This window comes from Streptomyces sp. RLB3-17, assembly GCF_007113425.2.
Lineage (GTDB): Bacteria > Actinomycetota > Actinomycetes > Streptomycetales > Streptomycetaceae > Streptomyces > Streptomyces mirabilis_D.
This window is the reverse complement of the sequence record NZ_CP041610.2, coordinates 8,408,649-8,466,319: the sequence shown is the minus strand read 5'-3', so window position 1 is coordinate 8,466,319 and position 57,671 is coordinate 8,408,649. Positions and strand designations below refer to the sequence as shown.

General features: G+C 70.2%; 48 protein-coding genes and 3 pseudogenes (2 of these 51 cut by a window edge). 26 read left to right on the top strand and 25 right to left on the bottom strand.

Annotation, left to right across the window (positions count from 1 at the left end; all coding sequences use genetic code 11):
* From FNV62_RS38005 to FNV62_RS37990, 4 genes are all read left to right on the top strand, one after another.
* Positions 1–213 carry the end of a GTP-binding protein gene (locus tag FNV62_RS38005; RefSeq protein ID WP_097286623.1) on the top strand. Its footprint begins 390 nt before the window's first position, so 213 of the gene's 603 nt are visible here — the last part of the coding sequence; the start codon falls outside the window, past its left edge; its stop codon occupies positions 211–213.
* Positions 214–353: 140 nt separating this feature from the next.
* Complete coding sequence (locus FNV62_RS38000; protein ID WP_144315847.1) at positions 354–1,265, top strand: dolichyl-phosphate beta-glucosyltransferase; 912 nt, start codon at positions 354–356, stop codon at positions 1,263–1,265.
* Positions 1,262–1,408 carry a hypothetical protein gene (locus tag FNV62_RS37995; RefSeq protein WP_164331828.1) on the top strand — a complete coding sequence of 49 codons (147 nt, stop codon included), beginning with the start codon at positions 1,262–1,264 and terminating at the stop codon, positions 1,406–1,408. The genes FNV62_RS38000 and FNV62_RS37995 overlap by 4 nt, the downstream gene beginning before the upstream one ends.
* Positions 1,409–1,466: 58 nt before the next feature.
* The gene (locus FNV62_RS37990) at positions 1,467–3,671 is read left to right on the top strand and encodes an ArnT family glycosyltransferase (RefSeq protein ID WP_144315846.1); all 2,205 of its coding nucleotides are present in this window, start codon (positions 1,467–1,469) and stop codon (positions 3,669–3,671) included.
* Positions 3,672–3,754: 83 nt separating this feature from the next.
* Here the strand turns inward: FNV62_RS37990 and FNV62_RS37985 are convergent, their stop codons facing one another.
* Positions 3,755–4,507 (bottom strand): NADPH-dependent F420 reductase, encoded by a 753-nt coding sequence (locus tag FNV62_RS37985; protein WP_144315845.1) that lies wholly within the window; start codon positions 4,505–4,507, stop codon positions 3,755–3,757.
* 138 nt (positions 4,508–4,645) lie between these two features.
* On the opposite strand from FNV62_RS37985, the gene FNV62_RS37980 reads away from it, so the two are divergent.
* Positions 4,646–5,239: a TetR/AcrR family transcriptional regulator gene (locus FNV62_RS37980; RefSeq protein WP_225900502.1), complete on the top strand. Its 594-nt coding sequence runs from the start codon at positions 4,646–4,648 to the stop codon at positions 5,237–5,239.
* Between the two features lie 42 nt (positions 5,240–5,281).
* A complete protein-coding gene (locus tag FNV62_RS37975; protein WP_144315843.1) occupies positions 5,282–6,556 on the top strand; it encodes an amidase in 1,275 nt (424 codons plus the stop codon).
* Between the two features lie 47 nt (positions 6,557–6,603).
* On the opposite strand, the gene FNV62_RS37970 is transcribed toward FNV62_RS37975, so the two are convergent.
* Positions 6,604–7,170 (bottom strand): cysteine hydrolase family protein, encoded by a 567-nt coding sequence (locus FNV62_RS37970; RefSeq protein WP_099920170.1) that lies wholly within the window; start codon positions 7,168–7,170, stop codon positions 6,604–6,606.
* 279 nt (positions 7,171–7,449) lie between these two features.
* Here FNV62_RS37970 and FNV62_RS37965 point away from each other — a divergent pair, with 279 nt between their 5' ends.
* On the top strand, positions 7,450–8,454 hold the full coding sequence (locus tag FNV62_RS37965; protein ID WP_225900501.1) for a lysylphosphatidylglycerol synthase transmembrane domain-containing protein: 1,005 nt from the start codon (positions 7,450–7,452) through the stop codon (positions 8,452–8,454).
* Between the two features lie 3 nt (positions 8,455–8,457).
* Here FNV62_RS37965 and FNV62_RS37960 read toward each other — a convergent pair.
* The 3 genes and pseudogenes from FNV62_RS37960 to FNV62_RS37950 form a co-directional block, all read right to left on the bottom strand.
* Positions 8,458–8,667, bottom strand: a pseudogene (locus FNV62_RS37960) (peptide-methionine (R)-S-oxide reductase); the annotation flags it as partial.
* A 182-nt stretch (positions 8,668–8,849) separates the two neighbouring features.
* Positions 8,850–9,566: a two-component system response regulator gene (locus FNV62_RS37955; protein ID WP_097286616.1), complete on the bottom strand. Its 717-nt coding sequence runs from the start codon at positions 9,564–9,566 to the stop codon at positions 8,850–8,852.
* On the bottom strand, positions 9,563–13,816 hold the full coding sequence (locus tag FNV62_RS37950) for a HAMP domain-containing protein (protein ID WP_143603204.1): 4,254 nt from the start codon (positions 13,814–13,816) through the stop codon (positions 9,563–9,565). Before FNV62_RS37950 ends, FNV62_RS37955 begins: the two co-directional genes overlap by 4 nt.
* 87 nt (positions 13,817–13,903) lie before the next feature.
* On the opposite strand from FNV62_RS37950, the gene FNV62_RS37945 reads away from it, so the two are divergent.
* The gene (locus FNV62_RS37945; protein WP_144315842.1) at positions 13,904–15,784 is read left to right on the top strand and encodes a SpoIIE family protein phosphatase; all 1,881 of its coding nucleotides are present in this window, start codon (positions 13,904–13,906) and stop codon (positions 15,782–15,784) included.
* A gap of 477 nt (positions 15,785–16,261) precedes the next feature.
* Here the strand turns inward: FNV62_RS37945 and FNV62_RS37940 are convergent, their stop codons facing one another.
* The 16 genes and pseudogenes from FNV62_RS37940 to FNV62_RS37870 form a co-directional block, all read right to left on the bottom strand.
* A complete protein-coding gene (locus tag FNV62_RS37940; protein ID WP_144315841.1) occupies positions 16,262–18,889 on the bottom strand; it encodes a SpoIIE family protein phosphatase in 2,628 nt (875 codons plus the stop codon).
* Positions 18,886–19,383 (bottom strand): SpoIIE family protein phosphatase, encoded by a 498-nt coding sequence (locus FNV62_RS37935; RefSeq protein ID WP_225900499.1) that lies wholly within the window; start codon positions 19,381–19,383, stop codon positions 18,886–18,888. The genes FNV62_RS37940 and FNV62_RS37935 overlap by 4 nt, the downstream gene beginning before the upstream one ends.
* Positions 19,380–19,622 (bottom strand): hypothetical protein, encoded by a 243-nt coding sequence (locus FNV62_RS56015; RefSeq protein WP_225900498.1) that lies wholly within the window; start codon positions 19,620–19,622, stop codon positions 19,380–19,382. Before FNV62_RS56015 ends, FNV62_RS37935 begins: the two co-directional genes overlap by 4 nt.
* Before the next feature lie 1,122 nt (positions 19,623–20,744).
* A pseudogene (locus FNV62_RS57645) lies at positions 20,745–20,954 on the bottom strand (peptide-methionine (R)-S-oxide reductase); the annotation flags it as partial.
* A 63-nt stretch (positions 20,955–21,017) separates the two neighbouring features.
* Positions 21,018–21,514, bottom strand: a pseudogene (locus FNV62_RS57640) (IS630 family transposase); the annotation flags it as partial.
* A 315-nt stretch (positions 21,515–21,829) separates the two neighbouring features.
* Complete coding sequence (locus FNV62_RS37920) at positions 21,830–22,222, bottom strand: hypothetical protein (protein ID WP_097286612.1); 393 nt, start codon at positions 22,220–22,222, stop codon at positions 21,830–21,832.
* On the bottom strand, positions 22,222–24,567 hold the full coding sequence (locus tag FNV62_RS37915) for a DUF4132 domain-containing protein (RefSeq protein ID WP_144315840.1): 2,346 nt from the start codon (positions 24,565–24,567) through the stop codon (positions 22,222–22,224). The genes FNV62_RS37920 and FNV62_RS37915 overlap by 1 nt, the downstream gene beginning before the upstream one ends.
* Complete coding sequence (locus tag FNV62_RS37910) at positions 24,567–27,065, bottom strand: DUF4132 domain-containing protein (RefSeq protein WP_144315839.1); 2,499 nt, start codon at positions 27,063–27,065, stop codon at positions 24,567–24,569. The genes FNV62_RS37915 and FNV62_RS37910 overlap by 1 nt, the downstream gene beginning before the upstream one ends.
* Before the next feature lie 931 nt (positions 27,066–27,996).
* Complete coding sequence (locus FNV62_RS37905; protein WP_144315838.1) at positions 27,997–29,946, bottom strand: hypothetical protein; 1,950 nt, start codon at positions 29,944–29,946, stop codon at positions 27,997–27,999.
* Positions 29,943–30,905 (bottom strand): protein phosphatase 2C domain-containing protein, encoded by a 963-nt coding sequence (locus tag FNV62_RS37900; protein WP_225900900.1) that lies wholly within the window; start codon positions 30,903–30,905, stop codon positions 29,943–29,945. Before FNV62_RS37900 ends, FNV62_RS37905 begins: the two co-directional genes overlap by 4 nt.
* An 8-nt stretch (positions 30,906–30,913) precedes the next feature.
* On the bottom strand, positions 30,914–31,591 hold the full coding sequence (locus FNV62_RS37895; RefSeq protein ID WP_143603198.1) for a vWA domain-containing protein: 678 nt from the start codon (positions 31,589–31,591) through the stop codon (positions 30,914–30,916).
* A 30-nt stretch (positions 31,592–31,621) separates the two neighbouring features.
* On the bottom strand, positions 31,622–32,113 hold the full coding sequence (locus tag FNV62_RS37890) for a hypothetical protein (RefSeq protein WP_097286607.1): 492 nt from the start codon (positions 32,111–32,113) through the stop codon (positions 31,622–31,624).
* Between the two features lie 2 nt (positions 32,114–32,115).
* Entirely contained in the window at positions 32,116–33,792 is a 1,677-nt protein-coding gene (locus tag FNV62_RS37885) for a DNA/RNA non-specific endonuclease (protein WP_143609430.1), read from the bottom strand.
* Entirely contained in the window at positions 33,789–34,424 is a 636-nt protein-coding gene (locus FNV62_RS37880) for a sensor domain-containing protein (RefSeq protein WP_205523175.1), read from the bottom strand. Before FNV62_RS37880 ends, FNV62_RS37885 begins: the two co-directional genes overlap by 4 nt.
* 404 nt (positions 34,425–34,828) lie before the next feature.
* The gene (locus tag FNV62_RS37875; protein WP_164657650.1) at positions 34,829–35,134 is read right to left on the bottom strand and encodes a hypothetical protein; all 306 of its coding nucleotides are present in this window, start codon (positions 35,132–35,134) and stop codon (positions 34,829–34,831) included.
* A 9-nt stretch (positions 35,135–35,143) separates the two neighbouring features.
* Positions 35,144–35,752 carry a hypothetical protein gene (locus FNV62_RS37870; RefSeq protein ID WP_164406006.1) on the bottom strand — a complete coding sequence of 203 codons (609 nt, stop codon included), beginning with the start codon at positions 35,750–35,752 and terminating at the stop codon, positions 35,144–35,146.
* 175 nt (positions 35,753–35,927) lie between these two features.
* Here FNV62_RS37870 and FNV62_RS37865 point away from each other — a divergent pair, with 175 nt between their 5' ends.
* From FNV62_RS37865 to FNV62_RS56005, 3 genes are all read left to right on the top strand, one after another.
* Positions 35,928–36,698 carry a serine/threonine protein kinase gene (locus FNV62_RS37865; protein ID WP_097286605.1) on the top strand — a complete coding sequence of 257 codons (771 nt, stop codon included), beginning with the start codon at positions 35,928–35,930 and terminating at the stop codon, positions 36,696–36,698.
* Positions 36,699–37,027: 329 nt separating this feature from the next.
* A complete protein-coding gene (locus FNV62_RS37860) occupies positions 37,028–38,650 on the top strand; it encodes a serine/threonine-protein kinase (protein WP_143603196.1) in 1,623 nt (540 codons plus the stop codon).
* A 1,051-nt stretch (positions 38,651–39,701) separates the two neighbouring features.
* Positions 39,702–39,866, top strand: a complete 165-nt coding sequence (locus tag FNV62_RS56005) for a hypothetical protein (RefSeq protein WP_225900496.1) — start codon at positions 39,702–39,704, stop codon at positions 39,864–39,866.
* Positions 39,867–40,371: 505 nt separating this feature from the next.
* On the opposite strand, the gene msrB is transcribed toward FNV62_RS56005, so the two are convergent.
* The 4 genes from msrB to FNV62_RS37835 form a co-directional block, all read right to left on the bottom strand.
* On the bottom strand, positions 40,372–40,779 hold the full coding sequence (gene msrB / locus FNV62_RS37850) for a peptide-methionine (R)-S-oxide reductase MsrB (RefSeq protein ID WP_097286603.1): 408 nt from the start codon (positions 40,777–40,779) through the stop codon (positions 40,372–40,374).
* Positions 40,780–40,807: 28 nt separating this feature from the next.
* Positions 40,808–42,193: a UDP-N-acetylmuramate--L-alanine ligase gene (gene murC, locus FNV62_RS37845; RefSeq protein WP_143609428.1), complete on the bottom strand. Its 1,386-nt coding sequence runs from the start codon at positions 42,191–42,193 to the stop codon at positions 40,808–40,810.
* Between the two features lie 208 nt (positions 42,194–42,401).
* Complete coding sequence (locus FNV62_RS37840; protein WP_079090183.1) at positions 42,402–42,875, bottom strand: indole-3-glycerol phosphate synthase; 474 nt, start codon at positions 42,873–42,875, stop codon at positions 42,402–42,404.
* Between the two features lie 183 nt (positions 42,876–43,058).
* Positions 43,059–43,886, bottom strand: coding sequence for a pyrimidine reductase family protein (locus FNV62_RS37835; protein WP_144315837.1), 828 nt, complete (start codon positions 43,884–43,886; stop codon positions 43,059–43,061).
* Between the two features lie 37 nt (positions 43,887–43,923).
* Between FNV62_RS37835 and zapE the strand changes: the two genes are divergently transcribed.
* From zapE to FNV62_RS37760, 15 genes are all read left to right on the top strand, one after another.
* On the top strand, positions 43,924–45,027 hold the full coding sequence (gene zapE, locus FNV62_RS37830; RefSeq protein WP_097286600.1) for a cell division protein ZapE: 1,104 nt from the start codon (positions 43,924–43,926) through the stop codon (positions 45,025–45,027).
* Positions 45,028–45,149: 122 nt separating this feature from the next.
* Positions 45,150–45,488 carry a hypothetical protein gene (locus FNV62_RS37825; RefSeq protein WP_063818504.1) on the top strand — a complete coding sequence of 113 codons (339 nt, stop codon included), beginning with the start codon at positions 45,150–45,152 and terminating at the stop codon, positions 45,486–45,488.
* A 70-nt stretch (positions 45,489–45,558) separates the two neighbouring features.
* Complete coding sequence (locus tag FNV62_RS37820) at positions 45,559–46,137, top strand: carbonic anhydrase (RefSeq protein ID WP_143656051.1); 579 nt, start codon at positions 45,559–45,561, stop codon at positions 46,135–46,137.
* A gap of 8 nt (positions 46,138–46,145) precedes the next feature.
* The gene (locus FNV62_RS37815; RefSeq protein ID WP_143609426.1) at positions 46,146–47,618 is read left to right on the top strand and encodes a SulP family inorganic anion transporter; all 1,473 of its coding nucleotides are present in this window, start codon (positions 46,146–46,148) and stop codon (positions 47,616–47,618) included.
* 110 nt (positions 47,619–47,728) lie between these two features.
* Complete coding sequence (locus FNV62_RS37810; RefSeq protein ID WP_225900495.1) at positions 47,729–48,661, top strand: slipin family protein; 933 nt, start codon at positions 47,729–47,731, stop codon at positions 48,659–48,661.
* 216 nt (positions 48,662–48,877) lie between these two features.
* Positions 48,878–50,107 (top strand): threonine--tRNA ligase, encoded by a 1,230-nt coding sequence (gene thrS, locus FNV62_RS37805; RefSeq protein WP_144315836.1) that lies wholly within the window; start codon positions 48,878–48,880, stop codon positions 50,105–50,107.
* 110 nt (positions 50,108–50,217) lie between these two features.
* Entirely contained in the window at positions 50,218–51,135 is a 918-nt protein-coding gene (locus FNV62_RS37800; RefSeq protein WP_205523174.1) for a PPK2 family polyphosphate kinase, read from the top strand.
* Between the two features lie 170 nt (positions 51,136–51,305).
* Positions 51,306–52,187 carry a polysaccharide deacetylase family protein gene (locus tag FNV62_RS37795; RefSeq protein WP_097286595.1) on the top strand — a complete coding sequence of 294 codons (882 nt, stop codon included), beginning with the start codon at positions 51,306–51,308 and terminating at the stop codon, positions 52,185–52,187.
* Positions 52,188–52,218: 31 nt separating this feature from the next.
* Entirely contained in the window at positions 52,219–52,407 is a 189-nt protein-coding gene (locus FNV62_RS37790; RefSeq protein ID WP_060899487.1) for a hypothetical protein, read from the top strand.
* 79 nt (positions 52,408–52,486) lie between these two features.
* Complete coding sequence (locus FNV62_RS37785; protein ID WP_376327707.1) at positions 52,487–53,242, top strand: peptidyl-tRNA hydrolase; 756 nt, start codon at positions 52,487–52,489, stop codon at positions 53,240–53,242.
* Positions 53,243–53,288: 46 nt separating this feature from the next.
* Positions 53,289–53,933, top strand: a complete 645-nt coding sequence (locus FNV62_RS37780; RefSeq protein ID WP_144315834.1) for a TetR/AcrR family transcriptional regulator — start codon at positions 53,289–53,291, stop codon at positions 53,931–53,933.
* An 80-nt stretch (positions 53,934–54,013) separates the two neighbouring features.
* Complete coding sequence (locus tag FNV62_RS37775) at positions 54,014–54,652, top strand: TIGR03086 family metal-binding protein (protein WP_144315833.1); 639 nt, start codon at positions 54,014–54,016, stop codon at positions 54,650–54,652.
* A gap of 119 nt (positions 54,653–54,771) precedes the next feature.
* A complete protein-coding gene (locus FNV62_RS37770) occupies positions 54,772–55,560 on the top strand; it encodes a DUF4142 domain-containing protein (protein ID WP_179858303.1) in 789 nt (262 codons plus the stop codon).
* Between the two features lie 180 nt (positions 55,561–55,740).
* Positions 55,741–57,102 (top strand): DUF692 domain-containing protein, encoded by a 1,362-nt coding sequence (locus FNV62_RS37765; RefSeq protein ID WP_143609420.1) that lies wholly within the window; start codon positions 55,741–55,743, stop codon positions 57,100–57,102.
* Between the two features lie 280 nt (positions 57,103–57,382).
* Positions 57,383–57,671, top strand: partial view of a DUF4142 domain-containing protein gene (locus FNV62_RS37760; RefSeq protein WP_097286591.1) — the start only. 467 nt of this gene lie beyond the right edge of the window; the window shows 289 of its 756 coding nt (coding positions 1–289); the start codon lies at positions 57,383–57,385; the stop codon falls past the right edge of the window.

Genomic DNA, 57,671 nt, shown 5'->3' with positions numbered 1-57,671 from the left:
ATCGACTTCTTCGAGCGGCGCGGCATCCCCTTCGTCGTCGGCGTCAACGGCTTCCACGGGCAGCACCCGTACACCCCCGAGGAGGTCCGCGATGCCCTGGCCCTGCCGAAGCGGACCCCCGTGCTGCTCTGCGACGCCCGTGAGCGGGGGTCGTGCCGGGACGTACTGGTCACTCTGATCGACGAGTTGATCGCTTCGTCCAGCCACAACTGACGTACGGGGAGGAGCTGTTCACCGGTCTTCCTGTGAACCGCCAGGTCCCGGCTGTGCGCAAGCTGTGAGTTCCCTGATTCTCATCCTTCCCTCAGCGCGGGCTCAGCGACGGCCCAGATCCGGCCCGGATCGTCGGGGCCATGAACGAAACGAACGCGGGAGGCGTCCGGCAGCGGTCGGTCGAGATCGTGGTGCCGGTCCACAACGAGGCACACGTCCTCGGCGACAGCATCGGCCGCCTCCACGCCTACCTCGAAGCCTCTTTCCCGTTCCCGTTCCGGATCACCGTCGCGGACAACGCGAGCACGGACGCCACCTGGCAGGCGGCGACCGGTCTGACGGCCCGTCTTCCGCACGTCCATGCCGTCCACCTGGAGGCCAAGGGCCGGGGCCGCGCGCTGAAGTACGTGTGGAGCAGGTCCGAGGCGGACGTGGTCGCGTACATGGACGTCGACCTGTCGACCGGACTCGACGGCTTCCTCCCGCTGGTCGCGCCCCTGCTGTCCGGTCACAGTGACCTGGCCATCGGCAGTCGGCTGCACCCCCAGGCGGCGGTGGTGCGCGGACCGAAGCGGGAGTTCATCTCCCGCTCCTACAACCTGCTGCTGAAGCTGGGGCTCGCGGCCCGCTTCTCGGACGCGCAGTGCGGCTTCAAGGCGGTACGCACCGAGGTCTTCCGGGCGCTCGCCCCGCACATCGAGGACAACACCTGGTTCTTCGACACCGAGTTGCTGGTGCTGGCCGAGCGCAACCGGCTGCGTATCCACGAGGTGCCGGTGGACTGGGTCGACGACCCCGACAGCCGGGTCGACATCGTCGCCACCGCCCTCGACGACCTCAAGGGCATGGGCCGGATGCAACGCCGGATCCTGACCGGCCGCACCCGCGTCGCACTACCGCCCCGGTCCGGTACAGCGCACGTGCCGTCCGCCACCCACGGGTCCGCCTCCGTGGAGCCCGGCCCCGATGGGGGCGAGGCTCGCGCGGGCGCCGAGCGCACGTCGCCCCCCACGGGAGCCGCCGCCCTGCCCGCCCGGGCGAGAGCGGCGTGAGCGGGCCGCGCGGCCGCGGCGCGCGACAGGTGCCGCGCCTCCCCGTCGCCGTCGCCGCGGTGGGCAGCGCCCTCGTCGGCCTGACGCCCCTGATCACCACGGTCGGCGCCGACCTCGGCGCCACCGCACCCGCTTCGCCCTGATGCGGCTCCGGGCCTTCCGCCCGCGTCGCACTCCCTCTCCCCGCTTGGAGCCCGCGTCATGACGACTCTCGCCCCACCACCCACGTCCTCACCGAGCAGCGGACACCGGGTGGCACCGCCCGCCGACGGCGGCTTCGTCGCCCGTGGCCGAAGGCTCTTCACCGGCCCCGCAGAGGACCCCCGCTGGACGCGCCCCGCGCTGTGGGCGATCCTGCTCGCGGCGACGGCCCTGTACGCCTGGAACATCACCTCCATCAGCGGCAACAGCTTCTACAACGCGGCCGTCTACAGCGGCACCAAGAGCTGGAAGGCGTTCTTCTTCGGCGCGCTGGACTCCGGCAGCTTCATCACGGTCGACAAACCGCCGTTCGCCCTGTGGGTGATGGGGCTGTCCGCCCGCGCCTTCGGCTTCGGCACCTGGCAGTTGGCGCTGCCGATGGTCGCGGTGGGCACCGGCTCCGTGGCCCTGCTCCACCGCATGGTCAAGCGCGACTTCGGCCCGGTGGCGGCGACCGTCGCCGCGTCGGCACTCGCGCTGACCCCGATCACCGTCGCCATCAACCGGGACACCAACCCGGACCCGATCCTGGTCTTCCTGATGCTGCTCGGCGCGGCGGGTCTCCTCAAGGCCGTCCGCACCGGCCGGCTGATGCCGCTCGTCTGGTCCGCCGTCGCGATCGGCTTCGCGTTCAACACCAAGATGATGCAGGCGTACGTCGTCCTGCCGGCCTTCTTCCTGGTGTACCTCTGGGCCGCGCACGGCTCGCTGGGCCGCCGCATCCGTCACCTCGCCGTCGCCACGGTGGCCCTGGTCGTCTCCAGCGCCTGGTGGATGGTGGTCGTCGACCTGATCCCCGTCTCCTCCCGCCCCTACATCGGCGGTTCGACCGACAACACGGTCTGGGACCTGGTCATCGGCTACAACGGCTTCGGCCGTATCTTCGGCGCCAGCTCCTCGGTCGGCTCGGCGGGCAACGGTGCGAGCTTCGGTGGCAGCGCGGGCGTCCACCGGCTGTTCAACGAGATCATGGGCGGCCAGATCTCCTGGCTCATCCCCTTCGCGACCATCGCCCTGATCGCGGGTCTGATCCTGCGCGGCCGAGCCCCGCGCACCGACGCCAGGCGTGCGGCGCTCATGCTCTGGGGCGGCTGGTTCGTCCTGCACTACCTGACCTTCGCCCTCGCGGAGGGCACCTTCCACCCCTACTACGTCACCGCCATGGCCCCCGGCATCGCGGCCCTGGCCGGTGCGGGCGGCGTGACCCTGTACCGGGCCTTCCGCGAGGGCTCGGCGGCGATGGGGGCGCCCCCTGCTCGAGCGGAGTCGAGAGCTTGGGGGAGGGGCTGGGTCCTGCCTGCCGCCGTCGCGGCCAGTGCGGCCTGGGCGATCGTGCTGCTCCAGCGGGTCTCGGGCTCCGGCACGCTGTACACCGTCGCGGAGATCGTCGTCGGCGTCGCGGGCACGGTCGCGGTGCTCGGCCTGCTCGCCGGACGCTTCACGCGGCGCGAGGGGCTCATCGGCTTCGCCGCGCTGGCCGCGGTCGTCGCCCTGCTGGCCGGCCCCGCCGCGTACTCGGTCTCGGCGGCCACCTCCGCCACGAACGGCACCAACCCCACGGCCGGCCCCAGCACCGGTGGCGGCATGGGTGGCATGGGCGGGGGTCCGGGCGGCGCGAGCGGTTCGAGTCGTACGAGTGGTACCGGCGGCCGGTCCATGGGTGCACCCCCGTCGGGCGGCGGCTCCGCGCCTTCGGGCACCGACACCCGGCCGAGCGGCAGCGAGACGGAGGACAGTGGGACGGGCAGTGACCGGACAGGCGGTGGCCAGGCCGGCGGTGGTCAGATGGGCGGAGGCGGCACGCAGGTGTCGTCCGCGATGATCACGTACCTGAAGAAGCATCAGGACGGGGCCACCTGGCTGCTGGCCGTGGCCACCGACCAGACGGCGTCCTCGATCATCCTGGAGTCCGGACAGCCCGTCATCTCCATGGGCGGCTGGTCCGGCAGCGACAACGCCATGACCCTCGCCAAACTCAAGAGCCTGGTGAAGTCCGGCAAGCTGCACTACATCATCGTCAACAGCGACGGCGGACAGGGCACGAACTCCGAGATCGCCACCTGGGTCAAGGCGCACGGCACGGCCGTCAAGTCCTCGGCGTACAGCTCCGGTTCGTCCTCGACCACCTCTTCTTCCACGTCCACCACGTCCTCCACGTCGAGCACCGGCGGCCTGTACCGCCTGGACGCCTCCGACGTCGGCTGATCCAGCCATCCACCCCGGCAGGGGCGGGCCACCGTTCATCCCCCACCGGTGGCCCGCCCCTCCTTTCCGTTCCCTTCCGTCACTCAGTCCCGGGCCAGGGTGGCCGGGGCTTCGCCCGCCGGTCGCCGTACGGCCGCGTCGGTCAGCTCCTTGACCCGGTCGGCGGGCACCGGAACGCCCGGGGTCTCGAAGAACCAGCGCTGCGCCTCCTCCTGGCTCAGCCCCTCGGGCTGCGCCGCGAGGTAGGGCTGCACGTAGACCGGGGTGCCCGGCTCACTGCGCCAGCTGTCGGCGAGCGTGCCGATGTCCACGGCGTCGTACCCGAGGACGTCCAGCAGCTCCGCCACCTGCGCCTTGGCGGCCGCGTCGTCACCGGCGAGGGGCAGGGCGCTGCGGTCGGGGGCGCCGGAGGGCCGGGCGGAGACGGACAGGCGCCGGAAGTCGATGCTGTTGAACGCCTTGACCACCCGGGAGTCGGCCAGGTGGCGCTGGATCAGGGCGCTGGAGGTCGGCCCGCCCGCGTCCAGCTCGGCGATGCGGCCGTCGCGGTCGGGGTAGTAGTTCATGGTGTCGATCACGACCTTGCCCGCGAGAGCCGCCGCGGGCAGCCGGTCGTAGGCCTTCAGCGGCACGGTCGCCACCACCAGGTCACCGGCGCGGGCGGCCTCCTCGGGGGTGGCCGCGCGGGCGTGCCCGCCGAGTTCGGCGACGAGGCCGGCGAGTGTCTGCGGTCCGCGCGAGTTGCTGAGTACGACGTCCAGTCCGGCCGCCACGGCGAGGCGGGCCAGCCCGCCGCCGATCATGCCGCTGCCGATGAGTCCAAGGGTCTTCGTCACGGTGGGTTCTCCCGCTGATGTGATGTGAAACAGATCGATCAAACGTGAATCTATATGTCAATCATGAAACTCAGTGTCACACTAGCGTCCGTGATTCACTATGGCGAGCGGGGAGCGGGTGAGCGGTACGATCCCGAGGTGAACGGAGCAGCGCGTACGAGCACGAGGGACATCGCACGGGCCGCCGTCCGGGCCGAGTTGGCCCAGGTGGCCTTCGAGCTGTTCCGACGCGAGGGCTTCGAGAACGTCACCGTCAACGACCTGGCCGCGGCGGCCGGGGTGTCCCGGAGCACCTTCCTGCGCTACTTCGGCACCAAGGAGGACGCCGTCCTCGACGCGGTGGACGCCCAGGGCGGGCGGATCGCCGACGCGCTGCGTGCCCGCCCGGCCGGCGAGGACGACTGGACGGCGCTGCGACACGCCCTGGACACGGTCGTCGAGCACCACCGGCAGGACCCGATCGGCGCGCTCGCGCTGTCCCGTCTGATCATGAAGACCCCCGCGCTGTGCACGCGCAGCATGGAGAAGCAGAACGGCTGGCGCCCGGTCATCGCCGAGGCCCTCGCCGAGCGCGCGGCCCCCTCGCGGCCCTCGGCCCTGGGCCCGCTGGTGCGGGCCGCCGCCGCGGTCGACTGTCTGAACATCGCCGTCGACCACTGGACCGCCTCCGACGGCACCCTCGACCTCGACGATCTGATCGACGAGGCCTTCGCGTCCCTCGCACCGCGCTGAGTGAGGACCGCCGGATGAGGACCACCGAATGAGGACCGCTGGATGAGGACGCTGTCGGCCCTGACGGCGGGCGTGGCCCGGGGCGAGCTGAGCGCGGCCGAGGTGATCGCGGGCGCGCTGGAGCGACTCGACCGTACGGAGTCCGACGTACGGGCGTGGGTACGGGTGGACCGGGACGGAGCGCTGAGCTCCGCCCGGGAGCTGGATGCCGTGCCGTCGGGCGGCCCGCTGCGTGGCGTCCCCGTCGGGGTCAAGGACATCATCGACGTCGCCGGTCTGCCCACCGAGTGCGGATCGCCGCTGCGCCGGGGCAGGATCGCCGAGGCCGACGCCCCGCTGGTCGCGCGCCTGCGGCGGCTCGGCGCGATTCCCCTCGGCAAGACGGTCACCACCGAGTTCGCGTACTTCGCCCCCGGCCCCACGAGGAACCCGCACAACCTCGCCCACACGCCCGGTGGTTCCTCCAGCGGCTCCGCGGCCGCCGTCGCCGCCGGGGTCGTCCCGCTGGCTCTCGGCAGCCAGACCGCGGGCTCACTCACCCGGCCGGCGTCGTACTGCGGGGTCGCGGGCTTCGTGGCGCCGGCCGGGGGTCCCCTCGACACGACGGGATTCGTGGGCCTGGCCCCCGGCCTCGACGCGGTCGGGCTGCTGACTCCGACGGTGGCCGATCTCCGGCTCGCTCACGGGGCGTTGACCGGCGCGGACCGGCTACCCGGCCCTCCGGAACCGCCGACGCGACCGCGGCTGGCGGTGTGGTCGGGCGACGAACTGGCCGAGATCTCAACGGACATGCGGGCGGCTCTGGTCCGGAGCGTCGAGGACGCCGTGGCGAACGGCGCCGTGCTCGTGGACGTCGACTGGCCCGCCCTCACTCCCCGCCTCGTCGAGGCACACGTCACGGTGATGGCGTACGAGGCCGCGCGGACGCTGGCCGAGGAGAGCACCCACCCGGACCGGCTGAGCGCACCGCTGAACGAACTCCTGGCGCACGGCCGTTCCCTCACCACCGGGGACTACGAGCACGCGCGGTCCGTCGCGCGACGGGAGCGCTCCGTGATGCTGGCACTGCTCTGCGACGTGGACGCCGTGCTCGGCCCGGCCGCCCCGGGTGCCGCCCCGAAGGGCCTGACGGCCACCGGGTCGCCCGTCCTGAGCCGCCCCTGGCAGCTCCTCGGCCTCCCGGCCGTGACCGTACCGGGCCACCGGGACGCCCAGGGCATGCCTCTGGGCCTCCAACTCGTGGGCCACCCGGACCGCCTGGAAGGCCTGTTCTCCCTCGGCCACGCCGTCGAACGGGCCGCGCGGGCGAACGGCTGAGGAGCGCCGGCCGCCGGTGGTCGCCGATCAGATCAGATCAGAACGGCTCAGTCCTCGACGACCGCCGCGAAGGACACGTCCGCCGTGCCGACGGTGCCTCCGCGCCGCCCGGGTGCGCTCTCCCACTTCCAGTAGAGGTTGGTGTGCGCGATCACCTGCTCCGGCGGCGGCGCGCCGTACGCGCTGAGGTCCTCCGTCGTGTGCGCGTCACCGACCAACGTCACGTCGTACCCGCGTACGAACGCCCCGTGCAGGGTGGCACGGATGCACATGTCGGTCTGCGCGCCCGTGACGACGAGCCGGCCCACCCCGCGCTCGGCGAGCAGCGCCTCGAGGTCGGTGTCCTCGAACGAGTCGCCGTAGTTCTTGTGGACGAGGGGCTCGGCATCGCGGCGGACCAGTTCCGGCACGTACTGCCAGCTCTCGCTGTCGCGCTTGAGCTGGTCGTCCGAGTGCTGCACCCACACCACCGGCACGTCCTGCGCGCGAGCCCTGCCGACCAGGGTGTCGATGTTCGCGACCACCTCGTCGCGCCGGTGCGCGCCCGCCACCACCCCGTTCTGGACGTCGATGACGAGCAGCGCGGTGTTCGGCCGATCGGGCAGAGTCGTCATGAGGGGCCTCCGTTGTCTCGTCCGTCCCGTCCATCTCACTCGGCGGGTGCGTTCCGAGTGCGCCCCCTCTTTCTACCGTTCGTCGACGGGAGCGCCAACCGCCCTGCCCCACAGGACGACGAGCCCGGCCGCGTCGCCCAGCCGCTGGTGCCCCTTCCCCTCCCGGACACCGCGCCGTCACACCGAGCGGGAACGTTCCCATCGTCCCCCTCCGCTCAAGCCTCTTCTTGTGTCCGTCCGCCGGTACCGCGGACGTGACGTGGAAGGACGATGTGCGCCGTGTCCCCGCTCCCGCTCGACGATCTCCCCGTAGCGCGCCCCGCCCCCGTCCGGTCCCCCGCCGCCGCCCGCCTGACCCGCCTCACCCGTGTGACGCTGACCCTGCTGCCGCTCCTGGCGATCGGGACGTGGGCGGCGGTCGACTGGCGCGCGGTGAGCGAGGGGGCCGCCCGGCTGGCCGCCGCCGATCCCCGGTGGCTGCTGGCCGGGGTCTTCTTCACCTGCCTGGGCTGGGTGGCCGCCGCGTGCGTCCGGCAAGGCGCCCTGCCCGAACGGCTGCCGCCCGGGCCGCTGCTCGCCTCGCAGTTCGCCGCGGGCGCCGCCAACCACATCCTTCCGGCGAGCATCGGCGCCCACGCCGTCACCCTGCGCTTCCTCCAGCGCCGCGGCATACCCCTGGCCCGAGCCACCGCCTCGCTCGCCCTGTACTCACTGGTCAAGCCGCTGGCGAAGACGGTGGTGCTCGTCGTCTTCCTGGTGGCCTTCCCGGACGCGCTACGGCTCGGCGACCTCACCCCGGACACCTGGACGTTGCTCATGGCCGCCGGGGCCGCGGTGCTCGGTCTCGCCACCGCCGCCCTGCTCCTGACGGTCGTACGCCCACTGCGCCGCCCGGCGCTCGGCTTCGTACGCACCGCCCTGACCGAGGCGCGGACCCTGCACACCCGGCCGAGCCGCGTCCTCGCCCTGTGGGGCGGGTCGGCCGTCGCCCCGGTGCTCCAGGGGAGCGTGATCGCCTCGGTCGGGTTCTCGCTCGGGCTGCCGCTGTCCTGGGCCCAGGTGGTCCTCGCGCTGCTGCTCGCCAGTACCGCCGTCGGCGCGGTGCCCGCCCCGGGCGGCATCGGCCCGGTCGACGCGGCCATGGTCCTCACCATGGCCGCGTACGGCGCCCCCGTGTCCCTGGCCACGGCGACCGTCATCGGCTACCGCGTCCTGACCGTCTGGATCCCCCTGCTCCCGGGCGCCCTCGTCCTCTCGGCCCTCGTCCACCGCGAGGTGCTGTGAACCTCAGCCCTCGTCCGGAGCCAACCGCAGGGAGATGCTGTTGATGCAGTACCGCTGGTCGGTCGGCGTCTGGTAACCCTCACCCTCGAAGACATGGCCGAGGTGCGATCCGCAGCGGGCGCACCGCACCTCCGTGCGGACCATCCCGTGGGAGCGGTCCGCGATCAGCTCGACCGCGTCGGAGTCCTTCGGGTCGTAGAAGGACGGCCAACCGCGCCACATTCACAACAAGACCCTCATGGGTCCCAGCAGCCCCAGGCGGAACGGGCATGCCCCTCCGCCCACGGATCGTGCGGGACCCGCCCGCAAAGCCGACGCGCCCGACCTGCGCGGCAGCCGGCCGGGGTGGGACCGTGATCGCCGGCGAGGCCCCGTCAGGTACGTGCATACGCGGGTTAGGTGTCCCGGCCCACCCTCAGGCTGCCGACGGCACGTTCCAGTTCGGCGATGCGGTCGGCGAGCTCGGCCGACTGGGTTCCTTCGGCGTCGCGCAGTTGCAGCTCGATCTGGGCGAGCCGCTCGGTGATCTCCGCCAGCCGCTCGCCGCCGTCCGCCACCGCACCGGTGCCCGTGGTCCCTCCTCTCGGCTTGTCAAGGGCATCTCCCGTGGATTCCGCCGACTCTGAGGATCCCACTGGTCCCGTCGATTCCGCGGGCGTCCTCTCGCCGACCAGCAGCCGCCGCAGCTGCTCCGCTTGTGCGGCGAGCTGGCGGTTCTTGCGGTGCAGGTCCAGGAAGACGTTGACCTTCGTGCGCAGCAGCCACGGGTCGAAGGGTTTGGTCAGGAAGTCGGCGGCTCCGATCGCGTATCCCCGGTAGATGTAGTCCGTGTCAGCGTCGGTTCCGGTCAGCAGGATGATGGGAACGTCCTTGGTCTGGTCCAGGCGCTTGATGCTGGCGGCGGTCTCGAAGCCGTCCATGCCGGGCATCAGAACATCGAGCAGCACGACCGCGAACTCCTGGCGCAGCATCGCCTTGAGGGCCTCCTCTCCGGAGCGGGCGCGTACCAGCCGCTGGTCGAGTGAGCCGAGTACGGCCTCCAGCGCTACCAGGTTCTCCTCCATGTCGTCGACGATGAGGATGTTGGCCTTCTCGGGTGTGGTCGGGCTCATGGCTTCCGCCTCGGCGGGATTTTTTCGTCCTGCTCGACGGTGTGTGGTTCTTCCGCGGTTCTTGGCTCCGGTGCCGGGAGGGCGTCCTGCGGGTCGAGGAGGTCGCAGATGACCGTCAGCAGGCGGTCCACGTCCACGGGCTTGGGGACGTAGTCGGAGGCGCCGCTGTCGATCGCCTTCTCGCGGTCGCCCGGCATGGCCTTGGCGGTGAGCGCGATGATCGGCAAGTCGGCGAGGTGGGGCGTGTGCCGGATGACCTGGATGGCCTCATATCCGTCCATTTCCGGCATCATGATGTCCATCAGGACCAGCGACATGTCGGGACACCGGTCGAGGACCTCGATGCCTTCGCGGCCGTTCTCGGCGTACTTCACGGTGATGCCGACGCGGCCCAGCACATGGGTGAGCGCGAAGACGTTCCGGATGTCGTCGTCGACGATGAGGATGTGGCGCCCTGCCAGCACGCGGCCGGGGCGCCCGCTCAGCCACTCCTTGAGCCGTGTCGTCTCCGGCCAGGCGTCGTCGCGGCCGTCGGCGCCCTCCGGAGTTCCCCTGCCGATCAGACTGTCCGCGCTGCCGAAGACGCCGCTCGGCGCGTAGTCGGCAGCGGACGGCGACGGTCCGGCCTGTCCGAGGAGCGCAGCGGGGGTGGTGGCGCCCGTGGTCCGCGGCGCCGCCGGGTCGGGCTCGGGAGGGACGCCGGGGTGGCGTGAGGGAACGTAGAGGGTGAAGAGGGATCCGACGCCCAGTTCGCTCTCGGCGACGATCCGGCCGCCGAGCAGCCCGGCGATCTCGCGGCTGATGGACAGCCCGAGCCCGGTGCCCCCGTACTTGCGGCTGGTAGTGCCGTCGGTCTGTTGGAACGCGTCGAAGATCACCGATAGTTTCTCGGGCGGGATGCCGATGCCGGTGTCCTTGACCGAGAACGCGATGACGGTCTCGGCGTTCCGCAGCACCTGGTCCTCGAACTTCCTTCCCGGCACGCGCTCGACGCGCAGTTCCACGCCGCCGGACGAGGTGAACTTCACCGCGTTGGACAGCAGGTTGCGCAGGATCTGCTGGAGACGCTGCTCGTCCGAGAGCAGCTCACTCGGCACGTTCTCGCCGACCGTGACCTCGAAGGTCAGGCCTTTGTCGAGGGTCAGCGGGCGGAACGTGGCCTGCACGTATTCCAGCAGCTTGACCAGCGGCAAGGCCTTCGGGCGCACATCCATCCGGCCCGCCTCGATCTTCGACAGGTCGAGGATGTCGTTGATCAGCTGGAGCAGGTCGGAGCCTGCACGGTGGATGGTGGCCGCGAACTGCACCTCCTGGTCGGACAGCCTGTCGTCCGGGTTGTCGGCGAGCAACTGCGCCAGGATCAGCAGCGAGTTGAGGGGGGTGCGCAGCTCGTGCGACATGTTGGCCAGGAACTCGGACTTGTACTGCGAGGAGGTGGCGAGCAGGGCGGCCTTCTCCTCCAGCGCGGCATTGGACCGCTGAAGCTCGTCCGAGCGCTTGCGCAGCTCGGTGGTGAGGCGTTGGGACTCCGAGAGCAGGGACTCAGTGCGGGAGTTGGCGATGATGGTGTTGATGGAGACGCCGATGGTGGTGACGAACTGGTCGATGAAGGCGAGGTGTACGTCGCTGAATTTACTGAACGAGGCCAGCTCGATCACTCCGAGTACCTGGTCCTCGAAGAGGATCGGCAGGATGACGACGTTGGCCGGGAGTGCGGCGCCGAGCCCGGAGTTGATGGTGATGTAGTCCGCGGGGACGTCCGCGATGAGGATGCGCTTCTTCTCCAGGGCGGCCTGGGTGATCAGCCCGCGGCCCGGGGTCCCGGAGTCGAGCAGCGGGCCGCTCCCGCTGGCCGCGTCGGTACCGTAGCCGGCGATGAACTGAAGCCCCTCGCCCGGCCTGGCGGCCGCCTCGGTCAGGAAGAACGCCCCGAACTGCGCGTTCACCAGGGGTGTCAGCTCGCGCAGGATCAGGTCGGCGACCTCGACGAGATCGCGGTGGCCCTGCATGAGGCCGGCGATGCGGGCGAGGTTGGACTCCAGCCAGTCCTTGGCGCGGGTGGTCTCGCGGAGGTTGGCCACCATGAGGTTGACGTTGTTCTTCAGCTCGGCGACCTCGCCCTGTGCCTCGACCGAGATGGCGCGGGACATGTCGCCCTGGGTGACAGCGCTGGCGACCTCGGCGATCGCGCGGACCTGGGTGGTGAGGTTGGAGGCAAGTTCGTTGACGTTGGTGGTCAGCCGCTTCCACGTTCCGTAGACGCCCTCGACGCGGGCCTGGCCGCCCAGTTGCCCCTCGCTGCCGACCTCGCGGGCGACACGGGTGACCTCGGAGGAGAACGAGGAGAGCGTGTCGACCATCGTGTTGATGGTGGTCTTCAGCTCCAGGATCTCGCCGCGGGCGTCGACATCGATCTTCTTCGACAGGTCGCCCTGCGCGACGGAGGTGGCGACCTGGGCGATGTTGCGGACCTGCGAGGTCAGGTTGTCGGCCATGAAGTTGACGTTGTCGGTGAGGTCCTTCCACACCCCGGAGACACCGCGGACCTGCGCGCGTCCGCCGAGCCGCCCCTCGGTGCCGACCTCGCGGGCGACGCGCGTGACCTCGTCCGCGAAGGCCCTCAGCTGCTGGACCATCGTGTTGACGGTGTCCTTCAGTTCCAGGATCTCGCCGCGGGCGTCGACATCGATCTTCTTCGACAGGTCGCCGTTCGCGACGGCCGTGGTCACCTGCGCGATGTTGCGGACCTGCGAAGTGAGGTTCAGCGCCATGAAGTTGACGTTGTCGGTGAGGTCCTTCCACACCCCGGAGACACCACGGACCTGCGCCTGGCCGCCCAGGTTCCCCTCGGTGCCGACCTCGCGGGCGACGCGCGTGACCTCGTCCGCGAACGCCGAGAGCTGGTCGACCATCGTGTTGATCGTCGATTTAAGCTCCAGGATCTCGCCCTTCGCCTCCACCGTGATCGTCTTGCCGAGGTCGCCCTGTGCGACGGCGGTGGCGACCTGGGCGATGTTGCGGACCTGGGAGGTCAGGTTGTCGGCCATGAAGTTGACGTTGTCGGTGAGGTCCTTCCACACCCCGGAGACACCGCGGACCTGCGCGCGTCCGCCGAGCCGCCCCTCGGTGCCGACCTCGCGGGCGACGCGCGTGACCTCGTCCGCGAACGCCAACAGCTGGTCGACCATGGTGTTCACGGTGCTCTTGAGCTGCAGGATCTCGCCCCTTGCGTCCACGGTGATCTTCTGGCTGAGATCGCCGTTGGCGACGGCAGTGGTCACCTGGGCGATGTTGCGGACCTGCGAGGTGAGGTTCGAGGCCATGAAGTTGACGTTGTCGGTGAGGTCCTTCCACACCCCGGATACGCCGGGCACCTGAGCACGTCCGCCCAGTTGCCCTTCCGTGCCGACCTCGCGGGCGACGCGCGTGACCTCGTCCGCGAACGCCCGAAGCTGGTCCACCATCGTGTTCACGGTGAGCTTCAGCTCCAGCAGTTCGCCGGTCGCCTCGACCGTCACCTGCTGGGTCAGGTCGCCGCGCGCCACCGCCGTCGTCACTACCGCGATGTCGCGCACCTGTGCCGTCAACCGCGCGGCCATGGTATTGACGGCCTCGGTGACGTAACGCCAGTCGCCCGACAGGCCCTGCACCGTGGCCCGTCCGCCGAGCCGCCCCTCGGTCCCGACCTCACGTGCGACCCGGGTCACCTCGCCCGTGAACAGGGACAGCTGGTCGACCATGCGGTTCACCACGCGCCCCAGGCGCCGCAGGTCACCGCGGAGTTGGCGGTTGCCGTCGCGCAGATCCACCCGCTGCGTCAGATCACCGGCCGCGACCGCGTCCAGCACCCGCGTCGCGTTCGCGACCGGAGCCACCAACGCCTCCACGAGCTGGTTCGTCGCGTCCACGCTCGTCGCCCATGCCCCCTGCCCGGGGCTCGCTGCGATCCGCTCGTCCAGTCTGCCCTGCCGCACGACCTCGCGGCGCACCCGCTGGAGCTCCGCAGCCAGATGCGCGTTCCGCGCGCCGATCTGGTTGAGCACCCCCGCCATCTCGGCCAGGACGCCTTCATACACACCCTCCACACGGACGGTGAAATCGCCGTCACGCAACGAATTCATCGCCCCGAGCAACGGCCACAGCTCGGCGGTGCGCACCCACTGCCCGTCCGGGGCGGAGCCCGGCCGGTCGACGGATTCCGGGGAGTGTGGGGCGGGGGAAGCGGGAGGCGGGGCCGAGTCGAGTGTCATGGCAGCCCACTCTCAGCAATCGGATCATATAGGTGGTTTATCGTAAAATACGTCACATAGGTGGAGTTTATCGTCACTGGAAACGTCATGGAGTCGCCCGTGGGGTCATTGCCCTCCCATCCGCGTGAGTTCGTCTCGCGGACGACCCTGCCCGCCGACGACTCCGCGGCCTCCGCGGCACGCGGGTTCGTACGCGCCGTGCTCGCCGAATGGACCGACCCGGCGATTCCCGCCTCACCGAAGATCACCGGCCGGCTCGTCGACGACGCCCTCCTGCTGGTCAGCGAGCTCGTCACCAACGCGGTCGTGCACGCCGGTACCACGATCGAGGTCGTCTGCCGCCTGGAGGCGGGGCACGGCCCGCCCGCCTTGTCCCCCCTCGACGTGGACGAGCCTGTCGGGGTCGTCATCGAGGTGGCGGACCGCCACCCCTCCCGCGTGGTGCGCGGCGGGAAGGACGCATGGCGCGAGCGGTACGGCCGCGGACTCCAGGTCGTCGGCGCACGGGCCGAATCGTGGGGCGTGACGTACCGGCGCGCCCAGAAGACCGTGTGGTTCCGGCTGGAGACCACGGCCGAGGAGCCCGAGACTGCCGGCGGCCCCTTCGACGGGGCGTCCCACCGCGAGCCGTACGCCGAAGAGATCCTCGCGACCGCCCCGCCGCACGACCGCCGCGACGGCACCGCCGAGTGGGTCGACCGCGGAGGGCCGTCGTTCCTCGCCGAGGTCAGCGAGCTCCTCGCCGGCCAGCTCGACCAGGACATGGTCGCCGCTCTGGCCGGGCAGCTGCTGGTGCCCAGGCTCGCCGACTGGTGCGGCGTGTGGCTGTCCACCGAGAACGGCGGGATGCGGCTCTCCTGCGTCTGGCACGCGGACGAACGGTGCATCGAGGCGCTACGCCTCGTGCTGGAGAAGGACCCGCCGCCCGCCAGGCTCGGCACGACCGGTATCCCCTGGCCCTGGCCAAAGGGCCCGGACACGGGCGGCGCGGGCGGCTCCGCGATCGCCTTCCCTCTGGTCACGGGTAGCCGCTGCCACGGCGTGCTATTGCTCGGCCGGGCGGGACTGCTGCAGATGACCGACGGTGTCGTGCGGCTCGCGGAGGACGTGGCGCGGCGTGTCGCCCAGGCGGTGGTCACGGCCCGCCGGTACACCCGGCAGACCACCATCAGCCGGGCGCTCCAGCGCAGGCAGCTGCCCGCCTTCCTCGCCAGCATCCCGGGTGTCGACACGGCGATCGTCTACGAGCCGCACGGCCAGGGCCAGACCGTCGGCGGCGACTTCTACGACCTGTTCCCGATGGGAGACGGCCGCTGGGGCTTCCTGCTCGGCGACGTGTGCGGCCACGACCCGGAGGCGATGTCCGTCACCGGCCTGGCCCGGCACCTGGTGCGGCTGCTGGCCCGCGAGGGCCACGGCGTCGCATCAGTGCTCGGCAGGCTGAACGTCGCGATGGCGGAGGAGAGCGCTGAGTCCGTGGCGCTCAGCGGCGAGCAGGCCCGGCCCCGCTTCCTGAGCCTGCTCTACGGTGAGCTGGAGCCCGACCCGGTCGCGGGCGGCGCGCACTGCACGCTCGCCAGTGCCGGGCACCCGCTGCCGCTGCGGCTGTCCGTCGACGGCTCGGTGGCGCCCGTAGCGGACCCGCAGATGCTGCTCGGAATCGGCGAGGGCATCCAGTTCCACGCCAACTCCTTCGACCTCGTGCCGGGCGAGACGCTTCTCTGTGTGACCGACGGCGTGACCGAACGCCGCAGCGGGAACCGGCAGTTGGACGATGACGACGGCCTGTCCGAGCTGCTGCGGGGCTGCGTGGGGCTGAGCGCCAAGGCCGTCGCGGAACGCGTACGGCAGGTGGCGCACGACTTCGACACCGGGCCGGTCGACGACGACCTCGCGGTGCTGGTACTCGAGGCGCTCCCGATGCCCGCACCGGTGCCGGGGGCCGCTCGGGTGCGGCGCCGGGGATGAGGCCGCCACCGGACCACTGCCGGACACTCGGCCAAGGCCGGACGCCAGCCCTGTCCCGCTCGGACAGATGGGGGTTCCCCCGAAAAGTGCACACCGTTTCACGTTCGGCGACTCCGACGCGAAGATCAACGGACGGACGCCGCCTCGCTTGCCCCGCACGCCCAGCAGCTGGTCGACGACGTCGCCGCGCTGAAGAAGGACTTCTGCCACCAGGACTTCGACCCGAACGACCTCCCGCTGCGCACCCACGAGATCCTCGAGAACACCCTGCAGCAAGAACTCACCGGCGCCGCCGACTACGGCGGCGGAACCTGGCCGGCCCCCACCGAGGCCAACATCAACGGCACCAAGGAACTCCTCGGCCTGCTGGGCCCTTGATGCACGCTCCACCGGCGGCGGCTACTTCTTCGCCCTCCCGGGCGTGAAGGACCGCTCCGACGGACTCGGTCCCCGCTTGCTGAACAGCTGAACATACGTTCACGACAGAGCCTGCTCTGCCCAGATGATCTTGCCGGAGGGCATGTAGCGAGTTCCCCACTGCTCGGTGATCTGGGCCACGATGAAAAGGCCGCGGCCGCCCTCGTCGTCGTTGGCGGCGTGGCGGAGGTGGGGTGAGGTGTGCCCGGTGTCGGAGACCTCGCAGATGAGGCTCTGGTCGCGGATGAGCCGGACATGGATCGGTCCGGCTGCGTGACGGATGGCATTGGTGACCAGCTCGCTGACGATTAGTTCGGTCGTGAACGACAGGTCTTCGAGTCCCCACTCGGCCAGTTGGCCCGTGGTCGCCGTACGGGCGTCGCCGACCGTCGCCGGGTCGGCGTCCAGCTCCCACACCGCCGTCCGGTGCTCATCGAGCATCTGCGTGCGTACGAGGAGCAGGGCGGCGTCATCGCCCACGGGCCCGGGCAGCAACGTCGCCACCGCACGGTCGCAGAGCTCCTCCAGGGGAAGCCGGTGCTGGGCGAGAATGCCGGCGAGCAGGCCGAGCCCCACGTCGGTGCCATTGTCGGGGGCTTGGACAAGGCCGTCGGTGAAGAGGGCGATGAGGCTGCCCGCGGGTAGCTGGAATTCTGCGCTCTGGAAGGGCCGGCCACCCAGCCCCAGGGGTGGGCCCGGCGGGAGTTCCGGATAGGTGACGGCGCCGTTGTCCGGGCTCACGACAGCGGGTGGCAAGTGGCCCGCACGCGCCATGCTGCACAGCCCGGACACCGGGTCGTACACCGCGTACAGACAGGTCACCCCGAGGGCCTCGGCACCCTCGGAGCCGGTGCTGTCCCCGCCGTGCACACTCGCTTGTTCCTTGGCGTTCTGCCCGACCACGTCGTCCAGGTGCGCGAGAAGCTCGTCCGGAGGAAAGTCCAGCCGGGCGAGGACGCGGACGCTCGTACGGAGACGTCCCATGGTGACGGCAGCGTGCAATCCGTGGCCGAGCACCTCGCCGACGACCAGGCCGACACGGGAACCCGACAACGGAATGAGATCGAACCAGTCACCGCCGACCCCGGACCGGCTGTCGGCGGGCACGTAGCGGCTCGTCGGCTCGACAGCCGTCTGCGGCGGCAGGCTACGGGGCAGCAGGCTTCGTTGGAGCCTGAGGGAAGCGGCGTAACCACGCGTAGTGACCAGCATCAGCACGACGCCGAGCAGCAGGGCTCCGAGCCCCACGACGGTCACTCCGCCCGTCCGTCCGATGAAGGGCAGGTCGATGGAGGTGGCGCCGTAGTCGGGGTCGGCATAGACGACGAAGGCGGCGTAGTAGAAGAAGTAGAACATCATCAACCCGCCCAGACCCGGCAGCAGGCCCTTGAACAGGAAGTCCCGGGAGCTGCGGGTGAGCACCTTGCGGTAGTACCAGACACAGGCGAAACCGGTGAGGCCGTAGTAGAACGCGATCGCGAGGCCGACCGATTCGATGGAGTCGGCCAGGACGTTGCGGCTGATCGTCGTCAACAGGATGAGGAAGCCGATGGAAACCAGGCCCACGCCGACCGTCGACCAGGTCGGGGTGAGGAATCTGCGGTGGACCCGGGCGAGGCGGGAGGGGATGGCCTTGTGTGCGGCCATGGAGAAGACGGTCCGGGCCAGGGGCAGGATCGTGGTCTGGGTGGAGGCGACCGCGGAGGTCAGCACCATGAAGATCAGTAGCTTGCTGAAGAACCAGCCCGGGCCCTGGCTGCCGAAGACGGCGTTGCCCAGGCCCGAGAGCACATCCCCGGAGTTGTTCGTGTTGCCCAGCCCGATGCCCTCGGTGCCGACTCCGGCGAACGCTTGCGCCGAGGTGGAGACCAGGCCGTAGACGATCAGCAGCAGCACGGTGGAGATGACCGCCGCACGCCCGGGGGTGCGCGTACTGTCGGCGGTCTCCTCGTTGACGGTGACAGCGGTGTCCCAGCCCCAGTAGATGAAGACGGCGGCGAGGACGCCGGCGGTCAGTGCTCTGGCCGAGTCCACGTGGAGGGGGTTGAACCAGGAAGCGGAGACGTGGATCGCGGTCGGAGGCGGGCTGACGTAGACCTTGACCAGGGCCGTGACGGCGAACAGGACCAGCATCGCCACCTCGGTGCACAGCAGCCAGCGCTGAACGGTGGCCGAGACCTCGATGCCGACGTAGCAGACCGCGGTCGTCACGATGATCCAGATGACGCCCGCGACGGTGGTCCACATCCTGCTGTCCGCGAGTGAGTCGAAGCCCAGGAGCCGGAAGCCGTAGATGCCGGCGATCTCTGCGAGGTTCGCCATGACGATGACGTCGGCGACGATGATGCCCCAGCCGCCCATCCAGCCCGTGCGCGGACCGAAGGCGCGGGTGGCCCAGGTGAAGGCCGTCCCGCAGTCGGCGTCGCTCGTGTTGAGCTCCTTGTAGGCGTAGGCGATCAGCAGCATGGGGATGAAGGCCAGCATCGTGATGATCGGGGCCTGCAGCCCGACCCCCGCCACAATGAGGCCGAGTGTGGCCGCCAGGCTGTACGCCGGGGCGGCGGAAGCCAGTCCGATGACTACGGCGGAGAGCAGCCCCAGGGCGTCGGTTTTCAGCCCCTTCTTACCGGCGGCCGAGCCAGGCGCAAGCGGCGCGACGGACTCTGCGGGACCACCGAAGAGCTTCACATCTGATTCCAACTCCGCGGCTCACTCGCGCGCAACACGGGCTTTCCGTGGTGGCGGCCCGCGTGCCTGGTGGGCATGCGGCGGATGGCGATGAGGGCGGCATCGTCGAGGCGTCCTCCGGTGCGGGCGAGCAGATCGCGCCGCAGGTGGTGGAGAAGGCTCTCGGGAGTGTTGTCGGTCCACCCGGCGGCGCGTTCGGCGAACGAGCAGAAGGTGCCGTGCCCAGGGCTGAGTAGCAGGGGTGCCAGGTGGCCGCAGTCGGTCATCCGGGTGGCGGGGTCCCCCTCGGGGAACTCCATGAGCAGGGCGGTGACGAAGCGCTCCCCGGCCTCCTCCGGTTCGAAGTCGGCCAGGTAGCGGCTGATGCTCTTCTCCAGCGCGCCGGCCGGCGCGGGCAGAGTCGTGTTCTGGTGGGCGGCCTCACGGAAGGCGCCGAGCAGGAGGGCGGCCTCTCCGATGGCGGCCAGGCCCTTGCCCCTCGCGTCGCCGATCATCGCGCCTGCCCGTCCTCGGTGCGGGTGGCGGCATACAGGTCGCCACCGATCTGGTCCTCGTCCTCGGCCGCCAGGTACAGGCAGGCAACCTGAAGTGGGCCCGGCCGGTCCGCCGGGACCAGGATGTCCACCACCGTGATCACCACGATGAGCACAACCGGGATCACGAGCAGCGCATGGCCCGATTGCCACGGCTGCCTCAGATCGGCAAGGCGCTGCCGAAAACCCACATCTTCCACAGTGCACCGTCCGGGGGGCGGCTGACGAGCGCGGGGTACGGCGCCTGTCTCGGCGCGCGACCGTCACTCCGCGTACGTGCCTCGACCGAAAGGTCTGGACAGCAATAGGCCCCAGGCGACTGGCAGAGCAAGTGACCGTTGTCGACGAGACATGAGAAACGCGACGCGCGGACGGAGGTGGCGGCGCTCCGGCCGGTCGCCGCGTACTGATCGCCGGCGCGTTGCCGGCGCTGTTCCTGGCGCCCGCCCACTCCACCTGACGTGCTGCACCCGTAGTCCCGGCTCTATGAGCTGATCCGCGTGGAGAGATCCGCGATGCCTGCCGTTCACCGGCCCCCACGCCGCACCCCGGACCGTGCCTGCACCGGCACGGCCGCGGTCGGGATCGGCGCCGTTGTCCTGGTCATCGTCTGCTGCGCCTGTCCCGCTGCCCCGGCATATCTCTGTCGACCGTCATTGTCCGTTCTGAAGGGCACGCTTGGGGCACGGCATGGCCGGAGGCACGCCCGGTCGGAGCGTGTGGTCCTTGTTGTGCCGGGCAGGGGTCGCGCTGCGCAGCGTGCCCGGTGGGGCGCTGCGTACTCAATCATCCATGGCGCGCGTGGACCGAGGGTCGGACTATCCGGGGTGCCGTCGGCTTCGGCGGTGCACGTGGCTGCCCAAGGTCTCGAGGGCGCCAACCTTGACGAGGACGGCCGCCAGTACGGTGCCGACCATCCAGCCCGTCCATCGCGGGGCGGACAGCACGGCTTCGGGTGCGCCTGTGCAGCGCCGTGCCCAGCAACTGCTGCAAGCGCCTTCACGACACGGTCACCCAGGAGGAGGGCGTCGGCGCGGGTCTGTCCGTAACCGGCACGTCCTGCGGTCAGGCCCCTACGGCAAGACATACGTCGCCACCACCGCGACTCTCCCACCACGAAACCGCTGGTCACGCCCTTCCCATCTGGTGGTAGGCCCGCCGAGGGTTCGAGCCTGCGCAACCAGTCATCGAATCTGACGAACTCAGTGACGTCAGCCCGCGCCCCCACGGCTCCCTCGTGACGGGCTCCCGCCGGCGGATCGGCGTTCGCGACGCGCCACCCTCCCCCGATGTTCTGGCAGAGCCCCCGGCGCACGGAGCACCTATTCCTCGTCAGGGATCAACCGCATCGAGATCGAGTTGATGCAATACCACTGGTCCGTGGGCGTCTGATACCCCTCGCCCTCGAAGACATGCCCCAGATGGGAGCCACACCTGGCGCACCGCACCTCGGTCCGCACCATCCCGTGTGAATGGTCGGACACAAGTTCCACCGCATCCGCGTTATGTGCATCAAAGAAGCTCGGCCAGCCGTCGAGCTTCGCGCATGCACACTTCTCCAGCCGAACAACGCGGCACGACCACGGCAGATCACCGTCGGCCGCCCACACCAACGTCCCGACCGGCAGCGGGCGCAGCCGTTTGGCGATCGCCACCACCGCGGGGCGCGCCGGATCGCCGCGGGCGATCAGCTCGGGCCGCTGTCAGACGGCCACCTTCCGCAGGCGCCGATACAGCGTGCGGCGACTCATCTTCGGCCGTCCCAGGTACCGATACAGTCGCGGCACCGTCCACAGTCCGGGCTGTTTGAGCAGGGCGCTGATCCTCGCGCCCAACCGGCTGCCGCCCAGCCTGGGACGTCCGCAGCGGGGCCAGTCGTCCAGGCCGGCCGCCCCGCAGATGGTGAAGCGGCCGATCGAACGGCGCTCCGTGGCCGGGTCATACTCCAGCAGCACGGCGATCTGCGCCGGTGACAGGCCGTGCAGCGACAGCAGTACCATCACCGCCCGCGCCGCCATCGGCCACGCAGCAGACCGCGTAACCTCTCGCACCCGGTGACGGACGCATTGGCGAACATGGTGGACGGGCGCACACTGACCACGACCTCGCCGGGCGGGCGGACGGTGCTGACACCTCGATCGAACGCCCGGCGAGGGCCGTGTCAACGCCCCGCCCCAGACGGCCTCAACTCCCGTTACGCACAGAACCACTGGAAACGCGCTGAGCCGCAACAGCCCCACGGGCATGCCCTGTGCGGACAGCACTGGTCAACAGCGGCCGAGATCCGTACCGCCGCCCGGGCGGGCGGCTGACGGCGACGGTGGCCTGCCGATCAGGACGGAAGAGTTGCCCCCGGCCTGATGGACGCGGACAGGCTTGGCCTCGTCGGCTGAGAAATGCCGGTCTCTCAACCGCCGACGAGGGCGACGAGCTTGATGAAGACCAGGTCGGGATCGGCGATGAGATCCACGACTTCGTCGAGGTCCTCGACTTGGCGATCGCCGGCCAGCACGAAGAACCCGTTGGCAAGGAAGGCTCGCTCGGCGATCTCGGCCTGGCGCTCCCAGTCGATGCGGCGGGGCTCGCGAAGTCGGTAGCCGTTCAGCTCCATCTCGGCGTCGTCCGGGCGGACGAGTCCGTTGAAGCGATCGCTCGGGCGGGCGTTGTGCCGGGCGACCTCCTCGCGGACCCGGAGCCTGATCAGCTCCCGTACGGTCATCCGTTCGGGCAACCCGGCGACCTCCCACTCGGTGAGCGGCTTGCCCGTCGCGGTCTCGTCCCGGAACGTCACGGTGGCCATCAGGCACCTCGCTTGATCTGCGTGAGGATGGACTCGTCGGTGATCTCGGTGTCGGCGGCCAGCAGGAATGCCTTGCTGAGAATCAGGGTGAGCCGTTCGTCCTCGAACGGCAGGAACACCTTGCCGTCCCCCGAGCGCCGTGCCGGGACGATGCACAGGTAGCTGTCGTCCGGTTCCATCAGGATGTTGGCCGAGCCCAGGTGGATCTTGTACGTGCGCAGCTCGCCGCGGACGATCAGGAAGCGGCCGTCGAGAGTGCACCGGCCGGCGATCTTCAGGCGCGGCAGGATCCGCGCCAGCACGTCGCGGCGCGCCTCGGCGCTCTCGGTCAGCTCGGCGAACCCGGTCCGCTCCCAGTAGGTGCGCTCGGGGCCGCCGTCGGTCCAGTCGGGATCGGCGGCGATCGAGGTCACGCCCACGAAGAGGTCCACGTCGCGCATCGCCTCGCTGAACACCAGCGGGGGCACGTCGGCGAGCGGTGCCTCGCGCCAGGCGCCCGCCACCCGGCGGTCGAAGCGCACCTGGTCGGTCGAGGCCAGTTCGTCGTCGCCCGCCCAGTCGGCCCAGCTGTGGAAGAAGCGGACCCGCCACTCCCCCGCCGCCAGGGTGCGCTCGGCCTCGTCGCCGTCCCCGCCATCCCAGGGGCCGAGCCGGTCGCTCTTCCATCCCCGGGCCCGGAACAGGGCGAACATCCTGAGGTAGTGGACGATGTGCGCGGCGAAGCGGTTGGAGTAGACGCGGGTCTGCTCCTCGGCCGGGGTGAGGAGGTAGATCTCGCGGAACGCCTGCTTGAAGGGCTGCCGTATGCACCTCTCGGTGAGCAGGTCCCGCCAGGCCCGCACGGCGTGGGGGTCGGAGCGGAGCGGGTGCCAGAGCCGTACGGAGGCGTCGTCGGGCGCGTCGGGAAGGTGCTCGTCCGTCTCGGGCAGTACGGCCCGCCATTCGCCGGGTGCGACCTCGATCTCCCAGATCAGCCGGCGTACGAGGGTCCGGGCGAGGGGGTGCCCGGCCAGCTCGGTGCGCCACCAGCCGTACGGGTGGACGGCCTCGACGGTGAAGCCGCCCTCCAACGCGCGTACGAGGGTGACGAGTTGGGCGTTCACCCGCTTCACCAGGTCGCGCAGCTCCTTGACCAGGGCGGCGTGGTCGCGGCGGACCGGCGCCGGGACGCTGCGCAGCGGGCGGCCGTCCTTCTCCCAGGTCAGCGTGGCGGTCTCGGCGACCATGACGACGGCCTGGTAGTCGCCGGCCGTCCGGCGCAGGACGCCACCCACGGCGGAGCCGCTGATGGATGCGGTGTCGAACTCCAGCCTCGGCAGCCGCAGCGCCACGTCGGTCCGCTCGGCCAGGGCCGCGTCGACCTTCTTGAGCATCTTGTCGAGTTGCTTGGGCACCCCGGCGTGCCGGACAGTCCGGCGCATGGTGCGGATCGCGGTCACCAGCTCGGGCGTCGGGAAGTCCTGCGCGGCGCGGACCACCTCGTACAGCAGGGCCTGCGACGGAAGCGTCTTTGCCGCCGTCGGGGCGAGGGCGACGCCGGGCAGCAGCCGCTCGAACAGCTCCGGCAGCCAGGGCTCGTCGCGCAGCAGCGCCACCCGCAGGGCCTGTCCGAGCGAGGTGATCTCCCGGTCCGTGAACGCCTTGTCCGCCCGGTAGGGGATCTCGCCCGCCCGGATCGCGTCGGTGCGGTCGGCCGCCGCTTCCAGCGCGCGGCGGGCGAACGTCACGTAAGCGGGGTTTTCGGCCGACCTGCGCCACGCGTGCGCGAGCGGCGAGACGAACCTGTGGTCCCGGTCGATCTCGGACAGCAGCGCCCGTTCGGCCGGGGCGAGGCCGGCACTGACGGCGATCTCGTCCGCGACGATGGGGCCCACATCACGGGAGAGGCGCTCCACGGCCGCGCGCAGTGTCCCGTCGCCGGCGAGCCCCGCGACCGCGAGCAGCGCGTACGGCTGACGCACAGTGTCCTTCTCCAGCCAGAACCCGACCAGGGTTCGAGCCGGTTCGGACACGTCGGGCAGCGGCCCCGTGCAGCGCTCCAGCGCGCCCAGGCCCAGGGTGAGGTCCACCCAGCCGCGCTCCTCACACTTTTCGACGAGCGCCTCGAACATCCGGCGGCACGCGTCGGGCGTATAACGCGGCTGCCGTTCCCCGGCCGCGTCCTCGACCGCGAAGCGGACCATCGTCATCGCGTGCGTGGCCGAGGCGTCCACCCGGTAGGCCGTGACGAGCAGGCTGCCGAGCTCCTCATCGGAGACCTGCGACAGATCCGGGTGCCTGTCCTTGTCCTCGAGCATGAAATCCGGGTCGGTCAGCGCGCGCATCAGCCGGGCTGCGAGGTCCATCAGGCACCCCTCTTGATCTGGCGGAGGATCGTGTTGTCGGTGATCTTCGTGTCAGCGGCGAGCAGAAACGCCTTGCTGAGGATCAGGGTGAGCCGTTCGTCCTCGAACGGCAGGAACACCTTGCCGTCGCTCTTGCCGCGCGACGGGACGATGCACAGGTAGCTGTCGTCCGGTTCCATCAGGATGTTGGCCGAGCCCAGGTGGATCTTGTACGTGCGCAGCTCGCCGCGGACGGTCAGGAAGCGGCCGGCGAGCGTGCACCGGCCGGCGATCTTCAGGCGCGGCAGGATCCGCTCCAGCACGTCGCGGCGGACCTCGGCGCTCGCCGTCAGCGCACCGAACGTGGCCGTCCGCCAGTACCCGGCATAGCGGTCCCCACCCCGGTCGGTCCAGTCGGGATCGGCGGCGATCGAGGTCACGCCCACGAACAGATCGACGTCCCGCATCGCCTCGCTGAACACCGGCGGGGGCATCTCCGCCAGCGGAACTTCCCGCCAGCGCCGGCCGTCCCGCCGCTCGAAGCGGACCTGGTCCGTCGCGGCGTGCTCGGGCGCGTAGCCGCTGCCGTCGTCGTCCGCGGCGGGCTCGTGGTGGAAGCAGGCCCGCCACTCGCCGTCGCCGAACTCGGCCCGCGCCTTCCCGTCGTAGCCGCCGTCGTGCCGGCCGAGGAAGTTGGCCTGCCAGCCGCGTTCCTTGAACAGCGCGTAGAGCTGCCGGTAGTGGACGATGTGGGCGGCGAACCGGTTGGAGTAGACGCCGGTCTCCTCCTCCGCCGGGGTGAGCAGGTAGATCTCCCGGAAGGCCTGTTTGAACGGCTGCCTCAGCCGTTCGGCGACGAGCCGCTCCCGCCACGCCCTGATGTCGTCCGTCGACGCCCGGATCGGATGCCACAACCGAACACGCTCGGGCCGGCCGGGCGACTCGGCCATCGGTGCCACCGCACGCCACGTGCCGTCCGCGCCCAGGAACTCCCAGATCAGGCCGCGGACGAGAGCCCCGGTGACCGGATGGTCGCGGTAGTGGCGGCACCACTCGTCGTACGGCCACTCGCGCCCGGCCGACATCAGCGCCTCGACGCGGGCCCGCTCACCCGACAGTGTCCCCCGCACCTCCTTGGCCAGTGCCTTCAACTCCTGTAGATCGTCCGGGAAGCCGTCCTTCACCGCCGCCGGAGCCGTGCGGGACGTCCCCCCGTCGGAGCGCGTGAAGGTGATCCGCACGGTCGCCGCTTCCTCGATCGCCACCCGTACCCGGTGTCCGCCCAACTCCCGTTCCAGCGAACCGTCCGGCGCCAGGCCATGGTCCGGCACGCTGCGCTCGATGAGCTGCTCGGCTGTGATGCCCTGCTTCCCGGCTGCCGTCACCAGCGCGGTGTCGAGCTGCTTGCGCAGAGCCCGGTGCTTGATCCGGGACTGCAGCCGCCACAGGGCCTCCAGAGAGGTCGGATCGCCGGTCTCGGCCAGCGCGTTGATCGCCGCGCCCGCGAGCTTGAGGTCCTCTATCACGTCGGTTCCGGGTCCGCCGGTCCGCAGAGCGAGGGCGCCGAGGTGCCGCACCGCGGCCGGTCCGTCGGCCAGCGCGGCCGCCCAGACTATGCCGCGCGCCAGGTCACCGTCGTTCTGCTGGACGACGTAGTGGTAGTGGTAACCGTCGTGAAGCCAGCCCGTGTGCGCACCGCTTCCCCTGCTGCACAGCGGATCGTCCTCGGCCAGCGCCCGCAGGACGTCGGCCACGAGGTCCCGAGCCGACGCCGCGTCCGCGAGTTCGAGGCACGTCCGCCGCCACCTCTGCGTGGGACGCGGCCCCGACAGGCTCGCCAAGTGCCGTACAAAGCCCGCCAGTTCCGGCGTCGGAGAGGTCTTCGCACGGTCGCTCAGCGGGGAGGCCCAGGGAGCGTCGGCGGGGATCAGTCCCTCGGGGACGTACGCCTCGTCCACGCTCGCGAGCAGCGCGCGGAGGCGCTGGGCGAGCGACGCGCGCAGGCGCGCCTCGACAGAGGTGTCCATGAGCTCCGTGTGTGCGTGCCGCAGCCAGGGCATGACCGCACGGCGGCCGTCGGCGTCGAGCTGGTCGGCGGCGTTCAACACCAGCCCCAGCGAATTGGCGAACCAGAAGCCCATGTCGTACTCGGTGGCGCGGAGCAACATCACCGCGATCTCGTCGGGCGTCCAGCCGCGCACCCGCGAGATCAGGGGCTCGATCTCGACGTCGTACTGCCACAAGCTCGTGTCGTCGAAGCAGGCGGCCAGCATGAGGCACAGGACCGCGGCCCTGCCTTCCTCGTCAGCGCAGGCCGCGAGCCGCCCGTCGATCTCGGCCTGGGTCGCCGCGCCCGCCGCCCTGGATCGCCGGTGCTCGTGCCCCATGGACCGCCGGAACTCGGTCCGCTGACGTTCCAAGAGGTCGACGAGCCAGCGGACGCGGTCGAGCGCGGCGGACCTCACGTCGTCGAGTGAGTCGTTCCTACGGGATTCGGCCACCAAGGCGTCGTACAGCATGGCGGGATGATGACAGAGGGGACTGACAATGCGATCAACTCAAACGATCCTCCCGTCTGTTCATGTGATCTCCGGGTCCAATTACCGGCGGCCCGGAGGCGGTCCATGCACAGCGTCCGGGAACCGTGCCGTGTCTCGTCCCGCGGCGCCCAACGTCCACATTTCTGAAGCCGGACACGAGACTCCACTGGCACGACCGTGATCACGGGCTACCGATTCAGCCGGACGACCGTCTTGATCACCAACTGCCCGCCCCCGACCGGTGGCTTCCCCCATTCCCACGTCCCGTGTTCCGCGCCGAGAGTTTCGAACCTGCGCAAGGGCACCAACGAAGGCTCGGCGGCACTTCACCGACCCGTCCCCGGGGCGACCGGCACCAGCCGGACCGCCCCTCCACCCTCACCGTTGCACAAATCCGCAGATCAGCGCCCCGCACACGACCAGCCATGTTTTGTGGCTCCCGCCCAGGACTCGAACCTGCGGCCAACACCGGCTCGGAGTGGCTGGCCTATCCCCCGTCCGCCAGCCCCCACCACAGCAGGCCATACAGCGGTCCGGGAGCCATGTTCCGGGAAACAGCGCCACACCCCCGCCGTTCCCAACCGCCCCGTACCGACCCGCTGGCTACGGATTTCACGGCCAGATGCCCTGCAATCCAGTTAACGCTCCGTCAGGCGAATCCAGCGACAATCCGGCAGTGGTACGGACAACCAGGTATGACAACAGGTGCCGAAACGTCAGGACATCCCGCTCGGATCCAGCACCGGAAACAGCGACGGGGTCGACCCTGGCTAGGGCCTGTCCGGCGGATCAGGTCGCGGGATCACCGCGCCGGTCCCGACCCTGCTCAGACCCAACGTCGGCACCTTCCGCGGAGTTCGCCCGAGGTGCGCGTGCTGCCGCGGCCGGTGTGCAGAATGCGGTCGGAAACCTACTTCCATCTCCAGCACACTGTGTAGGCGAGTGACGGATAGTCCGAGGGCTTCCACGTGGTCGAGCCGTAGTTTCCGCAGAAGGCGCCGGCGTCGTATTGGCTGGTGCGCCCGTTGACCACCACGTTCGAGGCGGCGCAGGAGCCGACGTTGGTGAAGGTCACGTCCTGGCCGCTGCCGGACTTGAGGAGGCATTCGTTCTTCGTTGCGTATCCGGCGTCGTCGGGGTAGTTCATGGACAGGCAGAGCAGCACGTCCAGTCCTGAGTCGCTTGCGACCCCGAAGTGCTTCCACTGGTTGTAGTGCGGCCAGGAGTTGCACTTCGAGTCGTCGCTGGTGCCTCTGTAGGTGGCCAGGACCTTGAAGTTCCCGGTCTGACAGGTTTGGGTGCTCCATGAGCCGGTGCCGCTGGAGCCGTAGACGCAGTCACCCTGGTGGGCGTGGTAGGCGGTGCCGCCGGGACTCTGATAGCTCAGGCACAGCACGAGGTCGTTGCGTGCGGAGGACACGCTCTCGTCGTTGTCGGTGACGTTGTCACAGCTGGACAGGTCGGTCGTGTCGGAGTAGATGCTCACGACCTTGAACGCCCCGTCCTTGCAGTCGGTCGCGACGAGGTCGGGGTCTTCGCTGGTCCCGTTGTCGTAGAAACAGGACCCGACCTCGGCGTCGGCGATGGCGTCGGGGGTCGGGGATTCTGACGGCGTATCGGGTTCAGAGGTCGCGGGGTCGGGGTCTATGGGGTCGGGGTCCGTGGACGCGGGGTCGGTGGGTAGGGAGTCGGGCACGGCCGGGAAATCCGACACAGCCGGGGCGACCGACCCGGAAGCCGTCCCGGAATCGGCCTGGTTAGAGTGCGTGGCGGCGAGAGCGAGAAGCGCGACGAGTACGACCGCGACGCTCGCGGCGAAGCCGGCTCCGGTTTTGGCTTTGGCTGGTTTCCTGCCCGGGGCGGCCCCTCCCGGCAGGGGGCTGCCCGGAGCGCGCCGGGTTCGCTGCGTTCGCCGGGTTTGTCGAACCGGCGCCGACACTGCCCCGGGGCCGGGTCCTGCCGGCGCCGATGCCGGAGCGGTCGATGCTGTTGTGGCGGCGGCTGCGAGGGTTTCCGCCCACAGAGCCGGAGTCGGACGCCTGGTCGGGTCGGGATCGAGGCTGCTGCGGGCCAGGTCGACGAGTGCTGGGCCGACGGGTGCCAGCGCGGCGGGGTCGGTGGCGGTCTGGTCACGGGCGATGAGGCGTACGGCGAGCAGGGCGAGCTTGTAGACGTCGCTGGCGCAGGTCGCCTTCTCCTCTCCGTCGGGGATCTGCCAGTCGGGAGTCTCGGCCTGGGGGAGGACGGTGGCGCCCCGAAGACGCATGGCATCGGCGTCGATGAGGAAGCACTCGGCGTGCGGGGCGGTGGCGAACAGCAGGTTCTTCGGGGAGAGGTCTCCGACGGTGATGCCGAGGCGGTGGAGCCGACTGAGCGTCGTGGCCAGGTCGCCCAGGATGGCGAGACGGTCCCGGCTGCTGATGGTCAGACCGACGCCGGCCACGTAGGCGTCGTCGTTGAGGAGATACTCCATGTTGGCGAGTCGCTGGGTTCCGCTCGCTCCGCCGAGGTTCTGGAACGCGAACCGGAAGCGCTCGGGAACGGCCCGCATGAGGAACCCGCAGGTGTGCCCCTGACGTTGGACCACGGCCGCGGGCCAAGCGGTCCTCTCGCACAGCCACTTGGCGTCCGCCGCGTTCAACCCGCCGATCAGCTCGGCTCTCGACGCGAGCGCGTCCGCACGCAGGGCGGGCAGTACGGCAGGACCGTACTCCTTGTAGACCACGTCCCAGCCGTCGCCCGCCGCCTCGTTGATCTTCCGGTTCGTGACCTCGTAGACCGCGCCCTGGCCGCCCTGGCCCAACTGCCTTCCCAGGGTGAGCTTGTGATGTTCGACCATGGGGGTTCGCGGGGAGTTCACCACTGCCCCTCAGGTGTCGTGGGCCAGATCGTCAACAGGGTTCTGTCGTCGTCGAAGGTCTCCCGGGAGAAGTCCAGCAGGTGCGCGAACCACAGGGGCGGCGGCGGGTGCGCGAGGTGGCGGGCGAAGAGGGAGCCGACCTGGCCGTCGCCGTCGCCGAGCGGGTCGGCGAAGCCGTCGGTTCCGATCAGCAGCGCCTCGTGGGAGGACAGGCGCCTGCTGGTCTGCTCGAGCGGATCGGGCACGTGGGGCAGGGGGGTCACCGTGCTGGACACCAGGAGGACGTCCGACCCCGTCTTGGTGGGGAACAGGGGCAGGAACTGTCCGCGCGAGCGGTCCAGGGTCCATGCTCCCGAGTCCCCGATGCGGCACAGCTCGACCAGGGGCCCGACGGGTTGAGGGCGGACCACGCCCGCCACGAGCGTCGTCGCGTACAGGCCGGCCACCTCGCTGAACTCCGGGTCCCGTCCGCCGAGGCGCCACCGCGTCAGCTCACGCAGTCGATCGGCCGCGTGGCATGCCACGTCACGCAGGTCGATGGGTTCTCCAGGCTGGTCGAGCAGGTGGAGCAGCCGGTCCAGGGCTGCCTGGCAGGCCGCTACGGCGCCCTGCTCGGAACTGGACGCACTGGAAACGCCGTCGGCGACCGCGAAGACGATGCTGCCGGTGGCGGTGTGTACCGCCGCTCGTGCGGCGTCCTGCCGCGGTTGCCGGTAGTAGCGGTGCTTGGCACCGCGCACCGAGGCGAACCGCATGGCCAGCTCCGTGGTCGACCAGCCGTCGCATTCGGTGTCCGGGAAGTCGAAGTCGTACTGGCCAGGGGGCAGCGCCTCGAACTCTGGCCCCGGGGTTCCGATCACGATCCGGTGCCAGGGCGCGGGGTGCGTGGGGTGCGTGGGGTGCGCCTGGGCCGATGCCTTCTGTGTCCCAGCGGGCGCGAGGGCGTTCTCCGGGTTCATGTTCACGGTCACACCTCGTCGATCGCCATGGTGAACTGGTCCGGCCGGTTGACCACGAGCTGCGGGCTCACCGAGTTCAGCGCCTGCCCGGAGGCGACCAGGCTGGCGGTCAGCGAATGGAAGAACTCGGAGATGGCCTGACCGATGTCGGTCCCGGCCTTCGCGACGAAGGCGAATTCGGGGCGGGTCGCCACTTCGAGCATGGTGTTGGCCCGGGCGTCGCCTATACCGCAGGCGATGATGTTCGGGGCCGTCGGGGTCTGGGACTTGTCGGTCAGCGCGGCGTGGGGGCCGCGCCAGGCCCCGCCGTCGGTGGGCTGCCCGTCGCTCAGGAGGAACACCACGGGGCGGTGCACCTTGTATCCCTCGCCGCGCAGCCACTGCACATCGGCGGGAATCCGATGCAGCAGATCCTCGAACACGGCCTTGTAGTTGGTGAGTCCACGGATCTCCATCTGAGGCAGGGTGCCCTCGGTACGCATGTCGGCCACGGCGAGCCGCACCTGCACGTCGTCGGAGAACCCCAGCACCGCCAGCCGCAGCTTCGCCGCGACCATCGGCTCTGCGCGAAGTCCCTCGCACAACGACACCAGTCCGTTGGACAGTTCCTCCTGGTACGGACTCATCGAGCCTGACTCGTCGGCCAGTACGTAGGCCGGCAGCAGTACGCCTTTTGTCTCGGACATCCGGATCCCCTTCTTGAGTGATTGTTTTTCCTACATCTCGATGTCGAGGGGGAGCGGCGGCCATTCAGGCATCCAGTCGGTCTCCAGCTCTCCTGACAGGACACCGATGAACCATTCGCCGAACTCGTGAGTTGTTCCGAGCCAGTCCCGATGGTTCCGGCGGAAAGCCGAAACGGTCCAGCGCCCGTCGTCCTGGGGTTGCAGGAAGAGCTGGTCGCCCTCAATCGTGTTACCCCACAAGAGCGATCCACCCGGGGTCGGCAATACCGCACAGGGAACGGTCGTGTTCTCGTCCATGTGCGTTCCCATCTGCTCCGCGTAGGAACGGATGCTCGACGCTCCGGCGAGGAAGATGAACTCACCGATCATGGTGTGGCCGTACGCTCCGGCGACCTCGATGAAATCCGAGGGAAACCGGACTCCCCATTCTTGACCGATCTGCGCGACAAGGTCGGCTTCCCCGTGGCGCACGGGGGGACCGAGAATCGGGATGAGCGTGTCGAGTACCTCGTTGGTCCGCATTCTCAAGATCCCTTCCGGCAGTGGCTTCCGGCACCTGTGGGGTTGTTCTTGATGACGCATTCCTCTTGGACATCACCCTGGGTGTCGTAATCGATCGAAGTGGGCAAAACAGAGTCCGGATCCCCGTACCGTGGATATGCCTCGACGTACACACTGCCGCCTGCCTTGATGGCTTTCACGACCGGATCTTCCGCGTGCGTGTACATCCATTGGTTGGCTTGTTGGTACAGGGGAACGAAGTTCCGGGTGTCCTTGTTCGAGCCGCCCATGGCATAGCCGATGAGGTGTCCCCGGGCCCGGTTGTCCAGAGGCAGGGTCGTCAGACCCGGCAGGGGGAAGCCAAGCCTGGGTCGTTTCCCATTGGTGTAGTTCCTCAAGCCGAGTTGCGCGAAGGCCCCGCTGGCCACGCATGCTCCAGCCTGCTCGTGGAGGGGCAGGTAGACGATGTAGAAGATGCCGCGATCGGTGAAGCTAGGACCTTTGTTGCACCTGTCCTTGGTCCTGTCGTCGGCTGGGACAGTCACGGTCCCGTCTATGACGACCGGGCGGCCGTTGAGCCTCGCGGTGGCCTGGCCGCCGTGGGCGAGGGCGTTGTTGAAGGCGGTCCTTCCTTGGGAGGTGTTGGCGGTGCTGGTCTGGATTTCGATGGCCTTGTAGTGGCCGTTTTCTTCGGGCAGCAGGCCGTCGTAGGTGGCGGTGGGTGCCAACTGTGCGGCGGCCGATGCCGACTGTTTCGAAATCGTGCTCGGCGAGAGCTGTGCCACGACGGGCTGGAATTTCACGGGGGCTTTGTTCTTCACCGCGTAGTAGCTGATGGATGCCACCTGGCCGGCCCGTGAGGTGGCATCGCCGCCGGGGGCCTGGGCTGCCTGGGCGGTGGGCTCCAGGGGCCCGGTCGCGTCTCCGCCCTGGGCCATGGACGTGGCTTGCGTCGGTGGGGTGTCGAGCTGGTCCTGGAGCGCGGTCGCAATCTCCACGAGCAGTTGCTGATGCTGCGTCTCCAGCTGCTGCTGGTCGGACGTCCAGGTCGCGACCTGTGCGTTGTGGTCGGTCATCTCCGTGGTCAGCTCGGCCTGCTCGACGCCGAGTTGGGCTTCCTCGACGTCGAGCTGCTTCTGCTCCGCATTGATCGATGCCGTCTCCTGGTGCAGCGCGACGCCCTCGGCGTCGAGCTTTTCCTTCTCGGCCACGGCCGCTTCGTACGCGGCCCGCTGCTCGGGCACCACGTAGTCGTGCGAGGTGGAGTTCCAGGCATCCACCTTCGCCTCGTAGGCGTCCATCTTGCTGTTGTGGGCTTTCACCCGGGCAGCGCAGGTGGCGTCCTTGGTGTTGTAGGTGTCGGTCTGCGAGTTGACCTTGGCCGCTTTTTTGGTGAGTGACTGCTTCTCGGTGGTCAGTTCCGTCTTGCGTCGCTCGAGTTCTTTGACCTTGTTGTTGTAGGGGATGACGTCCTTCAAGACGATGTCGGAGGGAAGGCCGCCGCTCACGGAGACTGATGCGGGGACCTCGGTACTCGCCGGCGCGGTTGCCGTGCGGGGCATCGTCGAGGTCGCGGCCGCTGCCGGGCCCGCGCTGAGGACCGGCACGAGCAGCGCCGTGAGAGCCGGCACGACAGAGTGGCGTCCGCCGTTCCGACGGGACCGGGATGTGCGGTGGGTCCTCTCAGCTTCGGCGTTCATCCGCGCACCTCGGCAGCGACCCGGCGGGTGAGCGCCTGGACGGTCGACCGCCCGTCGCCTGCCTCACAGATCCCCACCTGTAGGAGCGACTTGCCCTTGAGCTGTGCCTGGCGATAGCAGGCCCAGCCGTTGCCGCCGTCTTGGGTGGCTGTCCAGGAGACGCTGTTCGAGGCGGTGCCGTCGATGCGATAGGTCCACTTGGAGCCGCGGCCATCCTGGTCGGTGCGGACGGCCGACGAGCAGGAACGGAGCCCTGCGGTCAGCGTCCGCAGGAGAGCACCGGCCTTCTCACGGTCGGGATAGACGCCGACGACCTGGGTCATCGTGTAGTTGCCGAGTCCTCCGGCGTCCTGGTAGGTGGCGGACAGGAAGGCTGTCCAGTCCTTGCCGAAGACTGCTTGGGTGGTCGGCCCGACTGCGATGGCGCAGCTCGATGGATCGGCGGCCAGGGCTGGAGAGGGCTTGCTCGCCTCGGAGCTGGAGGTGAGGGTCATCCCTGTCAGCCGGCTCGCCTCGTCCGGAGTGAGCAGCGCGGCGTGCACCGTCCCAGCGACCAAGTGCGGTGGGACGGGGGTGGGTTGGCTGGGCCAGCACCACCAGCCGATGCCGGCCAGTGTGAGGCAGGGCAGCACGGCGACGAGCGGCAGCCGCCATCGACGTAGCGTCAGGCCGATGCGACCCCGAGTGCGGGGAGGCCGCGGCGCGGGCGCCTGAAGAGATGAAGGTGATCCGGTCGAGACGCTCGGACCGCCGCCGGTGCCGGGCCCGTTCGGCTTGGCCGGGGTGGGCGCGGTCAACTGAGCGAGCCGTGCTGGTGTCTTGGGAGCCGGTGTCTTGAGAGCCGGTGTCTTGAGAGGTGCAGGTCGTCCCATGGGGGGCGGTGTGGCCCGCGGGGTTTGTTGCCAGGTGGGAAGTTCCGGCTTCCCTGGTCCGCTTCCGCTGCGTGATCCAGACGCAGGGCCAACTTGCCAAGTGGCCTGGTCGGTTGACGCGGTCGGATCGGTTGCCTCCTGCTCAGGCACAGTCACTCCATCCATCAGCTCTTGCTCTTGTTCAGCAGCAGAAGGCCGGTGACGATCCGGTAGATGCCGTACATCACCGGACCCCAGGCGACGAAGTACACGCCCCCGCCCTGGGCCTGGGCGTAGGTGACGACGGTGATGAGCACGCCGCCGATGAGCCATGCGGCGCCGAAGCCGATGCCGCGTTTGGCCTTCGTCTCCCAGATGGCCCGCTGTTGGGGGGAGGCGACGTGGTACGGCGCCGGGACGGCCACGTACGGCGGTGGGGTGGAGGCCGGGGCGGTCGTCCCCTTGGCGGTGGTGTCGTTGCTGTCGGACATCGTGAACTCCTAGACGATCGGGCGGTTGTGCGTGCGGAGGGCCGCGACGATCCGGTCGACGAAGGCGTCGCGGCCCTCCGTCAGGACCAGCGGGATGACGATCGACGTGCCATCCCGTGCCTCCAGCCGGTAGCCGACGACCTCGCCCACGTCGGGCCGGTCGCCGCGTCGGCGGTGGATGCTCCTGAGCTGGATGACGTCCTGCCAAGCGACGGCGCGGGCGACGGACCTGCGTGTGTGCACGACTCCGCCGGCGTACAAGTAGTGCGCCTGGGCACCGGCGACGAGACCGCGGATGCCCTGGCCGACTCCGGCGACGAGCATGAACAGGAAGCCGAGGTAGACGGCGTGCAGAACCGAGTAGGCGGAGGAGAAGACCGATGCGTTGGAGACCGGTCCACTCAGCACGATCAGGAATGCGAGCGCGATGGCCGCGATGGCCGCCCCGGTCGCCAGCGCGCGTGAGGGCGAGACCCCGTGACGGGCGGTGATGTACTCGCCGAGTCCCCGCGTGCCCGCCAGCCGGTCGACCTCGGGAGGAGCGGCCTTCGGGGGAGCGGCTTTCGAGGAGAGTGGTGCGGCGGTCGGCTGCCCCGGATCCTGCGTGGCGTCTGTCATGCGGGATGCCTCCATTACGTCGACGACTGCGACGGCTGCGACGACCGCGATGAGGACGTCGAGTAGGTCGAGTACGTCGACGACTCTGCTGCTGCCCGCCGCCCCACGTAACCTGAGGGCTCTCAGGGTCTCCGCGATCTCGGGCGGATGACGTGGACGACATGGGGCGCGCAACATGGAGACGGTCATCGTTCAACTCCCGGAACCTCCGGGGGCGGCTGCCGTGCGGCACGGCCGGCCCCGGCAGCTCGCCCTAGGACCGGGGCAGATGGCCACGTTCGGGCGCGGGGCCGGAGAACGGCCGGTCGACATTCCCCTGTTCGGCGAGGGTGTGTCCCGCTACGCGGGGGAACTCACCGCGAGCGACGACCACTGGCGGCTGACCAACTTCAGCCCGCGCACCACGTACGTGGTGGAGAACTTGGAGGGTGGCGGCGAGTACGTGAAGGTCGCCCCGCGCCGGATGGGAGCGCCCATCCCGTTCGAACTCTCCCGCGTGGTACTGCCGTTGACCGACGGATTCGTCCGGTTCACGGTCTTCGCCCCGCGTCACGCCTTCCTCGACCCGGGACCGGAGGCTCCCGTGAGCCGCTCGGCCGAGTTGACCCTCATGCCCTTCGTACTCGACCCCACGGCCAAGTACTTCCTGGTGCTGCTCGCCCTCTGCGAGCCCCGGCTGCGCGACCCGTCCAGCCTCGCCATCCCCAGCGTCCCCGACGTCGTCAGCCGACTGCGCGCGCTTCCCGGCTGCGGTGACCTGACTGTGTCCGCCGTCAACTTCCACATCGACTACCTGGCGGGCTCCAAGCTCAAGGTGCGAGAGCGCACCGGCACGCAGGACAGCCCGCGCCTCGACTGGAAGCGCGAAGCCCTCGTCTCACTCGCCCTCCGCTTCGACCTGGTCCAGGAGAAGCACCTGCAGATCTTCTGGGACTCGACCGCATGAGTGAGGGGCCCGTGCATGTACCGCCGGGCGTACCGTCGCCGTACGGCGTGTCACCGAGCCGACCCGACGGCCCCGTCTGCCTTGTCTCCGGAGCTAAGCGCTCCGCTGGAAGCGCGATGACGAACCCGCGGGCCGGTGGGGGCTGGTCGCGCAGTTCCCCGCGCCCCTTACGGGGGCTCGATACCGCACCGGACTTCGTCAAGGCTGCTTAGCTGACTGTTCGTCAGGGTCGTTCCGCGGATGGAGTTTTCTTTGTTTGTCGCGTCCGAATCTGGCAGACTGCACCGCCGGTTGGCAGCTGTTGACCGGGTGCGATCTGGGGGACGGGTGTGTGGGATCGGGGCACCGTGCTCGGCGGGCGCTACACGCTGGCCGAGCGGATCGGCGGCGGCGCCATGGGCGACGTCTGGCGGGCCGACGACACTGTCCTCGAACGCCGGGTCGCGGTCAAGATCCTGCGCCCGGAGCTGCTCGACGACGCCAGGTTCGCCAAACGTTTCCGCCGTGAGGCCCTGATCCTCGCCTCGCTGGACCACCCCGGCATCGTCGACGTCCACGACTACGGCGAGAACGCCCTCGGCGACGGAAGCCGGGTGGCCTACATCGTCATGGAACTGGTCGAGGGACGACCGCTCGACGAGTTCCTCAAGGAGAGCGGGCCGCTGCCACCCGAACAGGCGCTGGCCACCACCGCCGAAGCGCTCGAGGCGCTGCACGCCGCGCACCGGCGGCAGGTCGTGCACCGTGACATCAAGCCGTCCAACCTGTTGATCTGCGCCGACGGCCGAGTGAAGGTCACCGACTTCGGCCTCGCCCGCGACCTCGCCACCTCCAAGATCACCCCCGAGCACGCCGTCGTCGGCACCGCGCTCTACATCGCCCCCGAGCAGGTCGAGGGCCATGGCACCACCCCGGCCTCCGATCTCTACTCAATGGGCGTCGTCTGCTACAAGATGCTCACCGGGAAACTGCCCTTCGACGGTGAGCGGGCCATCGAGATCCTGGTCAAGCACGTCCAGCAGCCGGTGCCTGCCCTGCCCGCCGACTTCCCGCAACCGGTGCGCGACTTCGTCGCCACCGCCCTCGCCAAGAAACCCGAGGACCGCTTCCCCGACGCCGCGACGATGGCCGCCGCGGCCCGTACCGCGGCCCCTGCGGCGGCGAGTAGCGCGGTGGCCGGCGGCGCGGTCGTTTCCCCAGAATCCGGTGGCGCGGCCGAGGTCATGGTCGCCCCCCAGCAGGGACGCTCGGGGAGTGGGCGCCGCCGCATCCTCTTCCCTTTGCTCGTCGCCTGCGTCGTCACGGTGGTCGTCGGAGGTGTCGTGCTCATCGACCCCTCGCTTTTCCAATCCCACACGAGCACACGCGGCAACGAGGCCTCCGCGTCCGCTTCCATCTCCGCGTCCACTTCCGCGTCCGGTGCCCATAGCACCGGCGCGTCGCCCTCGCCCTCCCGCTCACCCAGTGCCTCGCCGTCAGCCTCCGCCACGACGAACGGCAGCGCTGAACCGGTGGGCCTCCCGCCCTCGTCCCCGTCCACCTCGTCGGCGGCAGGAGGCTCCTCCGTCGTGCGTCCGAGCGCGTCCGCGACCATGGAGCCGAGCGCGTACCCGATCGCGGGCGTGAGCATGAGCGACGACTCCGCCGCGATCAAGGGCTCCGGGGTCTCCGCCGGACCCGCCGGCGGTTGCACGGCCTGGCTCGACAACGCCGGCTCCGGCAACCTGTACGGGATGCTGAACACCAGCTACTTCGAGACGTGCCACGCCGAGTTGATCCGGGACGACGGGCTGACCGTCGGCCTCGCGGCATCGAGCGGCGCCGAACGCACCAGCGTGATTTCGGACATCGGTCACACCATGCGGATCTGCGTCTGGCAGCAGGGCGCAAGCGCCGACAAGCAGTGCTCCGCCACCGTCGTCATCCGCAACGGCACCCCCACGGTGCAGTGACCAGCCCTGTCCACAGGTGGGAGCCGGTACACCACTTCCTCAATGTCATGCTGAGAGTGGCTTCGTGGGCTCGCTCCACCACTTCGTGCCCGTTCGATAGTGGCCCGGTCCGATGGTGCGGCTCGCGAAGCCACAGCCTGGCCGGTGTGGCTTGATAGCGCGGCATCGCCCGGATTGAGATACGCCCCCGACCGGCCTGATCGGACTGCAGGGACGGAAGGGGGAGCCGGCCAATGGTCATCTTCGGAATCGACGCGCACAAACGCACTCACACCGCAGTCGTGGCGGATGACCGCGGACGCAAACTCGGCGAGCGGACGACGGGAACGACAAGCGCCGACCACCTCCGGTTACTGGCCTGCGTAAAAAAGTGGGGGACGGTGACCGCATCTGGGCTATTGAGGTGTGAACTGCCCGGGGTTCGGTGGGGACTTCGGAACCCTCCGCCAGAAGTCCCGGCTCTCCCACAAGCCCGACACCTGGCGCTACGCATGGGACGCCGAGAACCGGCTGACATCCGTCATCAGCGAGCGGGCGGCCTCTTCGCGCAGACGGATGGTGACAGTGCTGCCTACGACGGACGGTTCGACGTTGGCAGCATCGGCAACGCGCGCCGCCGAAGGATCACGCCCTCACCAACGCGCATCAGCTCGGCGGACGGCACCGCGAGCTGCGCCACGAAGTGCCCGGTCCAGTCGTCGGGCCCTCGTGCCCCGTGGCCAGCCCAGCCACCAGTGCGCGAACCGCGCCCCGTCTGAAGACCGCGCCACCTCACGGGTCACCTGGAGGCTGGGCCCGGACTTCCCGGCCCAGCAGCACCACCCGCACGAACTGGACTCCGGCACAACTCTTCGACAACGGCTCCTACCGCGACGACACCTCCGTCCCCTGCTCCCGCGTGATCTAGGTCGACCGTTCGACCCGGAAGATCGTCTGGTCGTACGAGGACACCCCGCCCCAGAACTTCTACAGCCCCTACAAGTCCAGCGCCCAACGCCTCCCGGACGGGCACACCTTCATCGCCGAGGGCTCCTTCGGCCGACTCTTCGAGATGGCCCCCGACGGCGACGTCGTCTGGGAGTACGTCGTGCCGCACTTCGGCGCCTTCGGCGCGGGCGTCGGCATGGAATCCTTCCGCGGCGCCCAGAACGCGGTCTTCCGCGCCTACCGATACAGACCGGATCACGTGTCCTGGCTACGGCGGGAACGGGACTGATGCCGGGCACGGCCGCACAGACATCACCGGTCGAGATCCTCGTACGCCGTCGCTGGCACGCCGATGTCCGGGAAGATGTCCCAGGCGTGCTGCCTCATCAGGTCAGCGGCAGCGCCGTCCGTCCTACGCATTACGACTGCACCGACCTCACACCACAAACACTCCGCCGCAGACCACTTCCTACCTCGCGGCAGTAGCAAAGCCGCGGAGGTAGAGCAACAGCGTCACACCCCATCGATCCGAACCAGCTCAGAGGCGTCGCCCGCCCCCTGCTCCTGGGACTTTTCAGGGACTTTCAGCGCTGCCTGAGGGACTTCCGAGGGATTTTTCGCCGCCCGACACGGCAAGCCTCCGAAAGATCAGAGAGGGCCTCCGACACAGATCAGAGGCCCTTTCCGAGGCAAAGCCGCAGGTAGCGGCAGACGAGGCGGGCTATAGGCCGGGAACTGTTCCGCCCGTGGCCAATCAGGCTGCCAAGCGGATTCTCGAACTCACCGCTCGCAGTTCACTCCTCGTCCGGCGTCAACCGCAACGAGATCGAGTTGATGCAGTACCGCTGATCCGTCGGCGTCGGATACCCCTCGCCCTCAAACACATGTCCAAGATGCGACCCGCACCGCGCACACCGAACCTCGGTCCGCACCATCCCGTGTGAACGGTCGGACACGAGTTCCACCGCATCCGAGTTGCGTGCATCAAAGAAGCTCGGCCAGCCGCAGTGGGACTCGAACTTCTCGTTCGAGGTGAAGAGTTCGGCGCCGCACGCGCGGCAGGAGTAGACGCCCTTGGCCTTGGTGTCGGTGTACTCGCCCGTGAAGGCGGGCTCGGTGCCCGCCTTCCGCAGGACGGTGTATTCGGCCGGGGTCAGCTCCGCGCGCCACTGCTCGTCCGGCTTTTCGATGTCGTACGACATGAAGCTCAACCCCTCACAAACGTCACGGCTACTTCGACAGGCGGGTCAGGATCTCGGGACCGAGGTCCGTCACGTCTCCCGCGCCCATGGTGAGAACGAGATCACCGGGCTTCGCCATTCCCGCGACGACCGAGGGCACCTGCGCCTTGTCGTGGACCGGTGTCACGTCCGCGCCCGCCGCCCGCGCCGCCTCGATGATCAGCTCGCTGGTGACGCCCGGGATCGGGTCCTCGCGGGCCGGGTAGATGTCCAGCACGATCGAGGCGTCGGCCAGGGCCAGGGACTCGCCCATCTCCTTGGCCAGCTCCTGGGTGCGGGAGAACAGATGCGGCTGGAAGACCACCAGGATGCGGCCCTCGGCACCCGCGCGCATGGCCTCCAGGTCGGCCGTCATCTCGGTCGGGTGGTGCGCGTAGGAGTCGACGACCTGGACGCCCGCCTCCTCGCCCTTCAGCTGCAGACGCCGCTTCACGCCCGTGTAGGAGGCGATCGCGGGGGCCAGCTCCGCGGCCGGAATGCCCAGCGCCGCGCCCGCCGCCAGCGCGGCCACCGCGTTGTGTGCGTAGTGGCGGCCGGGGACGGAGACGGCGAAGGTCAGCTCCGTGCCGTCGAGGAGCACCGTCACCTCGCTCTTCAGGCCCTGGGGGATCACGGACAGGACCCGTACGTCCGCGTCCGGCGCGTCGCCGTACGTCACCACCCGTACGTCCGCCGGCAGGCGCCGGGTCAGTTCGCGCGCGCCCTCGTGGTCCGCGGAGATCACCAGCGTGCCGCCCGGCACGATCTTGGCGGCGAAGGTCTCGAAGGACTCGTAGATCTCGTCGATGGAGGCGTAGTTGGCGTGGTGGTCGAGCTCGACGTTGAGGACGATCGCGACCTCGGGGGCGTACTTGTGGAAGCTGCGGTCCGATTCGTCGGCCTCGGCGACGAAGATCTCGCCCTCGCCGTGCAGGGCGTTCGAGCCGGGGGCGTCCAGGTCGCCGCCGATCGCGTACGAGGGGTTCAGCCCCAGCGCGGAGAGGGACACGGCGAGCATCGACGTGGTCGTGGTCTTGCCGTGCGTGCCCGCGACCGCGATCGGGCGCAGGCCGTCCATCAGCCGGGCGAGAGCGTCCGAGCGGTGGACCACCGGGATGCCGAGCTCGGCGGCGCGGGCCAGCTCCGGGTTGTCCGCGCGGATCGCCGAGGACACCACCACACAGGTGGCGTCGGAGGCCAGGTGGTCGGCCGCGTGGCCGATGTGCACGGTCGCGCCCAGCGCCCGCAGGGCCTCGGCGGTGGCGGACTCCTTCGCGTCGCTGCCCGCGACCTTCGCCCCGCGCTGCGCCAGGATCTTGGCGATGCCCGACATCCCGGCGCCGCCGATGCCGATGAAGTGCGGTCGGTCCATGGCGGTAGGAAGGCCGGGTGCCATGTGTGTATCTCCCAAGATCCGGTACGACGGTAAGCGCGCTCCCACGGACAGGAGCCCGCCCCAGCCTATTCCGTGCGGCCTCCCGCAACCTCCCAGGGGCACGGGGCTGTGACATGTGTGCCTCCGCCGCGTGGGCGCGACCAGCCACGTGCCGGCCGCACCCGACCGGTCCCGGCGGCCCCCACGGCGCCCACGCCCGGCGGGAGTCCTACACCTTGCTGTGCGAGAACAGCTTCAGCACCGGCACGCCGACCTTGTGACGGGCCCGCGAGGCCCAGTCGCGGTGGAAGAACTCCTCCACGTAGTGCGGGTCGGTCAGCACGATGACCTCGTCCGCGTCGATCTCGTCGACCAGCTCCTTGAGCGCGTCGAGCGGGTGGTTCTCGATGAGCCGCCCCTCGGCCTCGCTGCCGGCCGAGCGCAGCGCCACCAGCGACACGTCGAGGGCCTGCTGCCCCTGACCGGCCGCGTCCGCGCCCTCCGGCGTCTCACGCTCGTGGGCCGCCTCGTCCAGCTCCCCGAGCGCGACGTCGTCGATGGCCCGCAGCAGCCGGTCCGCCTGGTCGCCCCGCGGCTGGAGCAGCACATGGAAGGCGACCACCTCGTCACCGTGCAAGGTGGTGACGAACTCCACGTCGGCGGACGTCAGGGCCTTCTCGATCATCAATACGCTTGTGAACACGACAGGCGCCCTTCTCCTCCGTGGGCCTCCCTGGCCCCCTGCGGAAACCATCCTGCCCCGTGATCGCACGGGGACTTCGATTTTTAGTGTGCCCAGCGGAAGATAATCGGAACGATCTACTCCGCTACCTTGCCCCGACCGACGGCCGGGACCGACGCCAGGGCCGTCGGTCAGGGGCGACGGTCAGGGGCGACGGTATCGGGCGAAGAGGAATCCGGCCTCCTCCAGGAGGGACGCCAGTTCGAACCGCTCGGGAACCGCCATCGCGGGCCCCCCGGCGATCCGCTGTGCGTCTCCCGCCGTGAGCGTCGGGGAAAGGGTCAGGCACAGTTCGTCGAGGACACCCGCCGCGACCATCTGGCCCAACAGCCGCGGGCCGCCCTCCGTCAGCAGCCGGGTCATGCCGCGCTCGGCGAGGGCACGTACGGCCCGTACCGGGTCCACGCCCGTCCCGTCCCCGGCGATCACCACCTCGGCGCCCGCCTTCTCGGCCGCCGCCACCCGGTCGGGGGCCGCCGCGGCGCCCGTCAGGACGAGCGTGGGCACCAGGGGCGAGGTGAACAGGGGCAGTGAGAAGTCCAGGTCGAGGCTCGCGGTGACGACGGCGATCACGGGCGCCGGGCCCTGTCCGGCCGCCTCCCGGGACGCCGCGAACTCCGCACGCGCGCGTGCCGGACGGTAACCCTCCTGGCGTACCGTTTCCGCCCCGACGACCACGACGTCCGCGAGAGCCCGCAGCACCCCGAAGATCCGCATGTCGGCGGCGCTGGAGATGCCCTGGGACTTCCCGTCGTGCTGGGCGGCGCCGTCGAGCGTGGAGACCATGTTGGCCCGCAGCCAGGGCTCCCGGACACCGGCGGAGCGGAGCTCGGGGTAGGCGTAAGCCTCCGCCAGCTCCAGCAGTTCCCACTCACGGTCCGTCGCATCCGACACGGCCGCACCAGGGGCATCTGGGGCCCCGGCGGTGGCCTGGGCTGCTGTTTCGTAGGTCACAGGGAACAGGCGTCGCATGTCGTGCAGTGTGGCACGGCGCTTAGAGTGGGGAACCGTGTCGTCCTCCTCCGCCGCTTCCGGGTTCGAACCGATACCCGAAGCAGCCCCCACGTCCCTGTGCGCCCGCGAGCCGCACGTCCCCGCGGACCGGCTGGTCGCCGAGATGGTGCCGCCGCCGCGCTTCGACTCCGTGCGCTTCGAAACGTACATTCCGGACCCGAACCAGCCGAGCCAGACCGAGGCCGTACAGGTCCTCGCCGGCTTCGCGGCCGGTCTCGGCGGGGCGCACGCGCTCGGCGGCGGCAAGCGGGGCTTCTTCGGCTTCGGCAAGGCCAAGGCGCCGAAGACCCCGGCCGGCCCCCGCGGTGTGTACCTGGACGGCGGCTACGGCGTCGGCAAGACCCACCTGCTCGCCTCCCTGTGGCACGCCACCCCGGCCGAGCCCGCGCTCAAGGCCTTCGGCACCTTCGTGGAGCTGACGAACCTGGTCGGCGCGCTCGGCTTCCAGAAGACCGTGCAGACGCTCTCCGGGCACCGCCTCCTGTGCATCGACGAGTTCGAACTCGACGACCCGGGCGACACCGTCCTCGTCTCCACCCTGCTCGGCAAGCTGGTCGACGCGGGGGTCGCGCTCGCGGCCACCTCGAACACCCTGCCGGGCAAGCTCGGCGAGGGCCGGTTCGCGGCCGCCGACTTCCTGCGCGAGATCCAGGGGCTGTCCGCGCACTTCCGGCCGCTGCGCATCGACGGCGAGGACTACCGCCACCGCGGGCTGCCCGAGGCCCCGGCGCCGTTCTCCGACGAGCAGGTCACGAAGGCCGCGTACGCCACGGACGGGGCCTCCCTCGACGACTTCCCGCATCTGCTCGACCACCTCGCGCGCGTGCACCCCAGCCGCTACGGCGCCCTGACCGACGACCTGAAGGCCGTCTGCCTCACCGACGTCCAGCCGGTGCCCGACCAGTCGACGGCGCTGCGGCTCGTGGTGCTCGCCGACCGGCTGTACGACCGCGAGGTGCCCGTCCTCGCCTCCGGGATGCCCTTCGACCAGCTCTTCAGCGAGGAGATGCTGAACGGCGGCTACCGGAAGAAGTACTTCCGCGCCATCTCCCGGCTCACCGCGCTGGCCCGCGACGCCAAGGGGCTCGTCGAGGCGTAGTTTTCGGCCCCTCCACAGCGTTTTCGGCCCACTTCACTGTGAAACGTCGAGTTAACCCTGCAAACAACTTGCCGCGTTAGCCTATGTATTGACATGGAGGACGAGACGCCGGGAGGGGGCGCATGTTACGAGGTACGACGGCCCGACCCCTGTACGTGGTACTCGCCGCCGTCCTGATCAGCCTCCAGCTCTTCGCTCCCACCGAGGCGTTCGCGTCCGCGCACAGGGGCGAAGTAGTCTCCTGCGCCGAAGCGGAGCATCCGCACAAGGTGGCACCCCCTCTGGGCGCCCGTCAGCGGACCCGCGACGAGGATCTCGTCCCCGACACGCCCCCGCGCGCCCTGCTCGCGAGCGACCCCGCGGCCTCGTACGCACCGCTCGCGCCCGACCCGGCGCACCCGCGCACGTCGAGATCCTCGACCGCCCACTCCCCCGCCGCACTTCAGGTCTTCCGCTGCTGAGCGGAGCGCGTCCCCCCACGCTCCGTCTTGTAAGCCGACGCGCCCTCGGGGCGCGCCAGGAGGAACTGACATGCAGCCCCTCATCGACCATGCCCGCTCCTTCGGCCGGCGGCCCGAGGAGTTCGCCTCGCTCGCCGACGGCCAGTCCCCGCAGGTCCTGTTCATCACCTGCTCCGACTCCCGGGTCGTTCCGGCCCTGATCACCGGCGCCCGCCCGGGCGAGCTCTTCGAGCTGCGCACCGCGGGCAACATCGTCCCGCCCCACGTCCCCGGCCGGCCGACCTCCGAGGCGGCCACCGTCGAGTACGCGGTGGACGTGCTCGGCGTGTCCGAGATCGTGGTCTGCGGCCATTCGCACTGCGGTGCCGTCGGCGCGCTGGTGCGCGGCGAGGACCTGACCGCGGTACCCGCCGTGCGCGACTGGCTCGCGCAGGCGCAGCGCCCGTCCGGCACACCGGGCGACGACCCCACCGTCGCCGACGCGGTGCAGAACCACGTCCTCGCGCAACTGCTCAGGCTCCGCGGATACCCGTGTGTGGAAAGGGCCCTGACGACGGGCCGGGTGCGTCTGCACGGCTGGTACTACGAGGTCCACACCGGAGCCGTGCGCGAACACCGTGCGGACACCGACACCTTCGAGGCCCTGTGAGCCGCGCGATGAACACCTCGAGCCTCCTGGGCAAACTCCCCCACCTGCGGCAGGACTTCGCCGCCTCGATCGTCGTGTTCCTGGTCGCCCTGCCGCTCTGCGTGGGCGTCGCCGTCGCCTCCGGTGTCCCGGCGGAACTCGGCCTGGTCACCGGCATCGTGGGGGGTCTCGTCACCGGCCTGATGCGCGGCAGCAGCCTTCAGGTGTCGGGCCCGGCGGCCGGACTGACCGTGCTGGTCTTCGAGGCCGTACGGGAGTACGGGCTCGCCGTACTCGGAGTCGTCGTGCTCGCCACGGGTGTGCTCCAACTCCTCATGGGCGCCCTGAAGCTGGGGCGCTACTTCCGGGCCATCTCGGTGGCCGTCGTCGAGGGCATGCTCGCCGGGATCGGCCTCGTGCTGATCGCGGGCCAGCTCTACTCGATGGCCGGGCTCAAGGCCCCCGCCTCCGGACTCGACAAGCTCGCCGGACTGCCGGAGGCCGTCGTCGACGCGGCCCGCAGCACCGAGGCGCTGGCCTCGGTCGGACTCGGGGCGGGCACGATCGCCGTGCTCGTCCTGTGGCGGCGGCTGCCGCGCCGGGTGCGCACGGTGCCGGGGGCGCTCGGCGCGGTCGTACTGGCCACACTGGTGGCCTCGGGGTTCGGGCTGCCGGTGGCCAAGGTCGAGGTGCGGGGGCTGGTCGGCTCGATCCGGCTGCCGAGCCTGGAGGCCTTCGGTGAGCTCGCGAGCGTGGGCGTGCTCGGCACGGTGCTCGCCTTCACCCTGATCGCCTCCGCCGAGTCGCTGTTCAGCGCGGCGGCCGTGGACCGGCTGCACGACGGTCCCCGGACCGAGTACGACAGGGAACTGATGGCGCAGGGCGCGGGCAACACGGTCTGCGGACTGCTCGGCGCGCTGCCGATGACCGCGGTGATCGTGCGCAGCGCGGCGAACGTCCAGGCGGGCGCGAGGACGAAGGCGTCCCGCGTGCTGCACGGCGTCTGGCTGCTGCTGTTCGCGGCGCTGCTGCCCGCCGCGCTCGGCGTCATCCCGCTGCCCGCCCTCGCCGGCATCCTGGTGCACGCGGGCTGGAAGCTGGTCCCGCTGCGCGAGGTCGTCTCGCTGTGGCGCGAGCACCGGGGCGAGGCGCTGGTCCTCGTCGTCACGGCGGTGTCGATCGTCGCCGTCAGCATGTTCGAGGGGGTGCTCATCGGGCTCGCCCTGGCGATCGCCAAGACGGCGTGGGAGGCCTCGCACGTACGCCTGGAGGTCATAGACAAGGGTGCGGGCCCCGTCCAGGCGTATCTGTCGGGCAACGCGACCTTCCTGAGGCTGCCGAAGATCCTCGACAGCCTGGAGGCACTGCCCCAGGACCGCCCGGTCGAGCTGGACCTCTCCGGCCTGCACCACCTCGATCACGCCTGCCGCACCGCGCTGGAGAACTGGTCGGCGCGGCACAGCGAGGCGGGGACGGAACCGGTGAAGGTGACCACCGGCTGACCACCGGCTGACCCACGGGGCTCGCGGTCGGGGAGATCCTCGACCGCGAGCCCGCGTGAGGCATATCGTGGGATTAGTGGTGGTATGCGGCGGCTCGAAAGGGGGTCGTCATGCTCGATGAGCTCTTGGCCACGGCCGCGCTGGTCGGTACCGCGGGGGTGGTGTACGTCGCCGCGGCGGCCCGGGTCGTCAAGCAGTACGAGCGGGGCGTGGTGCTCCGGCTCGGGCGGCTCCGGGGTGGCATCAGACCGCCCGGGTTCACCATGATCATCCCCGGTGTGGACCGGCTGCGTAAGGTCAACATGCAGATCGTGACGATGCCCGTCCCCGCGCAGGACGGCATCACGCGGGACAACGTCACGGTCCGGGTCGACGCGGTCATCTACTTCAAGGTGGTCGACGCGGCCGACGCGGTCATCCAGGTCGAGGACTACCGCTTCGCGGTCTCGCAGATGGCGCAGACCTCACTGCGCTCGATCATCGGCAAGAGCGACCTGGACGATCTGCTCTCCAACCGGGAGAAGCTCAACCAGGGCCTGGAGCTGATGATCGACAGTCCGGCCATGGGCTGGGGTGTGCAGATCGACCGGGTCGAGATCAAGGACGTGTCGCTGCCGGAGACGATGAAACGGTCGATGGCCCGGCAGGCCGAGGCCGACCGTGAACGGCGGGCCCGCATCATCAACGCGGACGCCGAGCTCCAGGCGTCCAAGAAGCTGGCGGAGGCCGCCGGGGTGATGTCCGAACAGCCCGCCGCGCTCCAACTGCGGCTGCTGCAGACCGTGGTGGCGGTCGCCGCCGAGAAGAACTCCACGCTCGTGCTCCCCTTCCCGGTGGAACTGCTGCGGTTCCTGGAACGGGCGCAGGTCCAGCCGGGGGCGCCGACGGTGGAGCAGATTCCGACGCGTCCGCGGCCCGACGAGCACAAGGACGACGAGTTCGTGCTCGACGAACCCAAGGGTGACAAGTTCAGCCGCGAGGAGGCGGAGGACGAGTTCCCGCTCGACAACCCCGGCGCGAGTCCTCTCCTCGGCCCCGACTGATCACCCCCATCCATCGCCCCCACTTGCCCCCATCAATTGCCGCGACCGCTCGCCGACTCCCTGCTAGCGTCCCTGCCATGAAGCGTGCCGCTGTGAAGACGACGACGCCGGAGAGTGTCCCGGCGCGCTGACTGCTGACGAGTCCGAAGCCCCGGGGCGAGTGCCCCGGGGCTTCGCCGTGTGGTCACTCGCCCCTCGAGAAGCGAGGAGACCACCATGACCGCCCGCCCCGACCACCGCCGCCTCGGCCGTGAACTGGACCTGTTCGACACCGATCCCCTGATGGGCGCGGGCCTGCCCTACTGGCTGCCCGACGGCGCGGCCGTGCGCCACGCCCTGGAGGAGTACGTCCGCGACGCCGAGCGACGCGCGGGCTACCAGCACGTGTACTCACCGGTGCTGGGCAAGCGCGAGCTGTACGAGATCTCCGGGCACTGGTCGCACTACAGCGAGGACATGTTCCCGCCGATGGAACTCGGCGGCGAGCAGGTGGTGCTGCGCCCGAGCCTGTGTCCCCACCACGCGCTCATCTACCGCTCCCGCTCCCACAGCTACCGCGAACTCCCGCTCCGCATCGCCGAGTTGGGCGGCATGTACCGCTCCGAGCCGTCCGGTGTCCTCGGCGGCCTCACCCGCGTACGCGCCATCCAGCTCAACGACGCGCACCTCTTCTGCACCCTGGAGCAGGTCGCCGAAGAGGCGTCGGCGGCACTGGGGTTGATCCATCGGGCGTACGAGGCGATGGGCATCCGCGCGGCCCGCCACCGGCTCTCCCTGCCGGGCCCCGGCGGCAAGTACATCGCCGACCCCGAGCTGTGGTGGCGCTCGGCGGCGCTGCTGCGCGAGGTCCTCGACCGCTCCGGGGTGGCGTACGAGGCCGTCGAGGGTGAGGCCGCGTTCTACGGCCCCAAGATCGACGTCCAGATCGCCGATCCGGCGGGCCGGGAATCCACCCTCTCCACCGTCCAGATCGACTTCCACCAGCCCGAACGCTTCGACCTGCACTACATCGGCGCCGACGGGGCGAAACACCGGCCGGTCATGGTCCACCGCAGTGTCATCGGCAGCCTGGAGCGAGCCGTCGCCCACCTCATCGAGGCGCACGGCGGCGCCTTCCCGCCCTGGCTCGCCCCGACCCAGCTGGTGGCCCTGCCCGTCTCCGACGCGCGGGCCGAGGTCGAACAGGCGGCCGATCTCGTACGCCGCTGCCTGGACCGGGGCCTCCGAGCCCGGCTCATCACCCCCGACCAGGGCACCCTCGGCGCCCGGATCCGTGCCGCCCGCCTGGTCCCGTACCAGGCGGTGATCGGCCCCCGGGAGACCGCGGCCGACGAGATCGCCCTGCGCCTGCGCGACGGCCGCCGCCTCGACCCGCAGCCCGCCGCCGAGGCGCTGGACCGCATCACCCGTCTCGTCCGCGCCCACAGCACCGAGCTGACCGGCTAGATGTCCGCGCCGTCCGGCTGTCCTGGTCGCCCTCGAAGAGGCCTGAGCACGACTCGCGGGTACCCGGCTCCCGTCGCACCATCGAGGGACACGGCCGGAAGGGGTACGCGGTGGCCAAGAAGGACGACGAGGGCCCGAACGATGGCGAGGGCCCGAAGGACGGCGAACAGGGCAAGGGCGGGGCCCCGTCCCCGCTGCGCCGCCTGCTGCGCGTTCCCGGGGGCCAGGGCGTCGACCTCTCCTCGTACGACGCCAGGGCCACGCCCGCCGGTCCGCGCGACAAGGCCGCCGGGCTTGCCGCCATCGCCCAGATGGTCGAACGCCTCGCCGACCTGCAAGAACGCTTGTGGGCCGCGAGCACGGCGGGTGACCGCCGCCGGGTCCTGCTGATCCTCCAGGGCATGGACACCAGCGGCAAGGGCGGCACGGTCAAGCACGTCATCGGGCATTTCAACCCCGCGGGCTGCCGCATCCGGGGCTTCAAGGCGCCGACCGCCGAGGAGCGCGCGCACTCCTTCCTCTGGCGGATCAGACGGGCCCTGCCCGAACCCGGCGAGATCGGCATCTTCGACCGCTCGCACTACGAGGACGTCCTGATCGCCCGCGTCCGCGAACTGGCTCCCCACAAGGAGATCGCCCACCGCTACGGCAAGATCAACCGCTTCGAGAAGTCCCTCGCCGACGACGGCGTCACCGTGGTGAAGTGCTTCCTGCACATCTCCTACGACCAGCAGCGCCGTCGGCTCCTCCAACGGCTCGACAACCCCGACAAGCACTGGAAGTTCAGCCCCGACGACATCGACGACCGTCAGCTGTGGCCCGCGTACCAGAAGGCGTACGAGATCGCGCTGGAGCGCTGCTCCACACCGGAGGCCCCCTGGTTCCTCGTCCCCGCCGACCGCAAGTGGTACCGGAACTGGGCGATCAGCACCCTGCTCCTGGAACACCTCGAGACACTGGCCCCGCAGTACCCGAAGGCCGACTTCGACGTGGCGGAGGCCAGGCAGCGCCTTCTGAAGGAAACCTGACCTGCGCAGGGCTCGGGAAAAGGGAACCGGCGTAGGAGACCGGCGCGTGAGACCGGCTCAGGAGACGGCGTGCGTCTCGCCGGGTCCAGCCGGGTGACTTCCGTGCCTCCGCCACCGGGCACGTGCGAACAATGGGCGAATAGTGAGTATTACCCACATATCTTCATCGGGTGATCATTCCAGTACGACGATTCTTCGCGACCTGCGCCCTCGGCGCACTCGGGGTCGCGCTCGCCGCCTGCGGGACCCCAGGAACCCCGCACGCCGCCCGTCCAGGGCACCCCGCGTCGGCCTCCGGCAGCGCGGACGCCCAGCCCTCGCAACCCCCCACACTCGCCCCCGGCTCCAGCGGTATCACCCCCGTCTTCACCAACGGTCCGCGCACGCAGGACAAGACCGTCGCGCTGACCTTCGACGCGGACATGACCGCCGACGAGGGTCCACGCGCCGCGGCCGGGGAACACTTCGACAACCCCCAACTGATCGCCACGCTGCGCGCGTTCAAGGTGCCGGCGACCCTGTTCATGACCGGACGCTGGGCCGACGAGTACCCGAAGGAGGCCAGGAACATCGGGCAGGACCCCCTGTTCGAGGTCGCCAACCACTCGTACAGCCACTACGCCTTCACCGACAACTGCTACGGCCTGCCCACCGTGCCCCAGGAGCGGATGCGGGCCGAGGTGGAGGAGGCCTACGCCGCCTTCAAGAAGGCGGGCGTGCCCCACGCGATGCCCTACTTCCGGTTCCCCGGCGGGTGCTACGACCAACAGGCCCTGCGCACGCTGAGCGCCGTGGGCGTGACCGCCGTGCAGTGGGACGTCGTCAGCGGGGACGCCTTCGCGACCGACGCCGACGCCGTGGCCCGGCAGGTGCTGGAGGGTGTGAAGCCCGGATCCGTCGTCGTCATGCACTGCACGCGCAGCGCGGCTCCGGTGACCGAACAGGCCCTGCGGACGATCGTCCCCGAACTGCGGAAGAAGGGTTTCCGCTTCGTGAAGGTCTCCGAGATGATCGGCTCGGCGACGCAGGGCGAGCGGCACGGCACCACGTAGGCGCGCTCCGGTCCCGGCCTACGCTGGGACCATGAGCGACGACTACTGCGCCGCCCCGGCGGCCCCCACCCCGGCACCGGACCCGACCGACGCCGGGCCGCCGTTCGCCGAGTGCGTGCTGTGCCGGAAGCCGACCGAGTACCCGGAGTCGTACAAGGGGATCACGCTGTGCCCCGTCTGCGAGTGGCAGGAGGCACAGCGGACCGCCTGTTCCGGGTGACGGTGACGCTGACACTGACACTGACGGCGGCATGACCGCTCGCCGAAGAACCGATCTTCCGCCTGGCACACTGGAGGGCGTGAGCAGCGACCCGACCGTAGCCGACGCACCCGGCCGACCCGACGTACCCGGCTCGGCCGAGGACAGCCCCTTCCGATCCGAGCGCACCGCGCGCGACGAGGCCCCGCAGTTCGTGCTGCCGCTGGTCGTGCGCATCGAGAAGGCCGCTCCCCCGGCACGCACGGACGCGCTGGAGACCGCGGCCCGCGCCGTGCTGACGATCCTCAGCGATGAGCGGGCCCTCGGGGACGGCGCGTGGGCGCAGGCGGTGCGGGACTGGCAGGACGCCCGGATCCGCAAGGTCGTACGACGGGCGCGTGGCGCCGAGTGGCGGCGGGCCGAGGCCCTGCCCGGCATCACGGTGACCGGGAAGTCCGCCGAGGTGCGCGTCTTCCCGCCGGTCCCCCTGGACGGCTGGCCGAAGGACCTGGTCAAGCTCCAGGTCTCCGGCACCGACCTCGACGACCCGGAGCCGCCGGTGGACGCCGACCCGACGGCGCCCGTGCTGTGGCTCAACCCCGATCTCGACATGTCGGCCGGCAAGACGATGGCGCAGGCCGGGCACGCCGCGCAGCTGGCCTGGTGGGAACTGTCGGACGAGCAGCGGACGGCCTGGCGCGACGCCGGGTTCCCCCTCGCCGTCCGCACCGCAGACCCGGCCCGCTGGACTGGACTCACCACCTCCGGGCTGCCGTTGGTGCGCGACGCCGGGTTCACGGAGATCGCGCCGGGGTCGTGCACGGTGGTGGCCGACCATCCGGCGCTGCGCTCCTGACCGAACCCGACCGACCCCGAGTGACCTACGGACCCGAGGAGGCGCGATGGCCGGGACCCGGCTGGACGGCAGGGTCGAACGCGGCAACCGCACACGGCAGTTGGTGCTCCGCCGCACAGTCGACATCGCCTCGGTCGAAGGACTGGAAGCACTGTCCGTGGGCCGTCTCGCCACCGAGCTCCAGCTCAGCAAGAGCGGGGTCTTCGCGCTCTTCGGCTCCAAGCAGGAACTGCAGCTGGCCACCGTGCGGGAAGCGGCGCGCATCTACGTCGAGCAGGTGATCCGGCCCGCGTCCGGGACCCCCGCCGGTGTCGCCCGGACCTGGCGGCTGTGCGAACTCTGGCTGGACTACTCCCAGGGCCGGGTCTTCCCCGGCGGCTGTTTCTTCTACGAGGTCATCGCCGAGTTCGACGCCCGGTCGGGGCCCGTGCACGACGCCGTCGCGGAGGCCCAGCGGGACTGGGCGGCTCATGTGGAGCACACCATCACCGAGGCCCGGGACCTGGGTGAGCTGCGCTCCGACACGGATGCCGCGCAACTCGCCTTCGAGCTCATCGCGTTGATGGAGACGGCGAACGCGGTGTCGGTGCTGCGCGACGAGACGGACGTCTATCGCAGGGCCCGCGTCGCCATCCTTTCCCGGCTGAGCGCGGCGGCGACCGACCCGTCCCTCGTGCCCGAGCTCTCCTGACCTGCCGAGCCTTTGACGCGCGCACCGTCACGGCCGAAAACAAGTAGCACGATCGTTCGCTCAGTTTTATGCTCGATCGTATGACATCGACCGGAGTGGACATCGTCGAACTCGACCGGATCGCCGTGTACGAGTCGTTGCGGCTCGTCGGGCTGGCGCGGGGCACGGACTGGGAGCGGGACACACCGTGCGCGGGGTGGACGCTGCGGCGGCTGGTGGCGCACATGTCCGCGCAGCACCACGGGTTCGCGGCCGCCGCCCGGGGAGCGGGGCACGAGACGGCGTACTGGCGGGAGCCACAGGACATGAGCGACCCGGAGCGGACCTACCGGGGAGCGGCGACGGCGGTGCTGGCCGCTTTCGCCGAACCGGGCGTGACGGAGGGGGAGTTCGTGCTGCCGGAGATCAGGGACGGGGGCGCCTTCCCCGGCGGGATGGCCCTGGGCTTCCACTTCGTCGACTACGTGGTGCACGCATGGGACGTCGCCGCCACGCTCGGCGTCGGACTCGATCTGCCGGACCACGTCCTCGGGGCCGCCCTGGCCGTGGCCCGCCTCGTACCGACGGATCCGGCCGGTCGCGGGCCGGGGTTCGCGTTCGCGCCGCCGGTCGACGTGCCCATGGGCGCGGATCCGCTGGACGAGGCGCTGCGGCTGCTCGGACGTGCACCGGAGAAGTGGCCGCTGTCGACCGACGGCGCGGATCCACAGCTGATTTGACCTGAACCGAGGGTTCGCTTTAGCCGCGCTTGAACATTCCCGGCGCCCCGCACGTATCTCACGTCGCTGGCCAAGTACAGGTTTCCAACGACCAGTTGGTTTCCCCCGGGAGGCTCATCTTGCGGCGTATCAATGGTTCCGCCTTCGTCATCGCGACCCTCGCCGCCACGGTCGGCGCGCTCGCGTTCCCTGTGTGGTCGTACGCGGACCGCGCCGGCACGGGGCAGGCGAATCTGGCGGCGGGGACGGTGAACACACAGTGGGGACCCCTGTCCGCCGCCGACCGCGATCTGATCGTGCGCGTGCGGCTGGCCGGACTCTGGGAACTGCCGGCGGGACAGCAGGCGCTCGAGCGGGCCCCCAACAAGGCGATCAAGGAGGTGGGCGACCACCTGATCGTCGGCCACACCGACCTCGACAAGCGGGTGCGGGTCATCGCGGCCCAGCTCAATGTCGAGCTGCCGAACCAGCCGAACGCGCAGCAGCAGGGCTGGCTGCAGGAGATGACCGCGGCGACGGGCGCGGAATACGAACGGAAGTTCGTGAACCTGCTGCGGGCCGCGCACGGCAAGATCTTCCCGGCGATCGGCGCGGTCCGTAACTCCACCCGCAACACGCTGGTCCGGCAGCTGGCCTCGGACGCCAACCAGACGGTGCTCGACCACATCACCATCCTGGAGAAGACCGGGAGCGTCGACTTCGACGCCATCGCCAACGACACGGCGGCCCTGTCGACCGCGAGCCCGACCGGTCCCCCGGCGCCGGCCGCCGGCGTCACGGCGCCCTCCGCGCCGCCGGTGCAGCCCGCCGACGGCGTCGTCGTCACGTCGAGTCCGTCGCCCGCGCCGCCGGGGCAGGTCAACACCGCCCGGCCGGAGCCCTCGGATCCGGACAAGGTACTGCGGTAGCCGGTGGGCCGCCTCGGGACGCCGGCGGAACCTCAAATGTTGCTCTGAACGTCCGGCGACATGGGTTCGGCCCCGCTTCCCGGGGCCATGACTCCGTCACGCCGGAACAGGGGTCCGTCGTGAGGAGACAGCGGCCGGGGTCGTAGCAGCCAGGGTTCGAGCGGTGACGGAGGAGGCGACATGACACAGCTGAGGCGGCTGGGGACGGGCATCGGGTGGCGGCCGGAGATCGCCGAGGCCGTGGAGCGCATGCCCGGCATCGACTGGGTCGAGGCCGTGGCGGAGAACCTGTGCCCCGGGCACCTTCCCGAGTCGCTGCTGCGGCTGCGCGAGCGGGGCGTCACGGTGGTGCCGCACGGGGTCTCGCTCGGCCTCGGCGGCGCGGACCGGCCCGAGGAGTCCCGGCTCGCCGCCCTCGCGGAGCGGGCCGAGGCACTGGGCTCGCCGCTCGTCACGGAGCACATCGCGTTCGTACGGGCCGGGGGCGCGCTCACCGCGTCGCCCTCCCTGGAGGCCGGGCACCTGCTGCCGGTCCCCCGCACCCGGGACGCCCTCGACGTGCTGTGCGAGAACGTCCGTATCGCGCAGGAGGCCCTTCCCGTCCCGCTCGCGGTCGAGAACATCGCCGCGCTGATCTCCTGGCCCGGCGAGGAGATGACCGAGGGGCAGTTCCTGTACGACCTGGTGGACCGCACCGGCGTACGCCTCCTCATCGACGTGGCCAACCTCCACACGAACCACGTCAACCGGGCCGAGGACCCTGCGAAGGCCCTCGACGAACTCCCCGTCGAGGCCATCGCCTACGTCCACGTCGCCGGCGGCTTCGAACGGGACGGCGTCTGGCACGACAGCCACGCCCACCCCGTCCCCCGGCAGGTCCTCGACATCCTGGCCGACCTCGCCTCCCGCGTGACCCCACCGGGGGTCCTCCTGGAGCGCGACGAGAACTTCCCGGACCCGGGCGAACTGGAGAGGGAGCTCGGGGCGATCAGAGTCACCCTGACGAAGGCGCGGGCACGGGTCGTGAGGCCGTCCGAAACCCCGGCGGGCCCGCACTCCGGTGCGGCCGCCGCCCCTGCGGGCGGCATCCCCGGGGCAGCCGGGAGCCACGCGGCCGGCGTGGCCGTGGGTGCGCGGCAGCGGCTGGCGCTAGGGCAGGCCGCGCTGTTGTCCGCGCTCGTCGCGGGTACCCCCGTGCCCGAGGGGTTCGACCGGGGACGGCTGGGTGTGCAGGCGCGGGCGCTCGCGGCCAAGCGGGCGGACGTCGTCGCGAAGGTGGCGGTGGAGTTGCCGGAGATGCTCGGGGACGCGTACCGGCCGGCGTTCCTCGCGTACGCGCAAGGGCATCCGATGAGCGGTGGGTACCGGCGCGACGCGTTGGACTTCGCCGAGTACATGCTGCTCGCGGGGCACCCCGAGGACGCGGAGACGCGGCGGCGGCTGCGTGCTTGGTGGCTGGAGCGGTCCGGCCCGACCCCGCCGTCGCAGCGGCCCACGGCCCGGCTGGCCCGCGCGACCCGACGGGTACTGCTGCGCCGCTGACCCCGCCCGCGTCACCGGAGCCGAGGCACTACTACGCGCGCCGTAGTGCCTCGCCCCGGCAGAGTGTGCCGGGGTTAACACCGGGCCCCGTCCGACCGGATCCGACGTCCGTTTTCCAGGGTTTCCTGATGGTCTGGACTCCGGTCGAACCACCGCATTCGGCGCCTTCCTCCCACCCGGCAACCCTTACTCCTCGTACGGCAGTTGGCGTAGTGCCCGAAGTAATATGCCAACCCGCACCCGTAGCGCACTAGCGTGCGGTGCCGCAACAGGAGGCACCATGCGATCCATCAACCGCACCGGATTGGTCAGTGGCACAGGACTCATCATCGCGGCCCTCACCGCGACTCTCGCCGCCCTGATCTTTCCGATCTGGTCGTACGCGGACCGCGCCGGCACCGGCCTGGACACCCTGAACGCCCAGTCCGTGTCGACGCGGTTCGGTCCGCTGTCCGCACTGGACCGGGAGTTCATCACCAAGGTCCGGCTCGCCGGGCTGTGGGAGCTGCCCGCCGGCCAGCAGGCCGAGGAGCGCGGCACCACCCAGGCCGTGAAGACGGCGGGCGCGC

Bases quoted from the DNA above. Each gene is read 5' to 3' on its own strand.
- FNV62_RS37790 (WP_060899487.1), top strand. From the start codon at position 52,219: ATGAGCGACGACTACTGCGCCGCCCCGGCGGCCCCCACCCCGGCACCG.
- FNV62_RS37775 (WP_144315833.1), top strand. From the start codon at position 54,014: ATGACATCGACCGGAGTGGACATCGTCGAACTCGACCGGATCGCCGTG.
- FNV62_RS37875 (WP_164657650.1), bottom strand. From the start codon at position 35,134: ATGTCCGACAGCAACGACACCACCGCCAAGGGGACGACCGCCCCGGCC.
- FNV62_RS37765 (WP_143609420.1), top strand. From the start codon at position 55,741: ATGACACAGCTGAGGCGGCTGGGGACGGGCATCGGGTGGCGGCCGGAG.
- FNV62_RS37910 (WP_144315839.1), bottom strand. From the start codon at position 27,065: ATGCTGTACGACGCCTTGGTGGCCGAATCCCGTAGGAACGACTCACTC.
- FNV62_RS37955 (WP_097286616.1), bottom strand. From the start codon at position 9,566: ATGAGCCCGACCACACCCGAGAAGGCCAACATCCTCATCGTCGACGAC.
- FNV62_RS37920 (WP_097286612.1), bottom strand. From the start codon at position 22,222: ATGGCCACCGTGACGTTCCGGGACGAGACCGCGACGGGCAAGCCGCTC.
- FNV62_RS37815 (WP_143609426.1), top strand. From the start codon at position 46,146: ATGAACACCTCGAGCCTCCTGGGCAAACTCCCCCACCTGCGGCAGGAC.
- FNV62_RS37990 (WP_144315846.1), top strand. From the start codon at position 1,467: ATGACGACTCTCGCCCCACCACCCACGTCCTCACCGAGCAGCGGACAC.
- FNV62_RS37895 (WP_143603198.1), bottom strand. From the start codon at position 31,591: ATGTCCGAGACAAAAGGCGTACTGCTGCCGGCCTACGTACTGGCCGAC.
- FNV62_RS37900 (WP_225900900.1), bottom strand. From the start codon at position 30,905: ATGAACCCGGAGAACGCCCTCGCGCCCGCTGGGACACAGAAGGCATCG.
- murC (WP_143609428.1), bottom strand. From the start codon at position 42,193: ATGGCACCCGGCCTTCCTACCGCCATGGACCGACCGCACTTCATCGGC.
- FNV62_RS37970 (WP_099920170.1), bottom strand. From the start codon at position 7,170: ATGACGACTCTGCCCGATCGGCCGAACACCGCGCTGCTCGTCATCGAC.
- FNV62_RS56005 (WP_225900496.1), top strand. From the start codon at position 39,702: ATGGCCCCCGACGGCGACGTCGTCTGGGAGTACGTCGTGCCGCACTTC.
- FNV62_RS37870 (WP_164406006.1), bottom strand. From the start codon at position 35,752: ATGACAGACGCCACGCAGGATCCGGGGCAGCCGACCGCCGCACCACTC.
- FNV62_RS37915 (WP_144315840.1), bottom strand. From the start codon at position 24,567: ATGGACCTCGCAGCCCGGCTGATGCGCGCGCTGACCGACCCGGATTTC.
- FNV62_RS37835 (WP_144315837.1), bottom strand. From the start codon at position 43,886: ATGCGACGCCTGTTCCCTGTGACCTACGAAACAGCAGCCCAGGCCACC.
- FNV62_RS37825 (WP_063818504.1), top strand. From the start codon at position 45,150: ATGTTACGAGGTACGACGGCCCGACCCCTGTACGTGGTACTCGCCGCC.
- FNV62_RS37975 (WP_144315843.1), top strand. From the start codon at position 5,282: ATGAGGACGCTGTCGGCCCTGACGGCGGGCGTGGCCCGGGGCGAGCTG.
- FNV62_RS37810 (WP_225900495.1), top strand. From the start codon at position 47,729: ATGCTCGATGAGCTCTTGGCCACGGCCGCGCTGGTCGGTACCGCGGGG.
- FNV62_RS37950 (WP_143603204.1), bottom strand. From the start codon at position 13,816: ATGACACTCGACTCGGCCCCGCCTCCCGCTTCCCCCGCCCCACACTCC.
- FNV62_RS37945 (WP_144315842.1), top strand. From the start codon at position 13,904: ATGGAGTCGCCCGTGGGGTCATTGCCCTCCCATCCGCGTGAGTTCGTC.
- FNV62_RS37890 (WP_097286607.1), bottom strand. From the start codon at position 32,113: ATGCGGACCAACGAGGTACTCGACACGCTCATCCCGATTCTCGGTCCC.
- FNV62_RS37865 (WP_097286605.1), top strand. From the start codon at position 35,928: ATGGAGACGGTCATCGTTCAACTCCCGGAACCTCCGGGGGCGGCTGCC.
- thrS (WP_144315836.1), top strand. From the start codon at position 48,878: ATGACCGCCCGCCCCGACCACCGCCGCCTCGGCCGTGAACTGGACCTG.
- FNV62_RS37885 (WP_143609430.1), bottom strand. From the start codon at position 33,792: ATGAACGCCGAAGCTGAGAGGACCCACCGCACATCCCGGTCCCGTCGG.
- FNV62_RS37935 (WP_225900499.1), bottom strand. From the start codon at position 19,383: ATGATCGGCGACGCGAGGGGCAAGGGCCTGGCCGCCATCGGAGAGGCC.
- FNV62_RS37780 (WP_144315834.1), top strand. From the start codon at position 53,289: ATGGCCGGGACCCGGCTGGACGGCAGGGTCGAACGCGGCAACCGCACA.
- FNV62_RS37820 (WP_143656051.1), top strand. From the start codon at position 45,559: ATGCAGCCCCTCATCGACCATGCCCGCTCCTTCGGCCGGCGGCCCGAG.
- msrB (WP_097286603.1), bottom strand. From the start codon at position 40,779: ATGTCGTACGACATCGAAAAGCCGGACGAGCAGTGGCGCGCGGAGCTG.
- FNV62_RS38000 (WP_144315847.1), top strand. From the start codon at position 354: ATGAACGAAACGAACGCGGGAGGCGTCCGGCAGCGGTCGGTCGAGATC.